43 protein-coding genes are annotated in these 57,671 nt (G+C 70.2%); 12 read left to right on the plus strand and 31 right to left on the minus strand.

All coding sequences use genetic code 11. From position 1 onward, the window contains the following. The first annotated feature begins 401 nt into the window (after positions 1–401). The gene (locus tag ACTWQA_RS24635) at positions 402–1,022 is read left to right on the plus strand and encodes an L-threonylcarbamoyladenylate synthase (protein ID WP_327583622.1); all 621 of its coding nucleotides are present in this window, start codon (positions 402–404) and stop codon (positions 1,020–1,022) included. Positions 1,023–1,875: 853 nt separating this feature from the next. Here ACTWQA_RS24635 and ACTWQA_RS24640 read toward each other — a convergent pair. From ACTWQA_RS24640 to ACTWQA_RS24665, 6 genes are read right to left on the minus strand one after another with little or no spacing between them, the layout of a single operon-like run. Then, positions 1,876–2,523, minus strand: a complete 648-nt coding sequence (locus ACTWQA_RS24640) for a TetR/AcrR family transcriptional regulator (RefSeq protein ID WP_443161448.1) — start codon at positions 2,521–2,523, stop codon at positions 1,876–1,878. Positions 2,524–2,558: 35 nt separating this feature from the next. Beyond that, entirely contained in the window at positions 2,559–4,076 is a 1,518-nt protein-coding gene (mhpA, locus tag ACTWQA_RS24645; RefSeq protein ID WP_443161449.1) for a bifunctional 3-(3-hydroxy-phenyl)propionate/3-hydroxycinnamic acid hydroxylase MhpA, read from the minus strand. Then, on the minus strand, positions 4,073–5,971 hold the full coding sequence (locus ACTWQA_RS24650) for an acyl-CoA synthetase (RefSeq protein ID WP_443161450.1): 1,899 nt from the start codon (positions 5,969–5,971) through the stop codon (positions 4,073–4,075). Before ACTWQA_RS24650 ends, mhpA begins: the two co-directional genes overlap by 4 nt. Then, positions 5,968–6,927 (minus strand): fumarylacetoacetate hydrolase family protein, encoded by a 960-nt coding sequence (locus ACTWQA_RS24655; protein WP_443161451.1) that lies wholly within the window; start codon positions 6,925–6,927, stop codon positions 5,968–5,970. The genes ACTWQA_RS24650 and ACTWQA_RS24655 overlap by 4 nt, the downstream gene beginning before the upstream one ends. Continuing rightward, entirely contained in the window at positions 6,924–8,069 is a 1,146-nt protein-coding gene (locus tag ACTWQA_RS24660; protein ID WP_443161452.1) for a VOC family protein, read from the minus strand. Before ACTWQA_RS24660 ends, ACTWQA_RS24655 begins: the two co-directional genes overlap by 4 nt. 16 nt (positions 8,070–8,085) lie before the next feature. Further along, positions 8,086–8,976: an MBL fold metallo-hydrolase gene (locus ACTWQA_RS24665; protein WP_443161453.1), complete on the minus strand. Its 891-nt coding sequence runs from the start codon at positions 8,974–8,976 to the stop codon at positions 8,086–8,088. A 120-nt stretch (positions 8,977–9,096) separates the two neighbouring features. Here ACTWQA_RS24665 and ACTWQA_RS24670 point away from each other — a divergent pair, with 120 nt between their 5' ends. The 3 genes from ACTWQA_RS24670 (at position 9,097) to ACTWQA_RS24680 (ending at position 12,772) form a co-directional block, all read left to right on the plus strand. Beyond that, entirely contained in the window at positions 9,097–9,807 is a 711-nt protein-coding gene (locus tag ACTWQA_RS24670; RefSeq protein ID WP_443161454.1) for a DUF3159 domain-containing protein, read from the plus strand. Continuing rightward, positions 9,804–11,069, plus strand: a complete 1,266-nt coding sequence (locus ACTWQA_RS24675; protein WP_443161455.1) for an alkyl sulfatase dimerization domain-containing protein — start codon at positions 9,804–9,806, stop codon at positions 11,067–11,069. Before ACTWQA_RS24670 ends, ACTWQA_RS24675 begins: the two co-directional genes overlap by 4 nt. Before the next feature lie 572 nt (positions 11,070–11,641). Next, positions 11,642–12,772, plus strand: coding sequence for a diaminopropionate ammonia-lyase (locus ACTWQA_RS24680; protein ID WP_443161456.1), 1,131 nt, complete (start codon positions 11,642–11,644; stop codon positions 12,770–12,772). 198 nt (positions 12,773–12,970) lie between these two features. Here the strand turns inward: ACTWQA_RS24680 and ACTWQA_RS24685 are convergent, their stop codons facing one another. The 12 genes from ACTWQA_RS24685 to ACTWQA_RS24740 all read right to left on the minus strand — a co-directional run bounded on the left by ACTWQA_RS24685 (position 12,971) and on the right by ACTWQA_RS24740 (position 29,595). Beyond that, positions 12,971–16,210 carry a BTAD domain-containing putative transcriptional regulator gene (locus ACTWQA_RS24685; protein WP_443161457.1) on the minus strand — a complete coding sequence of 1,080 codons (3,240 nt, stop codon included), beginning with the start codon at positions 16,208–16,210 and terminating at the stop codon, positions 12,971–12,973. Between the two features lie 206 nt (positions 16,211–16,416). After that, positions 16,417–17,316: a C40 family peptidase gene (locus tag ACTWQA_RS24690; RefSeq protein WP_443161458.1), complete on the minus strand. Its 900-nt coding sequence runs from the start codon at positions 17,314–17,316 to the stop codon at positions 16,417–16,419. A gap of 361 nt (positions 17,317–17,677) precedes the next feature. Next, positions 17,678–19,234 (minus strand): arylsulfatase, encoded by a 1,557-nt coding sequence (locus tag ACTWQA_RS24695; RefSeq protein ID WP_443161459.1) that lies wholly within the window; start codon positions 19,232–19,234, stop codon positions 17,678–17,680. Further along, positions 19,231–20,868 (minus strand): alpha-amylase family glycosyl hydrolase, encoded by a 1,638-nt coding sequence (locus tag ACTWQA_RS24700; protein WP_443161460.1) that lies wholly within the window; start codon positions 20,866–20,868, stop codon positions 19,231–19,233. The genes ACTWQA_RS24695 and ACTWQA_RS24700 overlap by 4 nt, the downstream gene beginning before the upstream one ends. After that, positions 20,861–21,769 carry a dihydrodipicolinate synthase family protein gene (locus tag ACTWQA_RS24705; RefSeq protein WP_443161461.1) on the minus strand — a complete coding sequence of 303 codons (909 nt, stop codon included), beginning with the start codon at positions 21,767–21,769 and terminating at the stop codon, positions 20,861–20,863. The genes ACTWQA_RS24700 and ACTWQA_RS24705 overlap by 8 nt, the downstream gene beginning before the upstream one ends. Then, positions 21,769–23,379: an FAD-dependent oxidoreductase gene (locus ACTWQA_RS24710; protein WP_443161462.1), complete on the minus strand. Its 1,611-nt coding sequence runs from the start codon at positions 23,377–23,379 to the stop codon at positions 21,769–21,771. Before ACTWQA_RS24710 ends, ACTWQA_RS24705 begins: the two co-directional genes overlap by 1 nt. 26 nt (positions 23,380–23,405) lie before the next feature. Further along, on the minus strand, positions 23,406–24,194 hold the full coding sequence (locus tag ACTWQA_RS24715; RefSeq protein WP_443161463.1) for an ABC transporter ATP-binding protein: 789 nt from the start codon (positions 24,192–24,194) through the stop codon (positions 23,406–23,408). Then, the gene (locus ACTWQA_RS24720) at positions 24,191–25,207 is read right to left on the minus strand and encodes an ABC transporter ATP-binding protein (protein WP_443161464.1); all 1,017 of its coding nucleotides are present in this window, start codon (positions 25,205–25,207) and stop codon (positions 24,191–24,193) included. The genes ACTWQA_RS24715 and ACTWQA_RS24720 overlap by 4 nt, the downstream gene beginning before the upstream one ends. Then, positions 25,204–26,724 (minus strand): ABC transporter substrate-binding protein, encoded by a 1,521-nt coding sequence (locus ACTWQA_RS24725; protein ID WP_443161465.1) that lies wholly within the window; start codon positions 26,722–26,724, stop codon positions 25,204–25,206. Before ACTWQA_RS24725 ends, ACTWQA_RS24720 begins: the two co-directional genes overlap by 4 nt. Positions 26,725–26,753: 29 nt before the next feature. Then, positions 26,754–27,620, minus strand: coding sequence for an ABC transporter permease (locus ACTWQA_RS24730; protein WP_443161466.1), 867 nt, complete (start codon positions 27,618–27,620; stop codon positions 26,754–26,756). Then, a complete protein-coding gene (locus ACTWQA_RS24735; protein WP_443161467.1) occupies positions 27,617–28,543 on the minus strand; it encodes an ABC transporter permease in 927 nt (308 codons plus the stop codon). The genes ACTWQA_RS24730 and ACTWQA_RS24735 overlap by 4 nt, the downstream gene beginning before the upstream one ends. Beyond that, entirely contained in the window at positions 28,540–29,595 is a 1,056-nt protein-coding gene (locus tag ACTWQA_RS24740) for a LacI family DNA-binding transcriptional regulator (RefSeq protein ID WP_443161468.1), read from the minus strand. The genes ACTWQA_RS24735 and ACTWQA_RS24740 overlap by 4 nt, the downstream gene beginning before the upstream one ends. 208 nt (positions 29,596–29,803) lie before the next feature. Between ACTWQA_RS24740 and ACTWQA_RS24745 the strand changes: the two genes are divergently transcribed. Together ACTWQA_RS24745 and ACTWQA_RS24750 are read left to right on the plus strand one after the other, a co-directional pair. After that, positions 29,804–31,600 (plus strand): glycosyl hydrolase family 28-related protein, encoded by a 1,797-nt coding sequence (locus ACTWQA_RS24745; RefSeq protein WP_443161469.1) that lies wholly within the window; start codon positions 29,804–29,806, stop codon positions 31,598–31,600. Positions 31,601–31,622: 22 nt separating this feature from the next. Continuing rightward, positions 31,623–32,636, plus strand: a complete 1,014-nt coding sequence (locus ACTWQA_RS24750; protein WP_443161470.1) for an SGNH/GDSL hydrolase family protein — start codon at positions 31,623–31,625, stop codon at positions 32,634–32,636. Between the two features lie 39 nt (positions 32,637–32,675). Here the strand turns inward: ACTWQA_RS24750 and ACTWQA_RS24755 are convergent, their stop codons facing one another. Beyond that, positions 32,676–33,845: a DUF5685 family protein gene (locus tag ACTWQA_RS24755; RefSeq protein ID WP_443161471.1), complete on the minus strand. Its 1,170-nt coding sequence runs from the start codon at positions 33,843–33,845 to the stop codon at positions 32,676–32,678. Between the two features lie 97 nt (positions 33,846–33,942). Here ACTWQA_RS24755 and ACTWQA_RS24760 point away from each other — a divergent pair, with 97 nt between their 5' ends. The 3 genes from ACTWQA_RS24760 (at position 33,943) to ACTWQA_RS24770 (ending at position 36,660) form a co-directional block, all read left to right on the plus strand. Continuing rightward, positions 33,943–34,239, plus strand: coding sequence for a hypothetical protein (locus ACTWQA_RS24760; protein ID WP_443161472.1), 297 nt, complete (start codon positions 33,943–33,945; stop codon positions 34,237–34,239). A 254-nt stretch (positions 34,240–34,493) separates the two neighbouring features. Next, positions 34,494–35,711: an extracellular catalytic domain type 1 short-chain-length polyhydroxyalkanoate depolymerase gene (locus ACTWQA_RS24765; protein ID WP_443161473.1), complete on the plus strand. Its 1,218-nt coding sequence runs from the start codon at positions 34,494–34,496 to the stop codon at positions 35,709–35,711. A gap of 73 nt (positions 35,712–35,784) precedes the next feature. Beyond that, positions 35,785–36,660, plus strand: a complete 876-nt coding sequence (locus tag ACTWQA_RS24770; protein ID WP_443161474.1) for an LLM class flavin-dependent oxidoreductase — start codon at positions 35,785–35,787, stop codon at positions 36,658–36,660. 104 nt (positions 36,661–36,764) lie between these two features. On the opposite strand, the gene ACTWQA_RS24775 is transcribed toward ACTWQA_RS24770, so the two are convergent. From ACTWQA_RS24775 to ACTWQA_RS24795, 5 genes are all read right to left on the minus strand, one after another. Then, positions 36,765–37,796 (minus strand): LacI family DNA-binding transcriptional regulator, encoded by a 1,032-nt coding sequence (locus tag ACTWQA_RS24775; RefSeq protein WP_443161475.1) that lies wholly within the window; start codon positions 37,794–37,796, stop codon positions 36,765–36,767. Positions 37,797–38,134: 338 nt separating this feature from the next. Continuing rightward, on the minus strand, positions 38,135–39,490 hold the full coding sequence (locus ACTWQA_RS24780; protein ID WP_305916244.1) for an ABC transporter substrate-binding protein: 1,356 nt from the start codon (positions 39,488–39,490) through the stop codon (positions 38,135–38,137). A gap of 44 nt (positions 39,491–39,534) precedes the next feature. After that, entirely contained in the window at positions 39,535–40,479 is a 945-nt protein-coding gene (locus ACTWQA_RS24785) for a carbohydrate ABC transporter permease (protein ID WP_443161476.1), read from the minus strand. Positions 40,480–40,491: 12 nt separating this feature from the next. Further along, entirely contained in the window at positions 40,492–41,436 is a 945-nt protein-coding gene (locus ACTWQA_RS24790) for a carbohydrate ABC transporter permease (RefSeq protein WP_443161477.1), read from the minus strand. A gap of 3 nt (positions 41,437–41,439) precedes the next feature. Next, positions 41,440–43,578 (minus strand): alpha-galactosidase, encoded by a 2,139-nt coding sequence (locus ACTWQA_RS24795; protein ID WP_443161596.1) that lies wholly within the window; start codon positions 43,576–43,578, stop codon positions 41,440–41,442. 307 nt (positions 43,579–43,885) lie between these two features. Here ACTWQA_RS24795 and ACTWQA_RS24800 point away from each other — a divergent pair, with 307 nt between their 5' ends. Further along, positions 43,886–45,508 (plus strand): hypothetical protein, encoded by a 1,623-nt coding sequence (locus tag ACTWQA_RS24800; RefSeq protein WP_443161478.1) that lies wholly within the window; start codon positions 43,886–43,888, stop codon positions 45,506–45,508. A 19-nt stretch (positions 45,509–45,527) separates the two neighbouring features. Here the strand turns inward: ACTWQA_RS24800 and ACTWQA_RS24805 are convergent, their stop codons facing one another. The 6 genes from ACTWQA_RS24805 to ACTWQA_RS24830 form a co-directional block, all read right to left on the minus strand. After that, positions 45,528–45,959: a hypothetical protein gene (locus ACTWQA_RS24805; protein ID WP_443161479.1), complete on the minus strand. Its 432-nt coding sequence runs from the start codon at positions 45,957–45,959 to the stop codon at positions 45,528–45,530. Between the two features lie 155 nt (positions 45,960–46,114). Beyond that, positions 46,115–47,746, minus strand: coding sequence for a ricin-type beta-trefoil lectin domain protein (locus ACTWQA_RS24810; RefSeq protein WP_443161480.1), 1,632 nt, complete (start codon positions 47,744–47,746; stop codon positions 46,115–46,117). A gap of 9 nt (positions 47,747–47,755) precedes the next feature. Further along, entirely contained in the window at positions 47,756–49,783 is a 2,028-nt protein-coding gene (locus tag ACTWQA_RS24815; RefSeq protein WP_443161481.1) for a glycoside hydrolase family 2 protein, read from the minus strand. Positions 49,784–49,809: 26 nt separating this feature from the next. Then, positions 49,810–50,652 carry a carbohydrate ABC transporter permease gene (locus ACTWQA_RS24820; RefSeq protein WP_443161482.1) on the minus strand — a complete coding sequence of 281 codons (843 nt, stop codon included), beginning with the start codon at positions 50,650–50,652 and terminating at the stop codon, positions 49,810–49,812. Next, a complete protein-coding gene (locus ACTWQA_RS24825) occupies positions 50,649–51,515 on the minus strand; it encodes a carbohydrate ABC transporter permease (protein WP_443161483.1) in 867 nt (288 codons plus the stop codon). The genes ACTWQA_RS24820 and ACTWQA_RS24825 overlap by 4 nt, the downstream gene beginning before the upstream one ends. Then, positions 51,512–52,888 carry an ABC transporter substrate-binding protein gene (locus tag ACTWQA_RS24830; protein ID WP_443161484.1) on the minus strand — a complete coding sequence of 459 codons (1,377 nt, stop codon included), beginning with the start codon at positions 52,886–52,888 and terminating at the stop codon, positions 51,512–51,514. Before ACTWQA_RS24830 ends, ACTWQA_RS24825 begins: the two co-directional genes overlap by 4 nt. Positions 52,889–53,014: 126 nt before the next feature. Here ACTWQA_RS24830 and ACTWQA_RS24835 point away from each other — a divergent pair, with 126 nt between their 5' ends. Next, on the plus strand, positions 53,015–54,025 hold the full coding sequence (locus ACTWQA_RS24835) for a LacI family DNA-binding transcriptional regulator (RefSeq protein WP_443161485.1): 1,011 nt from the start codon (positions 53,015–53,017) through the stop codon (positions 54,023–54,025). Positions 54,026–54,102: 77 nt separating this feature from the next. Next, a complete protein-coding gene (locus ACTWQA_RS24840) occupies positions 54,103–55,302 on the plus strand; it encodes an aminoglycoside phosphotransferase family protein (protein ID WP_443161486.1) in 1,200 nt (399 codons plus the stop codon). Here the strand turns inward: ACTWQA_RS24840 and ACTWQA_RS24845 are convergent. After that, positions 55,292–57,586 (minus strand): polysaccharide lyase 8 family protein, encoded by a 2,295-nt coding sequence (locus ACTWQA_RS24845; RefSeq protein ID WP_443161487.1) that lies wholly within the window; start codon positions 57,584–57,586, stop codon positions 55,292–55,294. The genes ACTWQA_RS24840 and ACTWQA_RS24845 overlap by 11 nt on opposite strands. Positions 57,587–57,671 lie beyond the last annotated feature (85 nt).

A 57,671-nucleotide genomic window follows, 5' to 3' on the forward strand; every position in this document is an offset into this window, starting at 1 on the left:
TCTCCTCACGCAGGTCGAACACCATCTTGACGGCGCGATCACGCAACTCTTGCGGGTACTTCCTCGGTGCGGGCACGACTCCCAGCCTTCCAGTCTTGGGAGCCTCCAACCAACCCGGGGCAGCTCAGTCCGGGGAGAAGCGGCCGACCAGCGCAAGCGCCTGCTGTAATCCAGCTTCACCAACGCCGCGGCGTTGAAGGTGACGAGGTGCTGCTGGTCTTGTCCCACCGCGGCCAGTGGTACTCCCTACTCCGCAACACGCCGCGTTATGGTCACGCGGCAAGGCCCTGTTTGAGAGCCACGGCCAGAACTCGACTTGCTTCGCGGTGGAAGGCCCGTAGATGTAGAAAGTCGAGGCCATCGTGTCATGCGCTGGATTGTCCGCTTCTAAGCTCCCATGCATGGCAAAGTACTTCGATGTACATCCGGACAACCCGCAACCTCGAATGATCCGTCAGGCGGTCGATCTCCTTCACACGGACGGGCTGATCGCGTACCCGACGGACTCGTGCTACGCGTTGGGGTGCAGGCTGGGCAACAAGGAGGGCATCGACCGGATCAGGGAGATCCGGCGTCTCGACGACGACCATCACTTCACCTTGGTTTGTAAGGACTTCGCCCAGTTCGGCCAGTTCGTTCACGTGAACAATGCGCTCTTCCGCTCGCTCAAGGCGGCAACTCCCGGCGGCTACACGTTCATCCTGCCTGCGACGAAGGAGGTGCCGCGGCGGTTGCTGCATCCCAGGAAGAAGACGGTCGGTGTTCGGATACCCGATCACGTCGTCACGCAGGCGTTGCTGACCGAACTCGGCGAACCGCTGCTGTCCAGCACCCTGCTGCTGCCGGATGAGACCGAGCCGATGACGCAGGGCTGGGAGATCAAGGAAAGACTGGACCACGTCGTGGACGCTGTGATCGACTCCGGCGAGTGCGGTGACGAACCGACGACGGTCATCGACTTCTCGCAGAACGAGCCCCAGATCCTTCGCAGAGGCACCGGGGACCCATCCCTCTTCGAGTAGGTGATGCCCTTCGCTCAGCGCGCCGAGCACCTCGCCGAGCTCGTCCGCGAGCACTGGCACCACGGCACTCCTGGGCACAGGCCGACACGAGAGCAGGAAGAAATTCTGGCCACAGCGATACGACTCCACACTCGTTGGCACTGGGCGGCATTAATTGAGCCGACGCATAATCCGTGGGTCGTGGGTTCAAGTCCACCCGCCCTACCGACATCACCGCAGGTCGAAGGGCCTGTTTTGGACGATGCCAAACGGGTCGTGAACGATCACATCAAGATCATGTTTCCGGATGTTCCCGCATCTCATCGTGCGGCAGTCGGCATTTGATCATCTCCGTGTCACTTCTGCACACCATCCCCAGGTCTCGTCACCATGCAACCAGTGAGAGCGAGCCGAGACACGGGTGGCCCGGATCATCGAGCTACGACGCCACACGCGACCCTGAGATGCCAAGCTTCGAACAGTACGCCCGCCACGACTACGCCACCCGACTCGGCACCTCCCCCACCTAGCGCGCCACCTACGTCGCCGAGGCCGAACGCCACGTCTTCCCCCGCTTCGAACACCTCCCGCTCGACCAGGTCACCCACCGAGTGTTGCGCAAATGGGTGGAATGGATGCTCACCAAACCCTCCGCCGGCAACCAACACCAACCCTGCCCACCACCCCTGTCGGACGAACAAGCCGCACGACGATGGGCCCAAGCCAACGACATCGCCGTGAAGAGGACCGGCCGCGTCTCCCCCAAGGTGCTGCGCCAATGACAAGAAGCAGACTCGCCCCGGCCTGCACCGCCGGGCGCGGGGACACTGTCGGCCGTCCTTCCAGCACAGCCCGACCGCCTACGTCCCGTCGCTCAGATCGACTCGGGCGGAGGCTCGTCGGTCGGGAGCGGCAGTGCCACGATGCGGCGGGCCTCCGATTCGGCCATGCCGAACATCCGCAGGACGTTGAGCACGGTCTGGTCGGCGATGTCGTCGACCGAGGCCTTCGGGTCGGTGGCGCAGAGGTGCATCGTGGCGATCAGGCACCCCGCGGTGCAGGCGAGCGCAACCCTGACGTCATCGATGACGAAGCGTCCGGCGGAGATGGCCGCCTCGATGTCGTTTCGGGCGTGCACCGCATGGCCGTACGGCGCTTCCAGCAGCGCGCCCCTGCTGTTCATCATCACCTGCGCCAGCCGGGGGCGGGTGCGGACGAGCCGGCCGGTGAGTCGCATCGACGTCGCGAAGACCACAGCCGGGTCATCGACGTCGGCGAGCAGCCGCTCCAGCCAGGCGGCGTGGGTCTCGAGCGCCTCGGCGATCGCCGCGTCGAGCAGTTCTGCCTTGGACGAGAAGTGGTTGTAGAACGTACCGAAGCCGACGTCGGCGGCGTCTGTGATCTGCTGGATGCTGACCTCGAAGTCACCGCGCTCGGCGTAGATCTCCTGCGCGGCCTCGATCAGCGCCCTTCGGGTGCGCAGCTTGCGCCTCTCTCCACGCGACGGCTGCTGTTCCGGCATGGTCGGAATCGTAGCCGGGGCGAGCGTCCCGTTACTCACCGCAGTACCCCGGACAGCCCTGCAGCCTTGATCACGCGGTCGGGGTCGACGCTGACCCAGGCGACGCCGGCGTCCCGCAGCCAGCGTGCGAGGAACCGTTCGCCTTCGCTGCCCTCCGGATCGACGGTCAGCCAGGCCGAGGGCAGGGCGTCGGGGACGGCCGCGAGGTCGGTGCCGGGGAGCGCGACGACCGCTGTGCGGTCGCCGAGCACCCGGTCGACCAGTACGGATTCGCCGTCCGGGCCCGGCAGGTGCACGAGCGGGAGAAGCGCGCCTCGTACGCTGCGGGGGGTGCGCCGCTGGACGCGGGGTCCGGGTGTGAGCGGCGGGCTGCCGGTGTCCAGCACGACTCGCCGGGCTGTCCGGGAGTGGGCGAGGGCGGGCAGGAGACGTCCCCGCACCAGCTCGGCGGCGCGGCCGCCGCCGGTCATCAGCCGGCCGACGGTCTTGGCCCGTTTGATCATCGCCGTGGCGTGCGGCCGGCGTTCGGCCTCGTACGAGTCGAGGAGCCCCGGCACCGCGCGCCCGCGCAGCTCCGCGGCCAGCTTCCACGCGAGGTTGTGCGCGTCGCGGAGCCCGGCACACAGGCCCTGGCCGATGAACGGCGGCGTGACGTGGGCGGCGTCGCCGGCGATGAAGACCGGGCCCGCGCGCCAGCGGCGGGCGACGCGGGCGCGGAAGGTGTATTCCCGGCACTTCAGCAGTTTCAGGCGGTCGTCCGGGATGCCGCGGACCCACGGGTCGATGAGCCGGCGCAGCGCCGGGACGCCGTCGTAGTCGTCGGCGCTCTCACCGTCCAGCAGCTGGAACTCCCAGCGGTAGCGGTCCGGCCCGATGCGCATGTACGTGCCTGCCCGGTGCCGGTCGCACACCTGGTGCACACCGTCCCAGGCATCGAGACCCAGCTCGCAGCGGACATCGACGACCAGCCAGCGCTGCTCGAAGCCTAGATCGTCGCTGTCGATGGCGAGTTGTCCGCGGACGGTGCTGTTGGCGCCGTCGCAGCCGATGAGGTACAGGGCCCGCAGCTCGGCCGTCGCGCCGTCCGGCTCGCTCACGTGGGCGGTTATCCCGTCGGTGTCGGTGTCGAAGCGGAGGAGCTCGTGGCCGCCAAGGATGGTCACCTCCGGCAGGCGCTTGAGGTTGTCGCGCAGCAGGCGCTCCAGGACCGGCTGGTCGAACATGTTGGCCTGAGGAAGCCCCGCGGCCGTCTTCCGCTCGCGGGAGAAGGTGGCCAGCTCACGGTGGCGCCCGTCGACGAGCCGCAGCCCGGCCGCGGGACGGGCATGCGCGGCGAACTCCTCACCGATACCGACCTGGTGGAGGATCCGGTACACCTCGTCGTCGACGTGGACGGCCCGCGGGAGCGGATAGATGTCATGGTGGCGCTCGACGACCGCGACCCGACACCCGTACTGGCGGAGCAGGGTCGCCGCCGTCAGGCCGGTGGGACCGCCGCCGATCACGATCACGTCCCATTGGCCGGCCGGCGCATGGAGACCCTTCGTGGTCACTGCTGCGCCTCCTCGGTGTCCATGCGTATCTCGACGTTGTAGCCCCGCAGCACGGCGGCCGCATCGGCCCCGGCGCCGCCGGTCAGGCGCACGACCAGCCGCCCGACCTCGTAGCGGACGCCGACCTCGACGCCGCCGATGCCGTGCTCGGCGAGCTCGGCACGGAAGTGCCGGGCGGCCGCCGCCTCGCGCAGCGCGGGCTTGAACGGCTTGCCGATCTCGGTGACCGGGATCGCGTCGAGCACAGTGATCGACTTCGGGCGCGCGGCTGGTTCGCTGATGTGCTCGGCGACCCAGGCCATCAGTTCCTCCACCGTGATCCCAGTGGCGGAGAGAGCGACAAAGGCCACCGGGACCTCGCCGGAGGTGCGGTCGGGCCGGCCGACGGCACCGGCGGCGGCCACGGCGGGGTGGCCGAGCAGGGCGTCCTCGATGACGGCAGGGTCAATGTTGTGGCCGCCGCGGATGATCAAATCCTTCTGCCGGCCGCGGAGATGGATCCGCTCGTCGCGTACGAAGCCGAGGTCGCCCGTGCGCAGCCAGCCATCGACGACGCCGTCGGCGGACACCCACCTTCGATTGCCGTCGCGCCGCAGATACCCAGCGAACACGGTCGGGCCGCCGATCACCAGCTCGCCCGTCTCGCCTGCGGGCAACGGCCGCACCGTGCCGCTCGCCTCGTCGACCTTCGCAGCCACCAGCGTCTGGTAGGGCAGCCGCTGTCCGACCGAGCCGGGGCGCACGTCGCCTGGCAGGGTCGCCGACGACGCGCAGGTGGCCTCGGTGAGGCCGTAGCCCTCAAGCAGCTGCAGCCCCGTCGTCTCGGCGAACATCCGCCGCACGCTGTCCGGCAGCGGCGCAGCGCCGACGACCGGGAGTTCGAGCGAGCTGATGTCGGCGTCGACCGGTATGGCGGAGAGGTAGGCGTAGACGGTCGGCACCGCCGACATGGCGCGGGGCCGGTAGTGATCGACCAGTCGCCAGAAACCGGTGTACAGCTTCGGGTCGCGATAGCCCAGCGGGCCCGGCCAGATCGACCGCGCTCCGGACACCAGCGGTGCGATGGCGGTCACCAGCAGCGCGTTGACGTGGAACAGCGGCAGGCCGGCGACGATGCCCTGCCCCTCGCCGGAGCCGCCCGCGACCGCGAGGCTCCACGCCATCACCGCCTGGTTGCGGTGGGTGTGTGCGGCCACCTTGGGGGTGCCGGTGGTGCCCCCGGTGTGGAAGAACGCCGCGAGGTCGTCGGGCGCCGGCGGCGCGGCCGGGAGTCCGGCGGGCGCGGCCGGTCCGTCGGCCACCAGGTCGTCGAGGCGTACGGTGCGCAGGCCCGGGCGGGCCTCCAGCGCGGGCGCCGCGGCTCGGTCGGCGCCGTCGGGCGACAGCGCGACGAGGACCTCGATGCCGAAGTCGGGGGCGCCGTCCAGGAGCCGCTTCCACAGCGCCTCGTCCAGCTCGGGACCGGCGGCGACCAGGACCCGGGAGCCGGTCAGGCGCACGACGTGCGCGACGTGGCGCACGTCGAGCGCGGCGTTGACGGGGGCCGCGATCCCGACGGCCTCGGCCGCCAGTGTGACCGCGAGGAGGTCGCTGCAGTTGGGGGCCATCAGCGTGACCGCGTCGTCGCGCCCGATCCCTAGCCCGTGCAGTGCGTGGGCGATCGCGTGCACGCGGTCGTGCAGTCCGCCGAAGCTCACCGGCACGTGGTCCTCGATCACGCTCGCGTCGGGAATCCACACCGAGTGCGGTGCGTCGGGCCACCGCTGCGCGGCCCGTACGAGCAGGTCGTACGTCGTGAGCGCGAGGTCGCGGTCGGCGAGCGGGACCCGCTCGATCTTGTGGAGGTCGGCCACCGAGGTCAGCGGGGGCAGACCGGCCGCCGAGCCCGGCCTCACAGGGCGGCCCTTCGCGCCTGTCCGCGCACGACGTTGGACTGCCGGCCGAGGTCGATACCGCGTACGGGGTCGGTGATGGTCGCGGCGACCACGTCGCCGTCCTTCAGGTAGTTCGGGTTGCCGGCCTGCCGCTTGAAGAACGCCTTCCACTTCACCGCCGGGGGCAGCAGCGCTCCGATCTTCTCGGCGACAGGTCCCGGGGACTTGAGAGCGGTGCCGCCCGGCGTGCCGGTGAGCAGCAGGTCGCCGGGGTCGAGGGCCTGGAAGCGGGCGAGCAGGGTGAGCGCGCGGGCGGGCTTGACGATCATGTCGGCGACGGTGCTGTTCTGGCGGATCTCTCCGTTGACGCTCAGCGTCAGCCGCAGCCGCTCCAGTCCGGCCAGTTCCTCCCCGTCGACGAGGGTGAGGAACGGGCCGACCGGGGTGAAGGTCGGGTAAGACTTCGACTCGTAGAACTGCGTCCGGGTCAGCTGGATGTCGCGGGCGCTGATGTCATTGGCGACGACGATGCCTGCGACGACGTCGGCGAGGTCGTCCTCGGCCACTGCCTCACGGACGTCGATCCGACGCCCGATCACCAGGCCCAGCTCGACCTCGTAGTCGAGGAGCCGGACGTGCTCCGGGCACCGGATGTCGTCGGTGGGCCCACAGACCGAGCCGGACGACTTGCGGAAGAAGGCCGGCGGCACGGCGTCCGGGTTGAAGCCGGAGTCGTGTGCGTGGCTGCGGTAGTTGACCATCTGGGCGACCACTCGGGCCGGCGCGGTGACCGGAGAGAGCAGATCAACGTCCGCGAGCAGGGGGCCCTCGAGGTCGGGTGCGCTCGCGGCCTTGTCGACCGCCGGGCGGTCGGCGAGGAGTTCGCGTGTGATGATCGCGTCGGTCAGGATTCGGGTCAGCCGGCCGCTGTGCTCGACCCACCAGCCGTTTTCGGTGCGAGCCACGTTGATACTCATGCCGCCATCGCTTTCGCCAGTGCCTTCAGCACGTCTATGTCGATTTCGCCGGCCTCGTCGCGGAGCGCCTTGAGAAGGGCGGAGACCATGCCCGGGGTGGGCTTGCCGACCAGGAAGTCGCGGGATACGGGCGGGCCCCACTGGGCGAGCCCGCTGGCGCTCATCGGCGCCCAGCCGGGCTCCAGGGAGCAGTCGAAGAGATCACCGTCGGCATAGTGCTCGACCATCATCCGGTCGGGGTCGCGCCAGTAGTCGAAGATCTGGCTGCCCTGGATGTGCCGGCCGATGCCCCACACGCGGCGGTAGCCCTGCGCGGCGAGGTGCTCGCCGCCCGCGGCCACCGCGTCGAGGTCGGTGACCTGGTAGGCCGAGTGCACGTAGCCGACGCGTGGCCCGAGATGCATGGCAAGCGTGTGGTGGTCGGTCGGCACGGACCCGAGGTCGCAGCGCAGGAAGGCCATCGTGGGCCCGCGGTCGCGGAGTTCGTCGAGGAAGAGGAAGTCGCTCACGATCAGCCCGAGCGCCTCGAGATACCACTCCAGCGTACGCCGGAACCTCGTCGTCTCCAGCACGACGTGCCCGAGCCGCTGCACCTGTGCCGCGGCCTGCGGGGGCCGCTGGGTGGCGTTGAGCCGGACCGGCTTCGTGCCGACATTGAGGTCGAGCGGCTCACGCTCGGCCAGCGCCGGAAGCCGATCCATGCCGGCGACGACCCGTACCGGGAAACCGCTCGGGTCGGTCAGCTGGACGCCCAGACCACCCTGGAGCGGGAGTGCGTTGGCGCCCGCCCAGCGGGCCAGCCGCCGCACGTCGGCGACGGACTCGGCGACGAACGTCGGCCCGGCGAAGCGGGCACGGGGGCCGCGGCGGATGATCAGACATGGCAGCGCCGACCAGGTGCCGCGCAGGCTGAGCCGGTCCGGCGTGCGCGAGTGCACCACAAACCCGAAGTCGCGGGCGAAGCGCTCGGCCCGGTCAAGGTCGGGCTTGACGAACTCCAGCCATCCGAGCTCCACCACCTTGATCACCGGGTTGTGGGCCCTTCCCGGATGCTCCCCGCGCAGAGCGCCGAGCTCGCTGTGCAGCCCGTGGTGGACGTCTGCCGGCCCGGCCGCACCGGCCGGTATCTCGATCTCCATCATCGGCGAGACTCCCTTCTCAATGGACCGGTCGCGACGCCCCGGGGGCGTCGCCGACCGTGACCGACAGCAGGTCGTGCCCGACCGTCACCCGCCCCTCGAACCCGCCGTGGCGCACCTCGTCCTCGAACTCGGCCACCTGCTCCGGCGACGTCGGAGCGGGGATCAGATGCGTCAGCACCAGGTGCGGCACGCCGACGCGCTTGGCCATCGCGCCGAGCGCCACGGTGTCGGCGTGGTAACTGAAGATGGTCTCGAAGCGCGTCCCTTTCACGAGCTCCGCCAACGCCGAGCTCCGACACGCCTCATGGACCAGGACGTCGGCGCCGGCCGACAGCTCCGCAACCTCGTCGCAGACCCGCGTATCGCCGGAGACGACGACCACCCCATCCGGCGTCGTCACTCGGTAGCCGACGGCCTGCTCGACCGGCTCGTGCCGCACCCGTACGGCCTCGACGCTGACCCGGCCACAGGGGCTGCGCCAGACCTCGGTGGGGGCGTCGGGGAGGTCGAACCAGTGGCCGATCACCTCAGGCGGGCCGTCCTGAACATGCTGTACGCGCACGTTGACGTCGTACTCGTTGGCCGCCAGCACGCGCCGTACGAACCCGGGCGCGTGCCCGTCGACCGCCACCACAGGGAGGGGGCCGGTGCCGTGCATGTGGTCCTGCACCCACCGGGTGTGCACCAGGTCGGCGACGTCGCTGACGTGGTCGCTGTGCAGATGCGTGAGCAGGAGAGCGGACAGCTGGTACGGGCCGATCCCTGCCTGGGCCAGCCGCATCAAGGTGGAGCGCCCGGCGTCGATTTGGAGGTGGACATCGCTGTGACTCACAAGCACGCCGGGTCCGGCGCGATCCGGGCTCGGGAAGGGCACGCCGGTGCCGGTCAGCGTCACGGTGGTGGTCATCTGGCTGGCTCCTGTCGTCGCAACCCTTTGACAAATGATGATTTCATCAGTTGTGATGTGTCAAGCGTAACTGATCCATATGTCACTTAAAGATGGCAGACGGTAGGAGAGCAGGCGCCGATGACCGAGCCCGGCACAGACAAGGCACACAACCCGTTCCCCGGCCCGCCACGCCGCGCGGCCGACGTCGCACGGCACATCGTCGACGCGCTCGCCGCGCCCGCGGCATTCCTGATCGTGGAGTCCGGTAACGGCCCCGAGTGGGGCGCGGTCGTCGCGCTGCTGGTCGCCCTGGCGGTCAGCGCGATCCGCAGGCACCGCGGCGACTCGCTGGCCGTCGTCACACTGTCGACCACGGTCGTGGCCTTTCACAGCGTGAGCGCCATCGCCTTCGGCGAAGGGCGCGCGTTCTACTTCCCCGAACTCGTCGTCAACGCCGCCGGCCTGGTGGCGTGCGCGGGCTCGCTGCTGATCGGGCGGCCGCTCACCGAAGCGGTCTGCCGCAAGGCAGGGGTGGAGCCGTCCCGAACGGCCGGCGATCCGGCCGCCCGGCGCCGCCACGTCCGCCTGACCGCAGGCTGGCTCGTGCTGTGGGTGAGCCACCTCGTGCCGCTCAGCTCCCTCTACGCGGCGAACTCACTCGTCGGGCTCACGCTGGTCAGCGCCCTGTTCTGCAAGCCGTCGCTGCTGGCGATGGCCGCCTTCACCGTCGTGGTCGTACGCCGGGCCGTGCCGCAGGGCCCGTACGCCGCTGGCGCCGCACCGGACCATCAAGTAGTGGCTGCCGGGCCTGAAGGCCGCCCGGCACCCCGTCGAAAGGACCCGTCATGACCTCCTCGATTCTCAAGCTGGCCGATGAGATGTGGGCCGGCCGGCGCGAGCCGGCCTCCATAGTGCAACCCATCATGACTGACGCCGAGGAGGTCGCCGACGGGGTGCTGATGGTGCCCGGCTTCGGGCACGCCTTCGCCCTCCGGCACGAGCAGGGACTCGTACTCTTCGACACCGGTGTCAAGCTGCTCGCCGACAAGCTGCACGAGCAGGTGACCGCGTGGCACTCCGGGCCGGTCACCCACGCCGTCTACTCCCACGGTCACCTCGACCACGTTGGCGGACTCGGCCCCTTCGACGCCGCTGCCGATGCCTGCGGCGTGCCTCGCCCGGAGGTGATCGCGCACGACAACGTACTCGCGCGCTTCCGGCGTTACGCCGAAACGCAGGGCTATAACACGGTCATCAACCGCCGCCAGTTCCGCATGCCAGACCTCGTCTGGCCGACCGAATTCCGGGAACCGGACGTCACCTTCTCCGGCGCCCATATGGTCGAGGCCGGTGGCCTCCGCCTCGAACTCACCCACCACCGGGGCGAGACAGACGACCACGTGGTCGGCTGGCTCCCCCAGCAGCGGATCCTCTTCCCCGGCGACCTGTTTCTCGGCGTCGCCCCGAACGCCGGCAACCCGCAGAAGGTGCAGCGCTACCCCGTCGAGTGGGCCGCCGCCCTCCGCTGGATGGCCTCGCTCGACGCCGAGCTGATGCTCGGCAGCCACGGCATCCCCGTCGCCGGCGCCGATCGCGTACGCGAGGCCCTGGAGAACACCGCCCGCTACCTGGAGACCCTCGTCGACCAGACACTGGCCTGCCTCAACGACGGCGCGACACTGGTCGAGACCGTGCACCGGGTGCGGGTGCCGGATGATCTGGCCGGGCTGCATTACCTCCAGCCGCTCTACGACGAGCCGGAATTCATCGTCCGCAACGTATGGCGCCAGTTCGCCGGCTGGTACGACGGCAACCCCGCCCACCTCAAGCCCGCCGCCGACGCCGCCCTCGCCGCCGAACTCGCCGCGCTCAGCGGCGGCGCCCAGGTCCTCGCCGACCGCGCACTGGAGCTGTCCCGCGCCGGCGAGCACCGGCTGGCCTGCCACCTCGCCCAGCTCGCCGGCGACGCCGCCCCGGAGGACAGGGCCGTCCACACCGCCCGCGCCGAGGTCTACGCGCTCCGCGCCGCCCACGAGCGCAGCACCATGTCGATCGGCATCTTCAGCTGGGCCGAGGCCGAATCGCGGGACGTCCTGACCGCCCCGATGTGACCGCTGCACGAACGCGCTCGTCGTCGCCCATACGATCACCGTCACGACGATCACCCCGCCGAACAAGGCCCAACGTCCCGAGCCGGCCGTCCTGAACGGCACCAGCCAAGCCGGGCTGGCGAGGGCCACGAACGCCAGCGCCGGAAGCATTCGGGGGAGCACGTGCGTGACGAAGCCGTACCCCTCGATCATCGTGGGCGCACCACGGCGCACGAACCACCGTTCGGCCTGGCGCACCAGGGCGGGAGAGACGGGGGACTGCACGGATCGCATCCTTCCCTAGCTAGTCGCGGCACGAATGCCCACGTCGAAACCGGCCCCCGGCTCAGCGGCAGGCCCGACCTGCCAGGCGATCAAGGCCTCAGCGTCGGCCAGGGCCTGCGCCGGTGTACCTGTTGAGCCCTCCTACTGGCCCGCGCCCTGCAGCCACTCGCGCAGGGAGGCAGTGGGCCATGGCTCCGAGGAACGGCTGCGGCGCGAGGACGATTCCGGTGAGAGCTACACCGCGGCGGTGGGAAACGGACGAAAACATTCGCTGGACCGATGAGGGAAGAGAGCCGCAGGCTGAGGGCGTGCTGAACAACGCTTCTTCCACGAGGATCACGAGGACTCTGCCGTGGTTCTCGCGCCGTGCTGCCCGGTCCTGGACCTGCGCGCCCGCCCCTGCCGGGGTACGAGACTTCCACGCCGCCCTGCCCGGCTACGCACCCACCCCGCTGACAGAACTGCCCTCCCTGGCAGCCGAGCTGGCGGTCGGCCGAGTCTTCGTCAAGGACGAGTCGTCCCGCCTCGGTCTGCCTGCCTTCAAGGCACTGGGCGCTTCCTGGGCGGCACACCGCGCCCTGGCCGAGCGTACTGCCCACCACCCGAGTGCAGAGCCCGTCACACTGGTCAGCGCCACCGACGGCAACCACGGCCGCGCCGTGGCCCGGACAGCGCGCCTGCTCGGCCAGCGCGCACACATCTTCATCCCCCGAGGCGTCCATCCGGACGCCGTAGCGGCCATCGCCTCCGAGCAAGCAGAGATCACCCGGCTACCGGGCACGTACGACGACGCCGTCCACCACGCTGCCGAGGCAGCCGCCACCGCTGCGGACGCGATCCTCATCCAGGACACCGCCTGGCCCGGCTACGAGACGATCCCAGGCTGGATCGTCGAGGGCTACTCCACCCTCTGCGTCGAAATCGACGAACAGCTCGCCGCCGCAGACGCCACGCCGCCAGGGCTCATCGCCGTCCCGGTGGGCGTCGGTTCCCTGGCCCAAGCCATCGTCACCCACTACCGCAGCCGTCCATCCGCACCGGCCCCAGCCTTGCTGTCGGTCGAGCCCGAGGCCGCGGCGTGCGTCCTCGAAAGTCTCACCCGCGGCCAACCCGTCAGCATCACCACCGGTCACACCACTATGGCCGGGCTGAACTGCGGCACCCCATCCAGCATCGCCTGGCCCTACCTGCACCGCGGACTGGACGCCGCAGTCGCCATCACCGACCCCGCCAGCACCCGCGCGGCCGGCGACCTCGCGGAACTCGGTGTCTCCTCGGGCCCGTGCGGGGCCGCCGCTCTCGCCGGTGTCCGCGCGATACTCACCGGAGAGGGAGCCGAAGAGCACCGCACGGCACTGGGACTCGGCCCGGCCTCGGTGGTCGTACTGCTCAGCACCGAAGGCACGGCCGCCAACCCGCACAGCACCACCGGCCACTGAGACCCCGCGGTCCTTGGCGCCGCCGCTGCCGAACTCGGCACGACGTCGGCCGCCCTGGTCTGCACCGAGGGGATGGCAAGCAGCCGCACATCGCCCACCGATGACTGCTCGGTGGCTGCTCATATGCCGTGGGGTCGGGGCCTCGTCACGAAATCCTGGACCTACATATGCCTGGTCGCGCCCGCCGACTGGTTCTGTTCACTGTCTCGAGGCGTGCAGCGCGGCCAATGCCTGCCTTTCGAGCAGGCGGAAACCGCAGGATCCGGCGATCGCCACGGCCTGCTCGGCGGTGTAGCTCGCCGAGGCCGGGTCACCGGCGGAGAGCCGGGCGGTGGCGAGGCCGACCAGTGCCCGTGCCTCCACGAACGGGTAGGTGTTGTGCGCGATCGTCACGCTGTCCTCGAACCACTGGGCGGCGGCCGTCGCGTCGCCGAGCGCGAGGTATGCCTGTGCCGCAGTGGCCGCGGTCTGTGCCGTGGCCTTCCTGTCGTGGACCGCGATCGCCATATCGTGCGCTCGCCTCGCCACCTCCAGCGCGGTGGCGGCGTTTCCGCGCTGTCTGTGCAGCTGGCTCAACTCGTCCAAGGTGGACAGCTCGCCGCGCTGGTTCGACCTCTTCCGGTACGCCACGAGCACTTCGGTGAGCAGTTCCGAGGCGCGCGCCTCCGCACCGAGCTGACGTAACGCGCTCGCCAGGTTGCCCCGATTGGCCAGCGCCGACGTCTCGCGGCCGGTCGCCTCGTTGATCTCCAGCGCCGCGTTGAGCAGTTCGGCGGCGTCCCGCAGCTCGCCCTGGCACAGCCGCATCACCCCGAGTCCGTTGAGGGCGACCGCCCGCACGTGGCCGAGCTGGTCGTCCTCGGTCAACTCGAGCGCGCGGTGCAGCCAATCCTCCGCGTCGGTGAGCTTGCCCTGCTCCAGATAGAGCCACCCGATGTGATGGGACAGGTACGCGGCGGCCGTCGTCCAGCCGGTGGTGACCGCGAGCTGTTCGCCGGCGAGGCAGTCGGAGAGCGCCTCCTCGTCCCGGCCGACCGACCACAGCGCCTGGCCACGGCTGATCAACATCGCGGTCCGCGCGACGTCATCGCCGGCTCTGGCGGCCGCGTCCAGACCTGCCTCCGCCGCGGGCAGCCAGCCGTCGATGTGCCGGCGGATCAGGAAGTAGCCGCGGAGCTGGTCGGTGATCCGCCAGGACAGCGCGCGGTCGGCGGACCCGGCCGCGTGCCTGACGACGGCGACCAATGCGGGCAGCTCGGCGTCCAGCCAGGCGAGCGCGTCGGCTTCGGTGGCGAAGAACGTCTCCCGCTCCGCATGCGTGTCGAGCCGCACGAGCTGCGGGTACACCCACTCCATCGCGGCCGTCACCGCGTCGGCGTACCAGGTGTAGAGCCGGGAGCGCGCGGTTTCGCCCTCGGTGTCGTCGGCGAGCAGCCGCCGGGCGTACAGGCCCAGCAGGTCATGGAACCGGTAGCGGTCCGTCGCGTACTGCATGAGCATGTTCGCCTCGAGCAGGTCCTCCAGCACGCGGTCGGCCTCGGTCGCCGGCATCGCCAGCAGGACGCCGGTGCTGTCGGCGCCGAAGTCGTCACCGGGGTGCAGGCTGCACAGCCGGAACGCGCGCTGGGCCGCTGCGCTCAGGTCGGCGTAGCTGAGCTGGAAACTGGTGAGCACGCTCGACTCAGTGGTGGACAGCTCGGTGAGTCTGCGGTTGTCGTCGTGCAGCCGGCGGGTCAGGTCGCCGATGGTCCACGCCTGCCGGGTGGCCAGTCGCGCGCTCGCGATGCGCAGCGCGAGCGGCAGCCGTGCGCACGCCTCGGCGAGCGCGTCGGCCGCGCCGGGATCGGCGTCGATCCGATGCGATCCCGCGGTCGCGGCGATCAGGGTGATCGACTCCTCCGGGTTGAGCGGTTCGAGGTGGACGATGCTCGCACCAGCGAGGCCGAGCATCCTGCGCCGGCTGGTCACGATCACGTCGCTGCCGCCCGCACCTGGCAGCAGCGGCCGGACCTGGTCGGCGTCATGTGCGTTGTCCAGCAGCACCAGCATCCGCCGGTCGGCGAGCTCGCTGCGGAACAACGCGGCCGCCTCGGCCTCGTCGGTCCCGATTCCCCTGCTCGGCACGCCGAGCGCGCGCAGGAACCGGCCCAGCACCCCCATCGGTTCCGGTGCGGCCGCGGTGGTGCCGCGCAGGTCGGCGTAGAGCTGACCGTCGGGATACTTCGCGCGCAACCGGTGCGCGGCGGCGAGCGCGAGAGCGGTCTTACCGACTCCGGCGATGCCGTCGATCAGCACGATCCGGGACGAGGTCGGTCCGGACTCCTCGCCCGTCCTGGCGAGGGCAGCCTCGATCCTGGCCATGTCGTCCGCCCTGCCGACGAAGTCCGGCGGCGCGGCTGGCGCCTGCTGGATCGCGGTCCGCCCCATGGTCCGCCGGGCGTGCCGCTCCTGCTGCCGGAGCACCGCGAGCTGGGCGGACCGCAGCCGCTCGCCAGGATCGATGCCGAGCTGGTCGGCGAGTGCGGACCGGATCCGGTCGTACGCCGCGAGTGCCTCTGCCTGCCGACCGCTCGCGGCCAGGGTCAGGATCAGCTCCGCGTGCAGCGGCTCGTCCAGCTCGCGCAGATTCACCAGCTGCCGCACCGGTTTCAACGCGCGTTCCGGCTTGCCGAGATCGCGCGCCAAAGTGGCGAACGTCTGGACGGTGGTGGCGTACTCGGCGGCTATCGCGGTGTAAAGCGGGCTCGATGCCACCCGCTCCGCGTCGATCTCACCGCGCCACAGCGCGACGGCTTCGGCGAGCCGCGTCAACGCCTCCTCCGGCGCGTCGTACGCCGCCCGCGTGGTGAGATCGCGGAACGTCAGCAGGTCCAGGTGATCGGCGGTGACGGCGAGCCGGTAGCCGGTCTGACCGCCGAGGAGCACGCTGTCGGTTCGCGCGTCGGAGTCCAGCAGCCGCCGCAACCTGGCGACGTGCGTGTGCAGCAGGCTCACCGGATTCTGGGTTTCGCCGTGCTGCCACAGAAGTTCGATCAGTTCGTCCTGGCCGACCGTCACACCGGCGCCCAGCGCGAGCCGCGCGAGCAGCGTCCGTTGCAGGTCGGAGCCGAGGGATGCCTGGACATCGCCGTGCCAGACTTCGACCGGACCGAGCACACGGATGCGCAGCGGGCCGCCACGGACCGGACCGGCTTCGGCGCGCAGCGGGCGATGGGCCTCGGCGGCGGCGGCGTGGAGTTGCTCGGCATCGGGCCCGCTCAACCCGAGTGCGGTGGCGATGGCCTGGACCGAGTCCGGCTTCGGGCTTCTCGTCCTGCCCTGTTCCAGATCGCGGATCGCGCCCGCGCTCACGCCCGCCCGGTCCGCGAGTTGCCGTTGCGTCAGTCCGGTGCGGCGGCGATGGGCTCGAAGCAGCCCGCCGAAGCTTGTCTCCGTCACTCGTACCTACGCCGAGTGACCAGACTCTTGATCTGCGACCTTCGGGGCACCAGACGATCCTAGGCCAGGACACGCCACAGACCCCAGCGTGCTGGCTGTAGCACGCTGGGGCTCGTGTTATGCGGATCTGGCGCTGGACCAGTAGTCGCCGTGAGGCGGCGGTGTCCTGGGTGTCCCGGTTGCGGCCTGGACGCCCAGGAGCGAGGTCATGGGTTGACGACGGTCGCCACGGTGTCGACACCGAGGATGCGGAAGACCGCGACGCGGTTGTCGTAGAGGCCGCCTTCGGGACGGTAGTCAACGGTGGTGCCCGGTTGGAGCGCGTCGAAGATCTGGCCGTCCCCCTCCCAGAAGGAGACGTGGCCGACGGCTTCTGCGGTCGTCTTGTAGAAGATCAGGTCACCGACCTTCAGGTCGGCCGACCATGTGTCGATCTTCTTGGCGTAGAACTTCCCCGGGTTCTGGTTGTTGTTGGCCCAGTTCCACATGTCGACGGCACGGCGGACCGGCCAGCCGGGGAAGTTGGCGATCGGGTTGTAGGAGGTGTAGACCAGGCCCGAGCAGTCGTAGCCTGGGTCTCCCACACCCCCCAGTACGTAGGGTGCGCCGCGCTTGGCCACGGCGTTCTTGTGGGCGATCATGCTCCAGTTGAAGATGTCCCTCTCCTGGTAGCAGAACACCCCCTGCTCGGTCGTCCCGTTCTGGACCTTCACCCTGAGGTGATTGATGTTGGGGATGTTGTCGGGGTTCCAGTCGGACTTGAGGCCGATCTCGTGGTGGCCGTTGCCGCCTCGGAGGATGAAGTAGGTCTCGCCGCTGGGGAAGATGAAGGGTGCCTCGCCGCCCTCGGCGCCGCGGGCCTGGATCCGCAGCACCGGAGACTTGTTGGCCTCCGTGCCGGTGTCCTCGATACGCCAGCGAACGGTCACCTGGTCCGCTCTTTTCCAGTCGACCTGAATGAAGGCCTCGGCACCCCCGCAGGAGACGGTGAGCGTGCCACTCGGATTGCTCAAACCGTCGGCGGACGCCGAAGGCGCGCCCGCGAAGACGGCACTGGAGACCGCGACGACGAAGGCCACGATCAACGTCATGATTCTGGGTTTCACGTTCTTCCTTTCATGGAGGGATGTCTTTCGTCGTGGGATCGGCGAGACTCGCAACCACCGGCGTCTTGTCGCTTCGAAGAAAGTGGAATCGGAAGTCACGCGTTGCCGCACGTCCACGGCTGCCGGCCGCGGCCCTGGTGCAGGTCATGGGCGGCTTGGTAAGAACGTTAGGGATTGCCGCTGGCGCGGCGCTGTCCGTACTCCGCCCGTACCGCTCTGTACGCCGCCCGTACCGGACACGCGTCCAGCAGGGGCGGTCCTGGGCCGGTGAGCACGTCCTCGTCGCGCCCGTCACCGCCGCCAGGGTGAGGGCATCGCCACCCCTTCACCTGTCCGCGGGGACCGGCTGCCGGTGTTCGTGCTAACGCGCCCCTTCGCGGGAGATGACGCCGACCCGCTGCGCCCAGCACTGGTATGCGGTGGCCAGCTCCGCGACGAGGTCGGGGCGGCGCTCGGCGAGATCGGTCAACTCGGAGCGGTCGGTCTCCATGTCGTAGAGCTCCCATGGCCCCGCGTGCTCGCGGACCAGCTTCCACCGTCCCCGGCGTACGGCGGCGTTGCCGAGGTGCTCCCAGAACAGGGGCGTGTCCGGGACCGACGCGCCGCGCAGGGCCGGCACCATGGTGCGCCCCTCAAGGTGCGGTACCGCCCGCCCTCGGTACTCCCGCGGGTAGTCGACGCCGGCGGCAGCGAGCAGGGTGGGCAGCACGTCGGTGAGCTGAAAGGGCGTTCGGACGATCCGCCCCGCGGTGAGGCCGCCCGCGGGCCAGTGCACGATGAACGGGGTCGCGATGCCTCCCTCGTGGACCCACCGTTTGTAGAGGCGGAACGGGGTGTTGGACAGGTTGGCCCACGCGGGACCGTAACTCGCGTAGGTGTCCTCCGGGCCGGGGTCGATGCCCGGGATGTTGCCGACACGCAACTCGGCGCCTTCCCGGGTGGCCGCCGGAATGATGTGCCGCTTGGCCCGGAACTCCTCGGGGTCACCGAGCGGCAGCGTCTCGGCGCAGCCGCCGTTGTCCGACAGAAACACCACCAGGGTGTCGTCGGAGACCCCGGATGCCTCCAGCCGGTCGAGGATACGGCCGATGCCCCGGTCCATCCGCTCCACCTGCGCCGCGTACACCTGCATGCGGCGTGCCTCCCACGCCTGATCCGGTGCCGAAGCCCACCGTGGTTGCGCCGGGTCGGGTGCGGACAGTGCCGACTCGGCGCCGAGGAGGCCTTCGGCGCGCAGCCGGTCGAGCCGGCGAGCGCGCAGTTCGTCCCAGCCCGCGGCGTAGACGCCGTCGTACCCGGTGATGTCCTCCTGGGGTGCGTGCAGCGGCCAGTGCGGCGCGGTGTAGGCGACATAGGCGAAGAACGGACGACCGGCGGCAGCCTCCCGGCCGATGAACTCCACGGCGTGATCGGTGATCGCGTCGGTGTAGAAGAACTGCGGATCTCGGGTCTCGGCGCTCGCGTCCATCTCGCCGCGGTACAGGGTCGCCGGGTCGTAGTAGCTCCCGCATCCGCTGAGCGTCCCGAAGAAGTCGGCGAATCCTCGCCGGGTGGGCCACGAGTCGGCCGGCTCCCACAACGGCCCGCTCAGGTGCCATTTGCCCGACATGCCGGTGGCGTACCCGGCGTCTCGGAGCACCTCGGCGACGGTCACGCAGCGGTCGTTGAGGCTGCCCGGGTACCCTCCGGGTGCGCCGTTGCCGGCCAGGACGCCGATACCGGTCTGGTGCGGGTGCAGCCCGGTCAGCAGGGACGCGCGCGACGGGCTGCATCGTGCCGTGTTGGAGAACTGCGACAGCCGCACCCCGGACCGCCCGATCCGGTCGAGATTCGGCGTGCGGATCTCACCGCCGTAACAGCCGATGTCCGAGTACCCCAGGTCGTCGGCGAGGATCAGCACGATGTTGGGCCGTCTCATGGTGTGCTCCCGCCCTGCGGACGCAGCCAGGCGGCCGTGTCCGGCCCGAGCGGATCGCGGCCCGCGTCGAGGGTGTCGCTGCGCAGGAGGGTGACCGTGTTCGCGGGCACCGGCACCTCCGTGGCGCCGAGATTGACGACACACGTGAAGTCCGGTCCGCGCCGGAAGTGCAGGACCGAGCCGGCTCGGCCCACCCAGTCGAGCTCCTGCGGGACATCCAGCTTCCGCCGGATCCGCAGCGCCCGCGCCACGAGGTGATAAGTGGAGGCCGGGTCGTCCACCTGGTTCGCCACCGAGAGCCGTCCCCACCCAGGGGGCTGCGGAAGCCACGGGTCCATGGACCCGAACCCGGCTCCGTCCGGTGCCGGCGTCCAGGGCAGCGGCACTCGGCAGCCGTCGCGTCCTCGGCGCCGCCCGCCGGAACGGGTCCAGATCGGATCCTGGAGGCGATCGTCGGGGATGTCCATGTAGTCGGGCAGCCCGAGTTCCTCACCCTGATAGAGGTAGGCGACGCCGGGCAGCGCCAGCATCAGCAGCAGCGCGGCCCTGGCGCGACGGCGGCCCAGGTCCTCGTCGACCGGGCCCAGCTCGTGGCCAGACCTCCCCTGATGCTTGCGGGTGTCGGCACGGCCGTAACGGGTCACCGTCCGTTCGACGTCGTGATTGGACAGCACCCAGGTCGGCGGCGCACCGGAGAGGGACATCGTGCGGAGCGTGGAGTCGATCACCGTGAACAGCTCGCCGGCGTCCCACGCGGACTGCAGAAAGGGGAAGTTGAAGGCGGTGTGGAGTTGGGCCGGCGCCACGTAGCGGGCCAGCCGCTCGGGATCCGCCACCCACGCCTCGGCCACGAAGACCCTTGGCGGGTCGTACGCGTCGGCCACCGCGCGCCAGCCCCGGTAGATGGCGTGCACCTCGTCGCGGTCCCGGTGCGGATGGTCCGGCACGTCGGTCAGGACGAGCAGGTCTTCCTCCCGGTAGCCCAGATCGGGATAGCCGGGGTGCTTGATCAGGCCGGTGGCGACGTCGATCCGGAACCCGTCGACCCCGCGGTCGAACCAGAAGCGCAGCAGGTCCAGGAACTCCGCGCGGACCTCGGGGTTGGACCAGTTCAGGTCGGCCTGGCTGGGATCGAACAGGTGCAGATACCACTGCCCGTCGGGCACCCGCGTCCAGGCCGGGCCGCCGAACGTGCTGCGCCAGTCGTTGGGCACGACCTCCCCGGTGGGTCCGCGACCGTCCAGAAAGTGGTACCTGGCGCGTTCCGCGGAGCCTGGCGGGGCGGCGAGCGCGGCCTGGAACCAGGGGTGTTCGGTGGACGTGTGGTTCGGGACGACGTCCAGGATGACCCTCAGGCCATGCCGGTGCGCCTCCGCGATGAGTTGCTCGGCCTGGCGTACGTCGCCGTATTCGCGGGCGATGGCGCGATAGTCGGATACGTCGTAGCCCCCATCATTGTTCGGCGACTCGTACCACGGCGTGATCCAGATGGCGTCGACACCGAGGCCGGCCAGATAGCTCAGGCGGCTGCGGATCCCGGCGATGTCGCCGATCCCGTCGCCGTCGCCGTCCGCGAACGACCGGATGTAGACCTGGTAGATCACCGCGGTACGCCACCACTCGACGTCACCCATCGGCGGCTCCGATCAGTTCCGGCTCGAGTCCGTTCAGGAACTCGCGCAGCGCCGCCAGCTCGCCGTCGTCGAGGGTCCGCAGCGGTGGGGCGACCGCTGCCCGGCACAGGCCCCGCATGGCCAGGGTCGCCTTGACGACTGGGACTCCGGCCCGGATCCGGTGCACCCCGAGCAACCGGATGACCCGTTTCTGGGCCAGTGCGGCACGCTCCTGATCGCCGGCGCGATACGCGGCGACCAGCTCCAGCGCGACGCGCGGGGCGATATTGGCGATCCCGGGGGTGATCCCGTCCGCGCCCGCGGACAGCGCGTCGAGCATCGCGCCTTCGGCTCCCTGGTTCACCCCGAAGTCCGGCCGGTCGCCTTTGACCTCGAGCCACTGACGCAGGATGTCCGTCTCACCCGAGCTGTCCTTGACGCCGACGACGTGCTCCATGTCCGCGACGGCCGCGATCGAGCCCTCCGAGAACGGCGGCGCGTACCGAGGGATGTTGTACGCGATCACCGGCACGGCGGCGGTACTGATCGCTCGGTAGTGTTCGATGATGTCGCGCTCGTCATGGTGGAAATAGCAGGGCGGGCTGAGGGCGACCGCGTCACACCCGGCCTCGGCGGCGAGCTCGGCCCGGCCGAGCGATTCACGGGTGCCGGCGGCGGAGACGTTGACGATGACGGCGCCATCCGGCACCAGCCGCCGCCAGTGGTCGACGGCGTGGCCGAGGAACGCGCCGATCTCCGCCGTCTGGTGCAACGGCCCCTCGCCGTTCGTGCCAAGGAGCATGATCTTCGTGATGCCCGCGGCGGCGAGCGCCCCGAAGTATCGCAGGCCGGCCGCGAGATCCGGTCGTCCGCTCTCGCCGATCGGGGTCACGGCGGGGACGATCACGCCTGACACAGACATCAGTACCCCCGGATCTCTGGCCAGGCCAGCTCGACGCCGTCGGCCTTCAGCGCGCTCTGGAACGCCCGCAGGTGTCCCTCCTTGCGCCGGACGTCATGCGGCTCGACCGTCTCCCCCAGGCAGTAGGCCACCAGCGAGGCGGCGGCCTCGCCGATGTTCCACTCCACCGGGTGGAGCCGGTAGCAGCCGTTGGTGATGTGCGTGCTGCCGATGTTCTTGCCGGCCGGCAGCAGGTTCCTCATGCGCACGGGCAGCAGGGCGCCGAGCGGGATCTGGAACGGGCAACTGGCGACGTCGATGTAGTTGTCGCCGCCCGTTGAGGGGTGCAGGTCGATCCGGTACATGCCGATCCCGACCGTGTCGTCGTACTGCGTCGCGCCCGCCGCACCCCGCACGGCGAGAGACACGTCCTGTTCGACGACCGTGTACTCGGCCCTGATCCGCCGGGACTCGCGGATGTACGGCGCGGCGGCGAAGCCGTCCGGAGTGTCCATGACATCCGGCCGCAACCGCAGTCCCGGCCAGCCCCGGCCGCCGTCCGGCCGCGGCGCCTCGGTCTGCAGCCAGTAGAGCATGCTCGCGGAGAGCTCACGCGCACCGGCGAGATGGCGGGCCTTCTCCTCCTCGCTCACCCCGATGATGGGCCCCGCCACGTAGTCGATCATCGGCCAGTTCACCAGGGTGACGTCGCTGGTCACGAAGCCGGGCTCGTACTGTTCGCGGGCGACGGCCCGGCGGAACTCCCACAGTTCGCGGTCCCCTGGGTCCTCGCTCTGGTCGGCGAGCACGGGCCCGGACCGGATGTTCGGGGTGAACGTCCGCGTCAGCGGCTCCCGCGTCCGCGGGTCCGGGGCGGTCAGCCCGATCTGCGGTCCCGGCCAGTAATCGGGACGGTACGCGCGCCAGTGGTCGTACGCTGCCGGCCGGGCGATCACGTGGTCCTCGCCCTCCCGGTGATCGACGGCGAACACCCAGGAGAACGCCTGCATGTTGCCGGGCTGCGCCACCTCGGGCGCACTCGGCTCCCCGGTCTCGTGCCGCGACTCGAACCCGGTGACATGCTCCGCACCGGCGAGCGGCAGGACGTCGCCGAGCTCGGTGGCGTCCAGATAGTACGGGCTCGCGATGTGCACCAGGCCGACGTCCGCACAGTCCACCGTCACGCTGCGGACCCGGTCGCCGTCGGTCTGCGCCGCCACCGGCCGCGCACCGAGCAGGATGCGCAGCCGGCCGCTGCTCAAGTAGGGGTCGACCAGCGCGCGCAACACCGCACCGCTGACCCGCGGCTCATGGCACAACGCACCGACCCGGCCCAGACCGGGATTCAGGTGTGGCTCATTCCTGGCCGCCGCGGTGAGGGGATACCACGTCCGGTAGTAGTCGCGAACCGCGGTCCGGTAGCGGCGGTAGGAGGCGGTGCAGCCGAACTGCTCGATCCACCTGTGCTCATCCGGGGGCACGCCCTGGCTGGTGAACTGCCCGCCGATGCGGTCGCCTTCCTCGGTCAGGACCACCCGCAGCCCGTGTCGCAGAGCTGCGAGCGCGGCGGCGACTCCGCCGACACCGCCGCCGATGATGGCCAGATCCGCATCAGTGATCCGCGATTCCAACGTGTTCCCCCTGTGTGCATGTGGATTCAGGCGCCCTCTAGGTCTAGGGCGGCGTCGAGGAGTTTCCTGGTGTAGGGATGATCGGGCCGTTCGAACAGTTCGTCGGCGGTCGCGGTCTCGACCAGGCGGCCCTGGTGCATGACCGCCACCCGGTCCGCGATCTGCCGGACCACCCCGAGGTCGTGGGTGATGAAGAGGATGGCGAGCCCGCGGGCGGCGCGCAGGCCGGCCAGCAGTCGGAGGATCTGGGACTGCACCGAGACGTCGAGTGCCGAGACGGCCTCGTCGCAGACGAGCAGCCGGGGCCGCAGGGCGAGCGCGCGGGCGATGCTGACCCGCTGGCACTGCCCGCCGGACAGGGCCGTGGCACGCCGGGTGGCGACGCCGGCGTCCAGGCCGACGTCCGCGAGAAGTTCGTCGATCGCGGCATCCCAGGATCGGCCGTCCGGGGCGGCCGAGGGGTGGGTCCGCCAGGTCTCGGCGATGATCGATCGGACGGTCATCCGGGGATTGAGCGAGGCCGCGGGATCCTGGAAGACCATCTGGATCGCCCGCCGGGTCGCCGGAGGCCGCTTCGTCACCGGGCCGACCGGAGCCCCGTCGAACAGGACCGCCCCTTTCTGGTGTGCCTGGAGTCCGACGACGCAGCGGGCGACCGTGGTCTTTCCCGAGCCGGACTCCCCGACGATCGCCAGGGTCTCGTCAGGGTGGAGGACGAAGGAGACGCCGTCGACGGCATTCGGTTTGGTGCCGCGCCTGCGCTCTCTCCAGGTGTGGAAGTTGACGACGAGGTCGCGTACCTCGATCAAGCTCACGTTTCCTCCGGGAAGTGGCAGGCGACCTGCCGGCCGGCGGCGACCTGGCGCATCTGCGGCACCTCGCTTCGGCACCGGTCCTGCGCCTTGGCGCACCGGGGGTGGAAGGGGCATCCGCTCGGGCGTTCGGCCGGGCTGGCCGGGCTGCCCGGCAGCGGTTCGGCGATGGCCGTCTTACTGCGTACGGCCGGCACGCTCACCACGAGCGCCCGCGTGTACGGATGGGCCGGGCTCTTGAGCACCTCGCGGCCGCTGCCGACTTCGCAGATCCGGCCCGCGTACATGACGACGACCTCGTCCGCCACATGTGCCATCACCCGCAGGTCGTGGCTGACCAGCAGCATGGCCATGCCCTCCTCGTCCCGGACGCGCCTCAGCAGCGCGAGGATGCGGGCCTGCACGGTGACGTCGAGCGCCGTCGTCGGTTCATCGGCGAGGATGAGCTGCGGCGATCCGGCCAGTGCCGTCGCCACCATGGCCCGCTGTCGCAGTCCGCCCGAATACTGGTGCGGATATTGAGCGTGCCGGGTCTCCGGGTCCGGGACGCCTACTCGGTCGAGCAGGTCGATCACGGTCCGGCGGACCTCCTTCGCGGGCATTCCGCCGCGCCGGAGGATCTCGCCGACCTGCCGGCCGATCGTCTGCGTCGGGTCGAGCGCGGCCTGAGGATCCTGGAAGATCATCGCTATGCCGCGCCCACGCAGCCGGCGCCGGTCCTGCTCCGCCATGGTGACCAGGTCCTCGCCATGCCACAACATCCGGCCGGAGACCGCCGCGCCGGTCGGCAGCAGCCCGACGATCGCTGTCGCCGTCATCGTCTTGCCGCTGCCCGATTCACCGATCAGGCCGGTGGTCCGGCCCTCCGCGATGGTGAACGAGACATCGTCCACCACGCGGACCTGGCCGGCCGGGCCTGGCAGGTCGATCGACAGGTGCTCGACCCGGAGCAGCGGAGCGGGCTCCGTGACGAGCACCGCCGACGACGGATCGGTGACGTTCGACGACCGGTTCACGATCCACCGGTGCCGATCCGGACGGTGGAGAAGTCCGGCGTGAGGCCCGGGGTGATGGCGAGGCCCTGCACGGACTTGTTCCGGACGTACAGGTTCCGCACGAACATGGGGTACATACCGACCGCGTCATCCCAGATGATCTTGTTGGCCTGCGCGTACAGGTCCTGCCGCTTGGCGGTGTCGCTGGTCGAGCCCGCCTGGGCCAGCAGGTCGTCGAGGTCCGGGTTGCAGTAGCCCGTGCGCTTGGCCGCGCAGGTGTACAACCGGCCGAGGTTGGTCGCCGCGTCGAAGCCAGCGGTGCCGAGTTGCTGGATGTTCAGATCCCACTTGAGCGCCAGCAGATCCTGCAGGAAGACCGCCGCCTCCTTCTGGGTCGGCTCGACCTTGACCCCGATCTTCGCGAGGTCGCTCGCCACCGCATCGGCGAACTGCTGGAACTGCGGCTGGGAGAACTGGGCCTGGATCGTCTGGTTGTAGTCCCAGCCGGCGTCGTCCAGCGCCTTCTTGGCCGCGACCGGGTCGTACCGCACCGGGGTCTGCGGCGCGTAGCCGAGCACGTTGGGGCTCACCACCGAGTCCGCCACCGAACCGGTCTCCGGGAACAGCGACTTGATGATGGTGGCGAAGTCGACCGCCTGCCACAGTGCGCGCCGGACGGCGGCGTCTTTGAGCCCCTCGCGGGAGCTGTTCATCCACATGGTGATGACGCCGCTGCCCGAGTCCTTCTCCACGACGAGGTTGGGATTCCCCTTCAGGCCCGGCAACTGGTCGTCCGGGACCGCCCACGTCATGTCCACCTCGCCGGTCTTCAGTGCGGTCATCTTCGCCGCCATCTCCCCGATGCTGCGCAGTTCCAGGCGGTTCAGCGCCGGCTTGCCGCCCCAGTAGCCGGGGTTGGGCGCGAGCACCAGGCTCTGGCCTGGCGTGAACTGCTCGACGACGAACGGGCCGGAGCCGATCGGCTTGGTCCAGCCGTCGTTCTGGTGCGCGGCGGGGGTGACATAGAAGGTGATGAGCTTGCCGAGCAACGCGGGATCGGGGCCCTTGGCCGTGATGACGACCGTGTTCGCACCGCTCGCCTTGGCCTCATGGCCGGTGAAGTTGGCGGCCATGGCGCCCTTGAGCTCCAGAAGCCGGTTGAAGGAGGCGACGACGTCAGCGCTGGTGACCGGGGTGCCGTCGGAGAATTTGACGTTGTTCCGCAGCGTGAAGGTCCACTCCGTGGCGTCCTGGTTGGGCTGCCACGACTCGGCGAGCACGCCCTCGAACTTGCCCTCCCCGACCGTACGGACCAGCGGGCTGAAGATCGCCTTTGCGGCGACCTGGGTGCCGTTGTCCATCGAGGAGGCACCGTGCGGGTCGAGGTTCTCGATCGGGGTCCACACGGCGACGGCCAGCTCCTGCGGCACGTCACCACCGGCCGACGAGCCGCCGGTGGTGCTGCAAGCGACCAGCCCGGCGATGGAAACCGTCGCGGCGGCCAGGGCCACCGCGCGACGAAGCCGATTGAGCCTCATGGAATTCCCTCCTGACATTGGCTGAGCAGTCAGCGGCTGGTGCCGAGACGCTGCGTGAGGTGGTCGCCGAGCAGGCCCGTGCTCACCACGAGGCCGGTCAGCGCCAGCCCCGGTAGCGCCGAAATCCACCAGGCGGTGTCCAGATAGTCCTTGCCGTTCGCGATGACCTGGCCCCAGGAGACCGTGGCCGAGGGCAGGCCGAGGCCCAGGAAGCTGAGGCCGGCCTCGGACAGCACCGCGCCGGCGAACTCTGTGGTTGCGAGCGCGGTCACCGGACCGATCACGAACGGGATGATGTGCCGGATGATCATGACTGGGGTGGGAACCCCGATCAGCCGCGCGGCGTCGACCCACGGCCGTTCGCGCAGCGAGAGGGTGAGACCGCGGGCAAGCCTGGCGAAGCCGACCCAGCCGGCCACCGACAGGGCCAGGACCACGACCAGCATGCTGCGCTCGAGGAGGCCGGCGATCACGATCGCGAGCAGGATGCCGGGGAAGGCCATCAGGATGTCGATCAGCCGGGAGATCGCGACGTCGGTCCAGCCGGCGAGGTAACCGGCGAGCGTCCCGAAGGCCAGCCCCACCACCAGGCAGGCGGCCACCACGGAGATCCCGATGATGATCGACGTCCGGGCGCCGTAGACGAGCTGGCCGAGCAGGTCCCGGCCGGCGCCGTCGGTGCCGAGCACGGCGACCGTGCCGTCCGCCCTGACCGCCCCGATCGGCAGCAGCCGGTCCGCCACGCTGGTCGCCACCGGGTCGTACGCGATCAGCAGCGGCCCGATCAGGCCGACGAGCAGGTAGCCGGCGAGGACGACGGCGGCGATCGTGGCGACGGCCGGCGTGGACCGCAGGCCGACGGGCCACAACCGGGGCCGTACGGTAATGGCGCTCATGCGCCCGCCCCCAGCCGGACCCGCGGGTCGAGCCGGGCGGCGATCAGATCCGCCGCGACGTTGCAGCAGACCACGATGACCGCGATGAGGAGGACGGCGGCCTGCACGATCGAGTAGTCCCGGTTGGCGACCGCGGTCACCAGCAACGAGCCGAGGCCGGGCCAGGTGAAGACGCTCTCCACGATCACCGCGCCGCCCAGCAGCGTGCTCACGTGCAGCGCGCCGACGGTCACCACCGGTGTCGCCGCGTTGCGTACCACGTGTCCGGTCACCACCTCGCGCGTGCTGAGCCCCTTGGCGTACGACCGCTGCACGTAGGGCTCCGCCATGGTGTCGGCGACGCTGCTCCGGGTGATCCGGGTGAGGAGCGCGGTGAAGGGGGCGGCGAGCGTGAGCGCCGGAAGCACGATGTGGGCCGGGGTACCGGTGCCGGCGCTGGGGAGCAGCCGGAGCTGCAACGCCATCAAAAGGATCAACATGATCCCGATCCAGAACGGCGGCATCGAGTAGAGGGTCAGGGCGAAACCGGAGATCCCACGGTCGATCCACCGGCCGCGGTAGGCGCCGGCCAGGGCACCGAGGACGACGCCCGACATCGCGATGACGGTCGCCACCAGGGTGAGCTCCACCGAGGCCGGCAGCCGGGACAACACCAGCTCGAACGCCGGCTGTCCGAAGCGGTAGGACTCCCCGAAGTCGAGCGTCGCCAGCTGGGCCAGATAGTGCCAGTACTGGACCGGCAGCGGCTGGTCCAGGCCGAGCCGCGTCCGGGCGGCCGCCACCTCGGCGCCTGTGGCGTCCGGTCCGAGCAGCACCAGCGCCTGGTCTCCGGGGGCGAGCCGCATGATGAAGAACACCAGTGTGGCGGCCCCGAAGATGATCAGGACGCCGGTCGCCGCCGTGCGCAGCGCGTACCTGGTCATCGCCGGACCACCCGGCTGATCGAGTTGCCGCGTACGTCCGTGCACGGCACGACCAGCTGAAGAGGCGGCTGGTCCGCGTCCTCGAGCAGGTTGACCAGCAACTGCACCGCGGCCCGGCCCATCTCCACCCGTGGTATCTCGAACGACGTCCAGATCCTGGTCGCGGTCGGCGCCGGGGCGGAGCCCAGGAACGCGACCGACAGGTCGTCCGGGATGCGCAGGCCGGCCGCCTCGGCGACCTCGGCCAGGGCGAGGCCGGTGGCGTTGTCCTCGGAAGGCTCGACCAGGACCGCCGTGATCCCCGCCCGCACCCATCCGGTGACCCGGTCCGCGCCGATGTCCTCGGCACCGGAGGAGAACTCGACCACGAGGTCGTCCGGGCTCAGGCCCGCGGCCTGAGCACCTTGTCGCAGGCCGAGCTCACGATCCTCGCCCGGCTCGGCGCCGTCGGTCTGCCGCAGGAGCAGGATCCGCTGATGCCCGAGCGCGACCAGCTCCTCCACGAGGGCCGCGGTCGGAGCGACGTAATCCGGCGCGACGTAGGACAGCTCGGTTCCTTCAATGTCGCGCCGTCCGATGAAGACGAACGGGAAGCCCTCCTTGACCAGGTTCGCCAGGTCGTCCCGCGAGATGTGCCGGCCCAGCAGGACACAGCCGTCGGCTTTCAGCAGCGCGTTGCGCCCCCTGGCGTAGACCCCGCCTTGGGCGGTGTTGGCCGAGGTGAACAGCAGCAGGTCGTAGCCGAGCCGCGCCGCCTCCTCCTCCACTCCGACCAGGAACGGGTGATAGAAGTCTCGCTGGTCGACCGGGAACACCGACTCGAACGTGTAGAGCCCGATGGTCTTGACGGTCATCCCGCGCAGCGCACGGGCGGCGGGGTTGACGGCGTACCCCAGGTCTTCGATCGCCTGTTGAACCCGCCGGCGGGTCTCCTCGGCCACCTGCACGCCCGGGCGCTCACTGAGCACGAGGGAGACGGTGGCCTGGGACACTCCGGCCCGCTGGGCGATCTCGACTTGGGTGGGGCGTCGCGGCCCGGCTCGTTTTCGCATGGCGATCCAGTTGACTAATACGTAACGACTCCGAGGCACTCTAGGGACCCGGCGGCGGTCTCCACAAGGGGTAGGTTTCCCGAATATTGCCATTTAATGTCGCAAACCAGTCCCAAGGGGAGCATTTGTTGCCTCTTGTGAGGCGGATATGACGTCTGTACGATCCTCGATCTATACGTATCAGGTCGCTTAATGAGAGGTAGAGGCCATGTCCGAGGGGACCGATCGTCGAGCGCTGTTACGGATCGGCGGTGCGGCACTGGGCGCGGCCGCGGCAGCCGCGTCATGGGGACCGTCACCCGCGGCGGCCGCCGCCGTGGACCCGCAGGATGTCGTCACACCCCAGCAGTTCGGCGCGGTGGCCGACGGGCAGCACGACGACACCGACGCCATCCAGCAGGCCATCAACGCTCAGCAGACCCGGCTGAACCGGATCGTCGTCTTCCCGCCGGGCACCTACCGGATCACCCGAACCATCGTCATCCCCGACCTGCCCGGGGAGCCCTTCAACCGCATCCAGCTGCGCGGTTACAGCACCATGACGAACCGCGCCTCGATCATCCAGGTGACACACGACGGGGTGGGCATCGACGTCCGGTGCTCCCTCGCCGCGATCTACGGCCTGGCCTTCGTCGCCCCTGCCAAGACCGCCGGCAATGTAGCGCTGCGCTTCGCCGGTGAGGCCAACACCGACGACACCGACGCCGCCATCCTGGAGTGCACGTTCGTGTCGTTCAAGCTCGCCGTCGAGCACGTCGGCCGCGGGCTGTACTTCTCGCACAATCTCGTCGCCCTCTGCACCACCGGCGTCAGCCTCGCCTGGCCGACCGGCGGCGTGGAAGGCGGGCCCGACCATGTCCCGCCGTACGGGCTGCGGAAGTGGCTCATCGCCAACAACCACTTCCACAGTCCGTTCCAGGCCATCGTCACGCAAGGCGCCGGGGACAGCGACTTCCGCGGCGCGATCATCCAGGGCAACCTGCTCGACATCGGCCGGCGGCTGCTGATCGGCAGCCTGACGAACTCCACCGTCAGCGGCAATGTGGTGGAGAAGGCGGACAACGGGCCGATCATCGAGATCACCAGCGGGGGCCACAACCTGACCATCGGCGACAACGTCCTCGGCGGGTTCGAGCCGCCGCAGAACAACGGCCCGTGCGCCATCCAGTTCTCCAGTGGTGTCACCGCGCACAACGTCACCATCAGCGGGAACTCGTTCAACTGGCTCAACCACTCGCCGATCCGATTCGAGAACGACGCGAGCAAGATCACCATCGCGAACAACTCGTTCGACAACTGGAACCTCGACGCGAAGACCGACGCCGCGGCGATCAGGGTGGCCGGGAAAGCGCACGCGTTCAGCATCATCGGCAACGTCATCTCGGCCGATCCTGCCGACCGGCCGCCGATTCTGACCACCGGCGGGCTGCACGACTCACACGTCATCGGCAACGCCTCTGGGCAGGTGCCGCTGGTCGCGGGCACGGTGGGGGCGGATTCGTTCGTGCAGGCCGGCCCGGGCCGGTTCAACCGGATCGAGGTGGCCCAGCCGCTGGGAGCGGCGGCCACGGTGGTCAGCACCTGGACCGGGTCGATCAAGGTGGGCGAGGACCGCTACGGCTCGTTCGTCGTGGAGGGCAACAACGCCAACCCGGGCGTCAAAGGCGGGCTACGGGTGGTCCCGGTCAACGCGTCGGGATCGGCCGCCACCGAGTTGCTGTGCTCGACCACGTCCACCAATGAGCTGGTCTCCATGATCTCCAACGCCACCGGGCTGGTTCCGCCCGTCGACAACGTACGCGATCTGGGCAGCGCGGATCGACGGATGCGAGCCGTGTACACCCACCAGGTGGTCCTGGCCGAGCACGCACCGGACACACTGCCGAACGCGGCCGACCACGCCGGAGGCCTCATCATGATCCACAACCCCAAGACCGGCAAGCGCGGCCTCGCTCTCTCCGACGGTGGATCCTGGCGGAACGTCGTGCTCGGCACCGAGGCCTGATCAAGGAGGTGATCCGGTCCGCATGGCGCTGATCCAGCTCGCTCCTGACGCGCGACCGACCGTCTGGCGGGGCAGCTTGGACTGGACGGAGGAGGGCGGCTCATGGCAACCGTGGCGGCTGCCACCGGACCGGATCGCCACCGCCCACGCTCCGGACCTGGTCACGCGTGCGCGCATGCCGGCCGGCGTCCGCGCGGTCGTCCGTACCGACGCGACCGCGCTGGAGCTGCGTACCCACGCCGTGGACGATGATGTGACGTCGCTGGACGTCGTCGTGGACGGCGCGCTGTGGCGACGGACGGCACTGACGTCCGGGACGGAGACGAGCCACGTCACGTTGCCGCCCGGCGCCAAGGTCGTCGAGGTTTGGTTGCCCCAGTTCGGCGAGATCCGGATAGGACCCCTCGTCCTGCACGGCGCCACGTACGCCACCGCCGCTACGGATGAGGGGTTCCGCTGGGTCACGTACGGAAGCTCGATCACGCAGTGTCGCTCAGCTTCCGGCCCGAGCGAGACGTGGCCCGCTCTTGTCGCTCGACGCCTCGGCTGGGATCTCACCTGTCTCGGATTCGCCGGGGAGTGCCACCTTGATCCCATCGTCGCCAGAGCCATCACGCGTACGCCCGCGGACCTGATCTCGCTGTGCCTCGGGGGCAACATCTACGGCGCTGCGAGCTTCGGCGCACGGACGCTCAGCGGCCAGGTGTCGGGGTTCATCCAGACGATTCGCGATGCCCATCCCCACGTGCCGATCGCCGTGATCTCGCCGATCGTCTCACCGCGCCGTGAGCGGTTGCCCAACCGCGCGATGATGACCCTCGACGATGTCCGCGGCGCCGTGACGGACGCCGTGACCACCCTGCGTCGATGCGGCGAGGCACGGCTCCACCTCGTCAGCGGCCCGAGCATCTTCGGACTCGAGGATGCCCACCTCCTGCTGCCTGACTCCCTGCATCCAACCGCCGACGGCTACCGCCTCATGGCCGCGCGACTCGCCCCCCGCCTGGCAGCCATCGCGCCCGCCAGGAGCCGGTAAGAGCATGCCCAGGCCCGCGACGCCGAGGAGATCAAGCGGTCAGCCGCAGTCGCAGCCGCAGCCGTCGCAGCAACAGCCGTCCTCGCCCGGGCAGCAGGAGCCGCAGTTGCTGCAATTGCCGCAGCAGTCGTAGCCGGAGCAGTCGAAGCGCTCGCAGCAGGAGCCCTCGCGGTCCTCGTCCCAGGCGGGCCGGTACAGGCCGCACGTGCAGCAGCTCAGCGCCGTGCACGCCAGCGACAGCAGCCCGCCGGGGTCCTGCTTCGGCGGCCGTTGTCCCGGCGGCGCGCCGGGATCGCCGGGCGCGTGTCCTGGCGGATGGCCGGGGCCGTGCGTTCCGGCGGTGGCGAAGGCTCGGGAGACGGCGCTGCCGGTCTCCCGCACCAGCAGGGCGCGCGTCAGGGCGGGGCGGGGCAGGTCCAGCTCATCCACGGCGGCGCGCAGCTCGGCGTGCGCGGCGTCGCAGTGGCGGCGCGCCTCGTCCAGGCCGGTGCCGGTGGCGGCCAGCGGGTTGTACGCCCCGGACGCCCGGTCGTCGGCCAGGTCCTCCACCGCGTCGATCAGGTGTGCCAGCTTCCCGAATCCGCGACCGGCCGCCTCCAGAGCCTCCTGGTTGTGCGGCTTCCCCGCGAGCACCGCGGTGTGCGCGAACGCTGCGGCTACGGCGTCCTCAGCGGGCCCCGTCAACTCTCGTAACCCGGGCGCCGCGTTCCTCCCCGGAAGCGCCTGGGCGGGGGCGCGTTCCAGGAGGGCCTGGCGGCCGGCCGCCGCCGTCAGCGGGGTGGGGTCGAACCCCAGCGTGCCGGCCATGGCGGTGCCGGCCGAGGACCAGCGGCCCGCCAGGCGGGTGGCGCCGGCGGCCACCGGGCGGCGGGCGTACACGCCGTCCCCGTCCGCCACGTGGTCGCTCACCTTGCCGGCCGCCAGGAGCAGCGACACCGAGGCCGCCAGCCGTACCCCCTCGGACTCCACTACGTCGGCGCCCTTGAAGCCGCGTAGCGCACACGGGCCGGCCCTCCGGCGCGACGTGGACGCGGGCGACTGGGCCTCGGTGAGGACGGACACGAGCAGGCCGTCGTAGTTGGTCACCAGGCGGGACAGATGTCCGTGCTCGTCGCGGAGCGCCAGGCAGAGCCCGCACAGGTGGCCCATCCAGTCCGCGTAGAGCCCCTTGCACATGACGTGCCGACACGGGCGGACAATGCCGAACATACGTCCCCTTATGTGCGTATTAGAGAGAGCCAACCGTAGCACCAGGCCCCGATGGTCTCCGGCGATCAACGCGGAGGTGGACTGATACAAATGGGGCATGAGCGAATCCGTCGGGTATCCCCCACAGCGGAATGTGCCGCCGGCCCGGCGTGTCTACACCCGGACCTACCGTGTGTGGGCCCACGTGCTCCTGTGGACGCCGATCGCGCTCACGGTGGCCGGTGTCGCCCTCGGCCTGGGGCTGTTCGCGGCCGCTGACGCCGACCCGACGTACGGTTCGTCCGCACTCGGCTATCTCGGCATCGTCGTGTGGGGCGCCCTCGCCGTCCTGTCACCGGCCCTGCTCGGGTCGTTCATCGCCGGGCTGGTCATGCTGAGCCGCTCACGCCGCTGAGGCTGATGGGCGCGCCCAGGAGGAAGCCGAGGCCTAACGCGGACAGAAGGCAGCCGACGGGACCCGCCTCAAGCCGAACACCCGGAGCGCGATCAGATAGACCAGGCGGCAGGGGACGTCACCAGAGGCATAGGCCCGGCCGCTTGCCCACAACCCCGGGTTGAAAAAGTGTGTTCTGGCGATATGTCAGGACGATCGCCGCGACTCTAGCCTGCGCTGTAGACCAGTGATCCAGGTCACAAAGGAGCGGCACGATGAGCTTCCTCTCTCCCCTGCGCAGACCATGGGCCGTCACCGTGCTAGGCGTTCTCCTCGGGCTGGCGGGCCTGCTCACCACAGCGCTGACCACGCCGGCTGCGCGGGCGGCGTCGCTGGTGCAGGTGTCCTCCTTCGGCACTAATCCGGGCAACCTCGCGATGTACGCCTACCGCCCCGACGGCCTGCAGAGCGGCCGCCCGCTGGTGGTGCTGCTGCACGGGTGCACCCAGAACGCCAGCGGCTACTTCACCAGCAGCGGCTGGCGGAAGTATGCCGACCAGTGGGGCTTCGCGCTCGTGCTGCCCCAGACGAGCAGCGCCAACAACGCCTCGAGCTGCTTCAACTGGTTCGAGACCGGTGACACCACCCGGGGGGCAGGCGAGGCGGCCTCGATCCGCGCCATGGTCGCGTACGCCGTCGCGAACTACGGTACCGACCCCGCCCGGATCTACGTCAGCGGCCTGTCCGCGGGCGGGGCCATGTCGGCCGTCATGCTGGCCACTTATCCGGATGTGTTCGCCGCCGGCTCCATCGCGGCCGGGCTGGCCTATCGCTGCGCAAGCAGCCTGACCCAGGCGTCGAGCTGCCAGTACGGCCCCACCAGCAAGACGCCGCAGCAGTGGGGCGACCTGGTGCGCAACGCCTGCGCCGGCTGCGCGGGCCCGTACCCGCGCGTCGCGATCTGGCAAGGTCTGTCCGATTACACCGTCGTTCCAGCCAACGGCACCCAACTGCGTGACCAGTGGACGAACGTGCGCGGCGTCTCGCAGACCCCCACGTCCACACAGTCGCTCACCGGCGGCACTTCCCTCCAGGTGTACGGCGCCGACGACGTGCGCCTCTACCAGATCACCGGAATGGGGCACGGCCTGCCGATCGACCCGGGAAGCGCCGCCGACCAGTGCGGCACCACTGCGGCGTACTTCCTGGACACCATCTGCTCGGCCTACCACGACGCGCGTTTCTTCGGCCTGGATGGCGGCCAGACCACCCCACCGACCTCCACTCCCACGCCGACACCGACACCGACACCGGCGACTTGTGTGTACGCGAGCAACTACGCCCACACCACCGCAGGCCGCGCCTATCAGTCCGGTGGCAACACCTACGCCAACGGCTCCAACGACGCCATGGGCCTATGGAACACCTTCGTCACCCACACACTCAGGCAGACCGGCCCGAATTTCTGGGTCCTCACCGACGGCCAGTGCTGACCCCCGAGAGTAAGTAGTGGCGCTCGGAAGGCGGCGACATGGCGTGTCGGACCTGAGCGATAGCCTGTCGGCCATGCGAGTGGGCATCGTGATTCTGCCTGACCAGCGGTGGTCGGAAGCGTCGCGGCGGTGGCGCCAGGCGGAGGAATACGGGTTCGACCACGCCTGGACCTACGACCACATGGGCTGGCGGGACCTCGTCGACGGCCCTTGGTTCGACGCCGTGCCGGTCTTGACCGCCGCGGCGCTGGTGACCTCCCGCATCCGCCTCGGCACGATGGTCGCCTCACCCAACTTCCGCCATCCGGCGCACTTCGCCCGCGAGGTGACCGCGCTCGATGACATGGCCGGTGGACGGCTCACCCTTGGCCTGGGCGCCGGCGGCATGGGATATGACGCCACCGTGCTCGGGCTGCCCGCGATGTCCCCGCGCCAGCGGGTCGACCGCTTCGCCGAGTTCGTGACGCTTCTCGACGGGCTGCTGCGGGACGGCAGTGCCGACTTCAGCGGGGAGCACTACCGAGCCGTCGACGCCCGCAGCACTCCAGGGTGCGTGCAGCGGCCGCGAGCGCCGTTCGTCGTCGCGGCCAATGGGCCGCGTTCGATGCGCCTGGCCGCCCGATTCGGACAGGGCTGGGTGACCACCGGCGAGCGCAGCACCGATCTCGGCGCGTGGTGGCAGTCGGTCGCCGAGCTGGCCAAGCGGTTCGACGATGTGGAGGCCGCTACCGGGCGGGGCCCGGGCGAGCTCGACCGCATGCTCTCGCTGGACGCCGCACCGGTGTTCTCCCTCTCCAGCGCCGGCTTCTTCGCCGACGCGGCCGGGCGGGCCCGCGAGCTGGGCTTCACCGACGTGATCACGCACTGGCCGCGGTCCGACAGCTGGTATGCCGGCAGCGAGGCCACGTTGGAGACAGTGGCGAAGAACGTGTTGCCTGCCATCCAGTAGACAGCGCCCAGGCTCGGCCCGCCTACGTCGACGTCCCGCATCGGGCCGCGCTGGCTGTCGTTGGTGCCTCCGCCGACGATGGGTTGTGTCGATCCCGAGACCGGCTAGGCCGAGCCGCCCACGAGGATTTCGGTCGGCAGGTAGATGCCCGGCTCCCCTGTGGGGCCCTCCTCGATCTCGAGCAGGCAGCGCTCCACCAACGCGGCCGCGGCCTGTTCGAACGGCAGCCGCACGGTCGTCAGCGGCGGATCCGTGAGCCACTGAAGGGGGCCGCCGTCGAAGCCGGTCACGGCCACGTCGTGGCCGACCCGCAGCCCCGCCGAGCGTACGGCGCGGATCGCCGCGACGGCCAGCCAGTCGGCCGCGGTGACCACCGCGGTGGGGCGCCGACGCCCGCGCAGCAGCCGGCCCACGGCGGCCTCGACCTTCGCCTCCGGCTCCTGCACCAGCCACGAGGCGGGCACGGACAGGCCGTGGTGCCGCATCCGGGCGCGGAAACCCTCCACCCGCTCGATGAACCAGTAGCCCGGCAGGCGGGGCCCCACGTAGGCGATGTCCTCGTGTCCCTTGCTCACCAGGTAGTCGACCATGGAAGCGACGCCCGCGGCGTTGTCCACGTCGACCCACGACTGCGGCAGGTCGGCCTCGGTGCGCCCGAACGAGGCGAAGGGCATCCCCACTCCCGCGAGATAGCGGGCCCGGGGATCGTCGATGCTGGAGTCGGTGATCACGAATCCGTCGACTCCATGGGCCGCGACGAGCTCGCCCAGCCGGTCGGTCACGTCGCCGGGCGAGGTGAAGACGAGGATCTGATATCCCCGCCGCTCGGCCTCACGCAGCAGAGGCGAGACGAACGACACCGCGAAGACCTGGTTGGACTCCAGCAGCGCGCCGGAGACGTGGAACCCGAGCTGGCGGGTGCGCTGCAGGCGCAGACTGCGTGCCTGCCGGTTGGGCTGGTAGCCGAGATCCTCCACCGCGGCCAGCACCCGCAGGCGGGTCTCCTCGGGGATGCCGCTGCCCGGCCGCTCGTTGATGACGAACGAGACCGTGGTCGGCGAGACGCCGGCAAGGCGGGCCACGTCCGCCATGGTCGGGCGCCGTCTGCGTCCCCGGGCCCCCTGCCTGGTGCTCATCGGCCGCTCCGTGCTGATCGCTGCCCCACCGCTCCCCGGTCGCTCCGTGCTGATCGCTCCCCCACCGCTCCCCGGTCGCTCCATACTGATCCTGCGTCCGCCATCCTGCGGGCCGTCGCCACCGCGACGCCCCGGCGGTGACGGTGAGGTCCGGCGGCTTCACGCGTGCGTATGCGCTCCGCCCCTCGGCCGGGCGTGATCAGCGTAGCGCAGGTGGTACGGCCGATGAGTACCTCCGGCCGCGTGACTCTTGCGTGCGTATCGGACATGTGGACCCCCGTTCCGGCGGCAGACCCGGCACCGGCCATGCCGTGCCGGGCTGCCCGCATCTCGCCCGCTCACTTGAACAGGGCGTTGACCTGCTCGTTGGCCTTGCTCAGCGAGCTCGCCGGGGCGCTGCCGCCGATCACGGCGTCCATGGCCGGCTTCATGACGGATTCGATCTCGGCGGCGTGGTCGGTGATCGGGAAGAGGAAGGTCGTCTTGTCCTTGACGTTCACGGTGAACGCCTCGACGTCGACGCCCTTGTCCGCGAACTTCTTCTGGGCGACCTCCACCGCGGCGGGGATGGCGGGGAAGACGACCGCGTGCTGGGCGACGACGTTCTGGCAGGCAGGGGAGGCGAGATACTTCACCCACTGCCACGCGGCGTCCTTGTTCTTGGTCCCCGCGTAGATCGAGTCGGCGAGGCCGTTGAACATGCTCATCCGCGTGCCCATCGGGCCGGCGGGCAGCGGGGCGAGCCCCGGCTCGAACGTGCCGGACTTGGCGCCGAACACCGAACCGATCATCCAGCTGCCGTTGGTCGCCATGGCGCCCTTACCCGCGGACAGCATGTCGTTCCAGGCCACGCCTTCGGTCGCCTTGAGCGGCGGCATGTAACCCTTGTCGATCAGGCTCTTCCACCAGGTGATGGTCTCCTGGAACTTGGGGTCGCCGTAGTTGTACTGGCTGCCCCACGGGTTCTTGTCGGTGAACTTCCAGCCGTTGCTGGCGGCGTACATGCTCCACTGGGTCTGGCCCACGCCGTTGCCGGAGCTCTCCAGCCACAGGCCGTAGGTCTCGACCTTGCTCTTGTCGAAGCCGGGCTCGTCGCCGCGCTTGCCGTTCTTGTCCACGGTCAGCTTGGCGATGATCTTCTCGTAGGTGCCGCCGTCGGCAGGGTTCCAGGCCATGTTCTTCAGCTGCTCGTCGGTGATCCCCGCCTTCTCGGTGAGCTTCTTGTTGTAGAAGACGGCGATGGTGTCCCAGTCCTTGGGCAGGCCGTACCGCTTGCCGTCGGCGCCGACCCACAGGTCGGCCAGGCCCTCCGCGTAAATGCCGGTGTCCACCTTGTCCTGCTTGACGAGGTCGTCGATCGGCAGGATGGTGCGCTTGGTGACGAACTCCGGGTATTTGGCCAGGTGGTCGGTGAAGACGTCCGGCGCGGACCCGGAGACGAAGCCCGTGGTGAGCTTGGTCCAGTAGTCGTCCCAGCCGAGCTGGGTGATCTTGACTGTAATGTTCGGGTTGGCCTTCTGGAAGTCGGTGGCGCACTGCTGGTATGCCGGCTGCTGGTTGGCGTCCCAGAGCCAGTAGGAGATGGTCGCCTTCCCGCCGGCGGAGGCGGATCCTCCGCTGGTGCCGCCGCCGCACGCGGCGAGGGCCAGCGACAGCAGGGCGACGCCGGCGACCGCCGGCAGCTTTTTGATCATCAAGGTGTCCTTTCCAGTGGGGGGTTGACGCGAAGATCCGGCGGTCACTTCAGACCGGAGAACTGGATGGAGTTGACGATGCGCTTGCCGAACGTCGCGAACAGCACCAGCACCGGAAGCGCCGCGACGAGAGTGGCGGCCATCAGCCCGGCCCAGTCAGGGCTGCCCTGCGGCGTCTGGGACTTGAACACGCCGAGCGCCACGGTCAGCACGCGCACGTCGTCGTTCGTGGGATCGGTGACCAGCAGCGGCCAGAAGTACTCGTTCCAGGAATTGATGTACGTGAGGATGGCCAGCGTGGCGATCGGCGCCGCGCTCATGGGCAGGATGAGCCGGAAGAAGATGCGGGGATAGCCGGCGCCGTCGAGCATCGCGGCCTCCTCCACCTCGCGGCTCACGTTCAGGAAGAACTGCCGCAGGAAGAAGACGGCGAACGGGGTCATGAACAGGTACGGCAGCACGATCCCGGCGAAGGTGTTGAGCAGCCCCATGTTCTTCATCAGCTCGAAGTTGGGCAGGTGGATGAAGATCGGCGGGACCATCAGTGCGGTCAGGAAGAGGAAGAACACCTTGTCCCGGCCGGGCCAGCGCAGCCGCGCGAAGGCGTAGGCCGCCATGGCGCTGAAGAACACCTGGCCGATCGTGATGACCGTCGCGACGATCACGGAGTTGCGCAGGTAGAGCCAGAAGCTGATGGAGGCGCCGGAGCCGCCCTGCGCCTGGGCCTCCTGGATGGTGGCCAGCCCGAACACCCGCTCGTACCCGCCGAGGGTCGGGGCCACCGGCAGCCAGGACGAGGGGTCGGAGAACAACATCCGGTTGTTGGACAGCGAGGTGCGCAGCATCCAGTAGAACGGGAACAGCGTGAGCAGGACGAAGATCCAGAGCACCACCCAGGCGGCGATCCGGCCGATGCGGGTGCGACGTCCATGGCGCGCGGCCGGCCTGGCCACCGCGGTCTTCGCCGAGGGCATGCTTATCGCGGTCATGACAGCGCTCCTCTAGGACAGGTCCGACTCGCCCGCACGTAGCAAGCGCATCTGAAGCAGCGAGACACCGGCGAGGATGGCGATGAGGGCGACGCCCATCGCGGAGGCATAGCCGAAGTCGAACTGGCTGAAGGCCTTCTCGAAGATGTAGTAGTAGATGACCTTGGAGGCGTCCGCCGGGCCGCCCTGGGTGGTGACGGCCACGGTGTCGAAGATCTGGAACGACCCGATGACCGTGATGACCAGCACCATCGCCAGCACCGGCCGCAGCAGCGGCAGCGTGATCCGCCAGAACGAGCGCCACTCCGTGGATCCGTCCACGGACGCCGCCTCATAGAGCGACCTCGGGATCGCCTGCAGGCCGGCGAAGATCAGCAGCGCGGTGTAACCCATGTGCCGCCAGACGTTCACGAGCGCGATCGTCGGGATCACCAGGTGCTCTTCCCCGAAGAACCCCAGGGGGCCGAGCCCGATCCAGCCGATGAACTGGTTGACCACGCCGAGGGTGTAGTCGGCCATCCAGTACCACACGAGGGCGACGACCACGTTCGCGACGAGGTACGGCAGCAGCAGCACCCCGCGCAGGAGGCTCGACCTGGTCAGCCGGTGCATCAGGACCGCCAGGACAACCGCGACGACCGTCTGCACCCCGATGTTGATGACGACGTATTCCAGGGTCACCGCGAGCGAGCTCCAGAAGGAGCCGTCGCCGAGGAGCTTGGTGTAGTTCGACAGCCCGGACCACTCGGGCGGAGCCAGCAGGCTGTAGTCGGTGAAGCTCAGGTACACGCCGCGGATCGTGGGCCAGAGGTAGAAGACCGCGAACCCGAGCAGCGCCGGGAGGATGAAGAAGAGCGCCGCCCGATGGTCCCTCCTCTCCTGCGATCGGGCCTGCGGCTTGTGGCGCCCCGCGGGCGCCCCGGGTCTTGGTGTGGGAACGGAGACCGTGTTCGCCATCGATCACTCCCTAGTCAGCCGGAGCAGCAGTAGGTGTTCTGGATAGAGATCGGGGGCCTGGATCCCGGCTTGTTCCAGGACCGGGCCGGGAAGCCTGAGCTCGCCGTGGGCCAGCCACGACGGGAGTACGTGGTTGATGCCGGCGGCCACGTCACCTGGCGCCAGCGGTTCGACCCGGTACGTCGCCCGTGGGTCGAGCCCGGGCAGCCGCACCCGGCCGGGCGGCGCGACGACCGAGGTCGCGACCGCGACCAGCGCGAAGATCGCCTCGGAGCGGTCCTGCGCGACCACGCCGTGCACCCACAGCGCGGGGTCGGGATGATCGGCGCGGACGATCCGCCCCGTGTGCAGCAGGCCGCGCACGTCCTTGTAGAGCGCGATCCAGCGGGCCAGCTCGGCTCGCTCGGCCACCGAGGCCGAGGTGAGGTCCCATTCGATGCCGAAGTGGCCGAACAGCGCGGTTCCCGCGCGGAAGGCGAGGTCGTGGCGCCGGCCGGTGGTGTGCGCGTGCCCGGCTCCCACGTGCGAGCCGATGAGCTCGGGCGGGAGCAGGAGCTGGGTCCAGCGCTGGATCGACTGGCGTTCCAGGGCGTCGATGCAATCGCTGCCCCACACCCGGTCCGTCCGCTGGAGGATGCCGAGGTCCACCCGCGCTCCCCCCGAGGAGCAGGACTCGATCTCCAGGCCGGGGTGGCGGCGGCGCAGCTCGTCCAGCAGCCGGTAGACCGCCAGCGTCTGCCGGTGGACGGCCGCCTCTCCGCGCGGGCTGTGGCCCGCGTCGATCAGGTCGCGGTTGTGGTCCCACTTCAGGTAGTCGATGGCGTACTCGGCGACGAGCCGGTCCAGGCGGTCCAGCACGTACGCGTACGCCTCGGGGTGCACGAGGTCGAGCACCTGCTGGTGACGCACCTCCGGCGGCGTCCGCCCGCCCGTCGACATGATCCACTCCGGGTGGGCCCGAGCCAGGTCGGAGTCGGGATTGATCATCTCCGGCTCGACCCACAGCCCGAACCGCATCCCGAGCGCCCGCACGTGATCGACCAGGGGGTGCAGGCCCTGCGGCCAGACGTCCTCGTCCACGTACCAGTCGCCGAGGCCGGCGTAGTCGTCGCGGCGGTGGCGGAACCAGCCGTCGTCCAGGACGAACCGCTCCGCTCCCACCTCGGCCGCCCGGTCGGCGAGCGCGCGCAGCTTGGGCAGGTCGTGGTCGAAGTAGACGGCCTCCCAGGTGTTCATGACCACGGGACGCGGGGAGGCCGGGTGGCCCGCCCGGGCGCGTAGGTGCCGGTGGAAGCGGTCCGACACGTCGTCCAGCCCGTGGCCGTAGGCCGCGTACAGCCGCGGGGTGGTGTACTCCTCCCCCGGTTCCAGCCGTACCTCGCCCGGCAGGAGCAGCTCGCCGCCGCCGATGACGGCTCGCCCGTCCGGTAGACGCTCGGCGTAGGTGACGTGGTTGCCACTCCAGCCCACGTGCACGGCCCACACCTCGCCGGAGCGGAATCCGAAGCCGGGAACACCGGCCGCCAGGAGCAGCGACGCGTCCGCCCCTGTGCGGCCGCGGCGGCTCTCCCTGACCCGGGAGCCCACGGTGAACGGCTGGCGCTGCGGTGACCGCTCGCGCAGGTGCCGCCCGGTCAGGTCCAGCAGCTCGGCGGCCTCGGCGGGCACCGGCAGGTTGAGCACGAGGCCGTCCAGCACGTACGGCTCGGCCGGATGCCGGTTGCGCACCGCGGCCCGCAGGGTGATCAGGCCGGTCGCGTCGAGCGCGATCCACACCGTCAGCTCCAGGCCCGCGGCCTCGTCCACGGCTTCGACGCGGACCTCCGCGCCGGCGGCGTGCGCGGAGGTCACCGTGAACAGCGGCGACCAGGCCGTGCCCCCGCGATGCCCGCGTAGTCCCGGCAGCCCCGGCCAGCCGTTCGCGTGCTCGGCGAGCACCGAGAGTTCCGCGGGCGTGTCGAGGCCGCTGGAGACGACGGCGGGAATGGCGGCGAGAGCCAGCTCGCTCAGCTGCGCCGGAGTGACGTCTCCAAGGTCGCCGCCCCAGTGCAGCACGCTCGGCAGGCGCGGCCCGCCGACATCCAGGACCAGGCTGACGCCGCCCGCCCGCAGGTGGATCGGCTCCGGCCGGCTCGCCGCCACGCCGTACGGCGCCGTCGGCTCCTCGGCTCGCGTGCTGGTCTCCTGGGGCACTGCGGCACCTCCCGATGAAGAACTAAGCTTTAGTAAATCGATTTAGGCAGCACGATTTACCATGGCGATCAAGAGGAGGAAGCCACGGTATACGCGGACCATTTCGATTTACTAATTGCTTTTAGTTGCTAGGCTGGCCTCAAAAGTGCCCCCACCTGAACCGCATGTCAATCCTTCGTTACGAGTCCGTTACGCGGATCCCACACTCGGCTCCGCGAGCCTGTGACACTCCACCCCCCTTCCTCCTTGGAGCGCCATGAGCGAGGTACGCGTGCCCGATGAGGTGTTCGTCCTGCACGACGACGGCCGACCGGCCCCGGCCCGGCGCGGTCGCACCGGCTTCGCCGCCCCGGACGTGGCGGTCGACCTGAACCCGGCGGGCGAAGGCCTCGAGATCCACCTGAGCTCCCCCCGCCGCGGCCTGTCCCGGGTGGCCCTGCGGTGGCATGATCCGCAACCGGAGCCGGCCCTGATCCTGGGCGACGCCTGGGAACGCTCCTACGGCGACCTGCAGTGGCGGCACCGCCAGCCGGACCGCGTCCTTCCCTGGTACTGGCTGGCCCACGACCCCGCCACCGGCCGCACCGAGGGCATGGGCGTGCGGGTCCGGCCCGCCGCCTTCTGCTCGTGGAACCTCGACGAGGACGGCGTCACGCTCTGGCTGGACGTACGCAATGGCGCCGCGCCGGTCGAACCGGGCGGGCGGCGGCTGCACGCGGCCACCGTGGTCCGGCTCGGCCCGCGCGCGGACGTGTCGCCGTTCGCCGCACTGACCGAGTTGTGCCGGGCCATGTGCGACGACCCGCTGCTACCGCCCGAGCCCGTCGTCGGCGCCAACAACTGGTACTACGCCTATGGCCGCGACTTCGGCCCGGGCGAGGTCCTGCGGGATGCGGAGACCATCGCCGACCTCGCCGGCGGCCACCCGGTCCGGCCTTTCTGCGTGGTGGACGCCGGGTGGAGTCCCGGTGGCGAGTGCCCCGGCGGGCCGTGGACGGCCGGACTCCCCGGCTTCTTCGACGACATGCCCGGCCTCGCCGCCGGCATCGCCGCCGCGGGCGCCCGGCCCGGCATCTGGCTCCGGCCGGCGGCGCTGTCCGTCGTGGACGACCCGAGCCGGCTGCGGGCCGGGCCGCGACCGGTGCCCGAGCAGCCGCTGGACCTGAGCATCCCGGACAACCTGCACACCATCGGCGCCGACGTCCGCCGCCTGACCGGCTGGGGCTTCGAGCTGATCAAGCATGACTTCTCCACGTACGACCACTTCGCCCGGTGGGGTTTTCACATGGGCCGGCAACTCACCGAACCCGGGTGGGCACTGGCCGACCGCACCGTCACCAACGCCGAGGTGCTCCTGAGCCTGTACCGGACCATCAGGCAGGCGGCCGGTGACGCGCTGGTGCTCGGCTGCAACACGGTCGGCCACCTGGCCGCCGGCCTGGTCCACCTGCAGCGGACCGGCGACGACACCTCCGGCAGGTTCTGGGAGCGGACCCGCCGGATGGGGGTCAACACCCTGGCCTTCCGGCTGGCCCAGCACCGCACCTTCTTCGCCGTGGACGCCGACTGCGTGCCCTGCACTCCGGCCACCCCGTGGGAACGCAACCGGGAGTTCCTGGACCTGGTGGCCCGGTCGGGGACCGCGCTGTTCGTCTCGGTGGACCCGCGGGCCCGCACCGCCGGCGTGGACGCCGACCTGCGCGCCGCCGTGCGGATCGCGCTGGACGGCGGCGTGCCGGGCGGCGTGGAGCCCTTGGACTGGCTGCACACCAGCAGCCCGCGCGACTGGCGTACCGGTGACGGCCACCGCCGCTACCGGTGGCTGGAGCCGTACGGCGCCGGGCCGCTGATGGACGGCACCGAGCTGCTCGGGTTGTGACGCCTCGCCCGCACCCTGCTCATCGGGACGATGTCATGACGCCGGCGATGGCGGCATGAACCACAGCCTTCTCATCGCTGGTCAGATCCATGGGACGGTGGGTGAAGGCTACGTCCAGGAGGGCACCGCGCAACGTCGAGATGGTCCAGATGCCGGCGGTCTGGTCATCGAGGTCGAGGTGGATACCGGCGACGACTTTCTCGCACCATTCTTCGCCGGCCTGCGGAGCTTGAGGGGAGGGTGGGGTGACCTCGGCGGCGTGGCCGACTGCCACCTTGATCTGCTGAAGGCCGTCATAGGCCCACTCCACACGCCAGCCGTGCCAGGTCCGGGCGAGTGTGGCCAGGGCCGCGAGCCGGTAGCTTTGGTCGCCATCGCAGTGGCAGAACAGCAGCAGTCGCCGTTCGTCATGGTCGATCAGGCATGCGCCGTCGCATTCGCCCTCCCACATCCATGAGCTCTTCTCGCGCTGGCGGCGGGCGAACCGGGTTGCCGGTTCAGGGCCGGAGTTCGCCGGGTATCCCGAGCGGTGTTCGTGGACAGGGTGACCACGAACACCGCCCAGGCCGCCGGTGCGGCCAGTGCGCACCTGAGCTGCAGAAACGCCTAGGCCGGGAGGTTCCACTTCTGCGGGTCGAGCCCGTTGCAGTCGTAGATCTGCAGGCGGGTGCCGGCGGCGGTGGCGCCGCCGGGGCTGTCGAGGCAGCGGCCGGACTGCGGGTTCAGCAGGGCGCCGTTCGGCTGCGAGCGCCACTGCTGGCCGCCCGCGCCGTTGCACTCCCAGAGCTGGACCTTGCTGAAGTTGGCGGTGGCGTTGGCGTCGATGTCCAGGCACTTGCCGAAGGCGCGCAGAGTGCCATCGGGGTGCCGCGACCAGCGCTGGCCGGTGGCGATCCCGCAGTCCCACAGCTGCACGGGGTTGCCGTTGGCGTTCGTGTTGGTGTCCACGTCCACGCACTTGCCGGCGCCGGCGGGGCCGGTGATCTGGCCGACGGTGCCGGGCAGCGTGCCGATGCCGTACTTGACCTGGCACTGGTTGCCGGTGAGCTGGGTGGCGGCGAGGTAGAGGAAGCCGGTGCCGTTCGCGGAGGGCACGATCGGCGAGCTGTAGCCGGGGCAGGACGGCTCGCCGGTGTTGTAGCCGCCGGTGGGGTTGACGTTCACCGGCGCCTCGATCTCGGTCCACGCGCCGGCGCCCAGATTGGTGTTGGCGAACAGGACCTGGCCGGACTCGCCGAGCACGGTCTTGTTGCCGGTCGGGCCGGCGACGACGCGCTGGCCGGACATCAGCAGCGTGCCGTTGGGGCCGCCGCCAGGCAGCCAGGCCACGTACGGCGTGTGCAGCAGCTCCCGCTGGTCGGAGGTGCGGACCAGGGTCCCGGTGCCGGAGCCCCAGTTCAGGCCGTCGGAGCTGGTCTTGACGTACACCTCGCAGGCGTGGTCGGGGTCGGTGGCGTCCCGGCACATCTCGTACGCCATCAGGAATGACCCGTTCGGCAGCCCGGTCAGGATTGACATGCCCGGCCTGGCCAGGTTGTCGGCCGGGAAGGCCACGTCCTGGGTGAGCGTGGCGCTCCACGACTGGCCGCCGTTGGTGGAGGTGTAGTGGCCGATGACCTGGTTGTTGGTGGGGGTGTTGGCGGGGCGCTCGTCGGAGATGAAGCAGGCGAGGGTGTTGTTCGGGGCCAGCAGGAACCACGGCTCCCAGATGCCGTGGCCCCACGAATTGGGCTGGCCGCTGGTCTGCGTGCAGTTCGACAGGTACGTCCAGGTCGCGCCGTGGTCGGTGCTCTTGAACACCTCGACCTTCTGGGCCGTGTAGTCGCCGACGTCCCAGGCTGTGCCCGCGGCCAGCAGGTCGCCTTGGTTCAGCCCGTTGGCTGTGCGCGGCACCTCGTACAGAACCGGGGCCTCCAGGTCCCAGCCGGGCGTGTGGGAGGTGATCGTGGAGATCGGGTTCGCTGACCAGGTGCGCCCACCGTCGGTGCTGCGGTAGATCGGCAGCGACGTGGGCGCGTTGTGGTTGCGGCGGGCGAACGTCGCGAGCATGGTCTCGTTCGGCGAGCCGTCGTGGTCGAGTCGGATCGCCCGCGGGTAGCTGGCGTCGCCCTGCGGATACGTGCCCAGGTTCGGCGCGTAGAGCACCTGGCCGGGCGGAGCCGCCTGGGCGGGACTCGCGGACCCGGCCAGGCAGGCTCCGACCAGGGCTAACGCGGCAATGGGGGGTGTGAGGCGCACGCTGTCTCCTTAGTTCGAGTCGTCTCCGATGACGGGGGCGGTGCAGGTGTCCACGTCCACGGCCGAGCGGGCGACCACGGCGCCGTCGCTGACCAGGGCGAGATGCAGGCGGCCGCTGGTCCAACCGGCCGGGAGCTCGGCGCTGACCTCGGCGGGGGCGCTGAGCAGGAACGGCTTGGCCTCGATCCACGGGCCTGGCGCGCCGAAAGCGCCGGGTGCGTCGGGGGCGGGGCGCAGCACGGGGGTCCAGGCGGTGTGCAGGTGGCCGTTGACCGGCTCGGCGCCGTGGTGCGAGACGTGTACGGGCACGGTGATCTCGCGCGTCTCGGTCAGCAGGTCGCGGCCGGGCGCGACGGGGACGACGTCGAGGACGAGCGTCGTGGTGGCGTTCACGTGCGCCGGGTCCACGCCGGCCAGGTCTTTGGCCCGGCGCTCGAAGTCCAGCAGGCCGGCGGACTCGTGCTCGATGTCGTACAGCTCGGTGTAGACGTAGCCGGCCAGGCGGTCGTGGCGGCGCAGTTCCTGGGTCTGCCAGCGCAGGTGCCACGCGCGTTCCACGCTGGTGAAGCCGCCGCCGTACTCGCTGTTGAGGTTGGGCAGGCCGCGCAGCGGCTGGGACGGCGCGCCGGCCAGCTTCTTGCGTACGACGTAGTCGGGGCCGAGCCGGACCGGGAAGTCGTCCTGAGCGCCGTCCAGCAGGGCGGCCACCGTCCGGCCCCAGGAGGCGGCGGACTCGTCGTAGTAGTGCCAGTCGAGGAGGTCGGTCTTGACGTGGGTCCAGCCGGAGTTGTCCACCGCCGGGCGGGTCGGGTCGAGGGCCTTGAGCAGGTCGTACGCTCGCGCGGCGGCCTCCTGCCTGGCCGGATCGCCCGGGATGTCCCAGTCCAGGCCCCACTCCTCGTTGTACAGGCCCCAGATGACGATCGCCGGGGAGTTGCCGTCGCGTTCCGCCATGGGCGCGATCTGCTCCTCGAACGCCGCCACGGACTCGGCGGAGAAGCGGCCGGTGGCGGCGGGCTCGGCCCACAGCAGCATGCCGAGCGTGTCGGCGTGGTGGACGAAGCGCGGGTCCTCCAGCTTGAGGTGCTTGCGGACCAGGTTGTATCCGGCCGCGGCGGCGAGGCCGAGGTCGTGGCGGAGCGCGGCGTCGTCGGGTGGGGTGATGCCGGTACGCGGCCAGTAGCCCTGGTCGAGCACGCCGCGTACGAACAGGCGGCTGCCGTTGAGGTACAGGTCCTCGCCGATCACCTCGATCCGGCGCAACCCCGTGTAGGCGGCGACCCGGTCGGTGCCGTCGGCCGAGGTCAGCTCGGCGTCCACGTGGTAGAGGTGCGGGTCGTCCGGCGACCACAGGCGCGGCTCGGCGACCGGCAGCACGCCCCGTACGGTCCCGCCGGCGACCGGCAGCTCGATCGTCGTGTCCGTCCCGCGCAGGGTCAGCCGGAGCACGGACTCCGCCGGTCCCGCCACCCGGGCCTCGACCTCGATGGCGTCCAGTCCCGCCGACGGGCGCAGCTTCAGGGCGGCCAGGTGGGTGGCGGGGCGGGCCTCCAGCCAGACGCTCTGCCAGATGCCGGACGACGGGGTGAAACACACACCGTCGAAGTCGTCGCGCGGGATGCTGCGCTGCTTGCCGTGCGCGATCTCGCGCTTGTCGAGCGGCGCGGAGACCCGTACCACGACCTCCTGGCCGCCCCCGTCGCGCAGCGCGTTGGTGATGTCGGCCTCGAACGGCGTGTAGCCGCCCCGGTGGGTGACCACCTCGACGTCGTTCACCCAGACAGTGGCCTCGTGGTGCACGGCGCCGAAGTGCAGCACCACCCGCTGCCCGGTCCACTCCGACGGGACGGAGACCCGGCGGCGATACCAGGCCACCGGCAGCCAGTGGGCCTCGATGCCCGACGCGGGGGTCTCCCAGGCGAAGGGCACGGTGATGGTCCGGTGCCAGTCCGGCTCGGGGTCGGCCCGGAAGTCCCACTCGCCGTTGAGGCTCGACCAGGAGTGCGACCGGTCGAAGTGGGGGCGGGGATATTCCATGGTGCTCTCTTCCGTGAGGACGGGGGTCAGCCCTTGACGCTGCCCGCGAGGATGCCGTTGATGAAGTGGCGCTGCAGCAGGACGAAGATCACCAGCAGCGGGAGGAGCGCGATGCTGCCCGCGGCGAGGAGTTCGCCCCAGACCGTCGCGAAGTCGGCGCCGATCCGGTTGCCGGTGACGTTCTGCGCCAGCGTGGCCAGCACCACCTGCAGCGTCTGGTGTGAGGTGTCGTTGACGGCGACGACCGGCCAGACGAAGTCGTTGTAGACGTTCATGGTGGTCAGGACTGCCAGCGCGGCCAGGCCGGGCCGGATCACCGGCAGCACGACCTTGGCGAAGATGCCGAACTCCCCCGCGCCGTCCACCCGCCCGGCGTCGATCAGCTCGTCCGGGATGGCGGCGATGGTCTGCCGCATCCAGAAGATGCTGAACGCGTCGATGCTGCCCGGCAGGATCAGTGCCTGGTACGTGTTCACCCAGCCCAGCGCGCTCATCTCCAGCAGCAGCGGAATGATCAGCACCAGCGTCGGCAGCATCAACGTCAGCAGGACCACGCCGAACAGCAGGTTCTTGCCGGGGAAGTCGTACTTGGCGAACGCGTAGCCCGCCAGCGGGCAGAAGAACATCGTCATCGCGCCCCTGACCACCAGCACCAGCGCCGTGTTCGCGAATCCGGTGCCGATCGGCACGTCGGTGAACATGGCCCGGTAGTTGTCCAGCGTCAGCGCGCCGATCGACAGCGGATCGGAGATGATCTCGGCCGCCGGCTTGAGCGAGGAGCTGACCGCCCACCAGATCGGGTAGAGGAACACGATCGCGAGCAGCGCCAGCACCGCGTACTGCACGGGGCCGGGCCTGGTCTGGTTCATGACGCCTCGTCCTTCGGCCGCAGCAGCCTGACCGAGACCAGCGACAGGCCGAAGACCAGCAGCACCAGCAGGAACGAGTTCGCGGCGCCGGTGCCCAGGTCGGAGGCGGTGATGTGGTCGTACAGGTACAGGCCTGCGGTGGTGGTGGAGCCGTACGGGCCGCCCTCGGTGACCACGAACGGCTCGGCGAACATCTGGAAGACGGCCAGCGTCTGCACGACCACCAGGAACGCCATGCTCCGGCGCACCAGCGGGACGGTGATCGACCAGAACTGGCGGGCGCGGGAGGCGCCGTCGAGGGCGGCGGCCTCGTACACGCCGCCGGGTACGGCCTGCAGGCCCGCCAGCAGGATGATGATCGCGAACCCGGTGGTCTTCCACAGGAACAGCAGCGCCAGCGTCGGCTTGGCCCACGCCGTGGACGTCAGCCAGCCCACGTCCGGCAGGCCCACCAGGTTGAGCAGGCGGTTGACCGGGCCGTAGTCCTGGTCGAACACCACGATCCACACCTGCGCCATGGCCACCAGCGGGGTCACGAACGGCGCGATGAACGCCACCCGGAACAGCCCGCGCAGCCGCAGCTTGGCGTTGGCCAGCAGCACCGCGCCGCCCAGCCCGGCGATGACCTGGATCGGCACGATCAGCAGCCACATGACCGCGCTGTTGCCGAGCGAGGCCCAGAAGTCCGGGCTGGTCAGCAGGTAGAGGTAGTTGCCGAGCCCCACCCAGTGGGCCTCGCCGGCTCCCCGCCAGCGCATGAAGCTGAGCTGCAGCGCGTAGATCAGCGGGTAGATCCCGAACGCGGCGAAGACCACGAAGAACGGAGCGATGAACAGGTACGGCGACAGTCGCGCAGACCTCATGAGCGGTCGATGAGGTTGCGCTGGATCTTCTGCGCCGACTCGGCGATCACGTCGTCGGGCGCCATCTTGCCCTCCATCAGGCGCTGCACGTTGTTGCCGAGGTAGTCCACCGACTGCGCCCACCACCACGGGATCGGCGCGGCGGCCGGGATGGTGGCGGCGGCGTCCACGGCCACCTTCCACAGGTCCTGGCCCCCGAGCGCCTCGATCGGCTGGAACAGCGGCTTGGCCGGGTCGAGCGCGGGCTGGTAGCTGGGGATCGAGGTGGACAGGCCGCCGGGGTAGACGCTGTTGGGGCCGTACACGGCGGTGTAGCCGGGCTCCTTGAAGCACAGGAACTCGTACAGCAGCCAGGCCAGCTCGGGGTTCTTGGCCTTGGCGGGGATGACGAAGCTGCTGCCGCCCATCGCGCCGCTGCGCGCGCCGCCCGGCGTCCAGGCCGGCAGCGGCGCCGCCCGCCACTTGCCCTTGGTGGCCTTGAGCAGCTGCTGTGGCGCGAAGGACCACCAGATCGCCCACGGCACGAACACCTGCTGGCCGCTCTCCAGCGTGTTGACGTCGGCCGGCTCCAGGTAGGGCGCGTGGGTGACCAGGCCGTCCTTGACCGCGCTCTGGATCCAGGCGAAGATCCGCCGGTATTCGGCCGAGTCGAGCCGGAGCCTGCCCTGGGCGTCGGTGAGACTGGTGCCCTGCTGGTTGGCCAGCATCTCCAGCCACAGCTGGCCCAGGAACGGGCTCTTGTCCAGGTGGATGGGCCTGGTCTTGGGATCCTTCTCCTTGATCGTGCGGGCCGCGGTCAGCAGGTCGTCGTACGTGGCCAGGCTCGCCGGGTCGATCCCCGCGCCCTCCAGGATGTCCTCGCGGTACCAGAGCAGGCCGGGGTCCAGGTCCCACGGCACGCCGTAGATCTTGCCCCCGACGGTGTTCACCGACACTTTGTACGGCGACGTCTGCTCGCGGTACGGCGCGATCAGGTCGGTCAGGTCGTACAGGTGCTCGGCCTGCCCGCCGATCTTGGCGTCGTCCCAGAAGCTGCCGTCGGGCACGTCCGTGCCGCTGATCAGGGTGTTGGCCAGCTTGGCGTCGATGTCCACGGCCTGGTGGTTCACCGTGACGTTCGGGTACGCCTCGCGGAACTTGGCGATCGCCGCGTCGAACACCTTGAACAGGTCGCCGGACCGGTTCCAGATGGTGATCTGGCCCTTCGCGGACGCGGCCGAGGCGGTGGGCTTGGCGAGCTTGCTCGGCTGGGCGCCCGGCCCGCCAGGGGTGCCGGCGGCGCAGCCGGCCAGCGCGCCGCCGGTCGCGGCGAGCGCGCCGAGGCCCAGGGCTCCCTTGAGAAATCCACGGCGGTCCATGGGTGGTTCGGACATCTTTGACTCCTCGGCCTCGCCTCAGGTGAGGGCTCTGCAACGATGCAGACATCATGCATACTTGTCTGCAACGGTGCAAGAGCGGTTAGGATCTGGTGAGGTTTGGAACGGGCGTAAAGGAGACGCATGGCCGGTGCAACCCTGCGCGACGTCGCCAAGCGGGCGAACGTGTCGATCCGCACGGTGTCCAACGTGGTCAACGGCTACGCGCCGGTCTCCGACGAGCTGCGGGGCCGGGTCCAGGCGGCGCTGGACGAGCTCGACTACCGCCCCAATCTGATCGCGCGCAATCTCAAACAGGGGCGCACCGGGATGATCGCCCTGGTCGTGCCCGAGCTGGACGTGCCGTACTTCGCCGAGCTGGCCCGGCAGGTGATCACCGCGGCTCGTGCGCACGGCTACGTGGTGATGATCGACCAGACCGACGGCGACGGAGATCGCGAGCGCGAGCTGCTCGGCCGGGACTCGCGGGCCACCATGTTCGACGGGCTCCTGCTGAGCCCGCTGACCGTGTCGGCGCAGGAGCTGCGGTCCCGGGGCAACCGGATCCCGATCGTGCTGCTCGGCGAGCACATCTTCAACGGCAGCTTCCACCACGTGGCCATCGACAACGTGGCGGCGGCCCGGGACGCCACCACCCACCTGCTCGGCCTCGGCCGCCGCCGGGTGGCCGCCATCGGCGACCAGCCGTACGCGACCGGCGAGACCGCGCAGCTGCGCACGGCCGGCTACCGGCAGGCGCTGGCGCGGGCGGGCCTGGAAGTGGACGAACGCCTGATCGTGTCCACCCCGCACTTCCACCGGCGGCTCGGCGCCGAGGCCATGGAGTCGCTGCTGGCACTCCCCGAGCCGCCCGACGCCGTCTTCTGCTACAACGATCTGCTGGCCCTAGGTGCGATGCGGGCGCTGACCAGGGCGGGGCGGCGCATCCCCGACGACGTGGCGGTGGCCGGCATCGACGACATCGAGGAGGGCCAGTACAGCACGCCCAGCCTGACCACGGTCGCCCCCGACAAGGGCGAAATCGCGCGCCGGGCGGTGAACATCCTCCTCGAAGCGATCAGCGGCACCGCCGCCGCCCCCGCCGAGATCGTGGTGCCCCACCGGCTGATCGTCCGGGAGAGCACGGCGGGCTAGGAAGCCTCATCCCGCGATCTCGTACCGCGGCCGGATATTCCGTGGCGGGCGTCGCGGGGAGCGATCACACTGAGCGGATGGACAGGACAGTCAGCGCATGGATCACCTCGGGTGACGATCGGCTCGGTGTCATCGGCCCGTTCGCGGTGGATGTGCCGTGGTGGGCCGATGTGGAGCCGGTCGTCGCGCACCTGCGCCAGGTGCTCGGCGTGGACGTGCTGGTGCTGCGCCTCCTGGACGTGGACGGCGGCGAAGGCGGCCGCGGTGGTCATGTGACCTATCACGTCGAAGCGCTGGAGCGCCCCGCCTCCGGGCGGCTGACGGCTCCGCTGCCCGCTGACCACGCGGTGGTGGACAGGCCTGAGCGGCTGCGGGCGCCGTGGGCGCGGATCGACGGGCTGCGGGAGCTGTTGAGCTGGGCGGCGGACGCGCTGAGGACGGCCGGGCGACCGCTGACCGGGCCGATCCGGCAACGCAGGACCTGGAATCTGGCCGGGCTGTTCCTCCTGCCCACCGCCCAAGGGCCCGTATGGCTGAAGGCCACGCCGCACTTCGCCACCGACGAGGCCGCCGTCATCGGCGCGTTCGCGGCCCTGGACCCCGGCCTGGTTCCCACGGTCGTGGCGTCGGGACCGCGGCGGGTCCTGCTGGAGCACCTTCCCGGCGAGGACTGCTGGGACGCCCCCGTCGAGATCATCGACAGCGCTGTGACGCGACTGGCCGCCGCACAGGCCGGCCTGGCGGGCGCGATCCCGCCCGGGTTGCCGGACCGGCGCGGACCCGTCGTCGCCGACCGGGTCCGCGAGCTGCTCGCCGGTGACGTGGCCCGCGAGCTGACCGCAGAGGAGCTGGAGGGTGCGTACGAGCTGGTCGAACGATGGCCCTTGCTGGCCGAGTGCGGCCTGCCCGACACGGTCGTGCACGGCGACTTCCACCCGGGAAACTGGCGCAGCGACGGCGGTCCGCCGGCCGTGGTGGACTTCGCCGACGCGCACGTCGGCAACCCGGTGCTGGACGGAATACGGGCCTGCGACTGGCTTCCCCCTGCCAAACGACCCGCCGCCGCCGAGGCCTGGATCGAGGCCTGGACCGCCTACGCACCCGGTTGCGACCCGGCCCGAGCACTGGCGATCGCCGAACCGCTGTCCCACCTGGACTACGCCGTCCGCTACCAGGAGTTCCTGGACGGCATCGAACCGTCGGAGCGGATCTATCACCTCGGCGACCCGGCCACCAGCATCCGCGCCGCCCTGCGTTCCGCCGTGATCATGGACTGACGTGCACCACCGCGGTGTGGGCGTGCCCGCGGCTGCCACCGACTTCCACCTTGACCGCCCTCTTGGCCTTGCGCACGCTCCGGTCGTTTTCCTTGACCGCCTTCACCGGCCAGGGCAGCGTGATCTTCACCTCGTCGGCGCTCCTGGACGGGTCGGCGACCGCGAGCCGTATCCGCTTGTGGTCGCGGCGGATGAGCAGCGTGCAGGGGCCGTCGGCGGTGAGCGGTCCATCCGCGGTCTCGACGGTCCCCGCGCGCCAGAAGACGGCGGCGAGCAGGTTGTCGCGGGAAATGGCCTGCACCGTTCTGGAGTTGGCGAGGATCTCGATGCGCCCGCCGTAAGCCGCGGTCTGCGCGATGGAGGCTTCGGGCAGCACGGCGTAGGCATAGCGTGCCTTGCCCGGATCGACGCCGTGGTCGATGAGGATCGTCGTGTAGTGCCTGGTGACGGGGGTCTTGTCGCCTCCGGTGGTGGCACCCTTGTCGATGTCCCGCCAGCGGCCGGTGCGCTTCTTGCGGATCACCTTCGCGTCGGCGTCGTCGAGCAGCGCGTAGCCGGCCACGCCGGACAGGTGGACCCAGCCGTCGCCCCGGGTCAGCGGCGGATGCCAGTCGTGGGTGTTGCGGTTCTCCACGATGGTCTCGATGCGGCGGCCGTCGGAGGCGGCGATGCCGGTACCGAGGGCGATCACCGCGTCATCGAGAAGGAACCACGCCTTCTTGGCCCGCAGCGAGGAGCCGTCGGCGATCAGCTTCATGGCCGCCACGCCGTACTCGCCGTCGAGCGCCACGCCGCCCGCCCACGGGGTCGGTGGCAGGCGACGCTTGCCGTGCGGGAGAGCGGCGCGTCGCCGCGTGTCGACCGTCGTGCCCGGCAGCCGGTACGGGTCGATCGTGGGCCACAGGTCGTCGTTCCAGTGGGTGAGGTCGCCGGTATAGAGGTAGGTCATGCCGTCGCCGGTGTACCAGCCGTGCAGGTTCTCCCGGTTCATGGCCTCGGCCGCGCCGATGCGCTCCGAGCTCATCGCGATCGCGTAGGCCCAGGTGGGGCGGCGGTGCACGACCCGGTCCATGTCGGCGAAGACGTACGTGCCCGTCGTGCGCGGGCCGACCGGCACCGACGGATCCTCCAGCAGGGCCGTGGCCTTCGCGATGCTCGCCAGCGGTGCGAGCGTGTCGTAGGGGATGGCCTGGTTGCGGGTGAGCCACCCCTTCACCAGCGGCCGCCAGCGCCGGGCATGGCGCTCGGGCGCCGTCTCCAGCAGGGTGAGGATGGACTCGACCGCCTTCTGCCCCGAGTGGTAGTCGCGATGGCCCTGCACCGAGATCTGCCGGCCGCGTACGCAGTCCATCATCAGCCCATCGAAGATGAACGGCGCGAACGAGCGATCCACCATGTCGTACACGTTCCCGATTCCGGTGATCTCCCACGGTGACCGGGAGAGCATGGCGATCAGCTTGGCCACGCTCTCCAGGTAGTCCACGCCGTAGCTGCCGGTGTAGGGGAACACGTCGTGCTGGATGAACGACCCGTCACGGTAGAAGCCGTCACCTGGCCCCCTGGTCGGCCGCAGCAGGTCGGAGACCGCGTCCCTGGCCCGCTTGATGAGGCGGGCGTCGTGGGTGAGCAATCCGCGCATCGCCACCGCCGTGGCCTTGCCCGCCCGGTTGGCGCCGGTCTCGACGACGCCGGGATGGCTGACGCGGCGCTCCGGGTCGGGGCACCAGCGGCGCAGCGGTCGCAGCCAGCGCTCGAGGCGGTCCTTGGGCAGGCCGTCGTAGAGCAGGGCGCAGGTGTCGGTCAGCGCGCGGGGGACGCCGATCTCCCACCAGAACCAGTTGCTGCCCCGCCGGTCGAGCCCCTCGTGGTAGGCGTGCTCGTACAGGAAGTCCAGCGCCCTGACCGCGGTCTCGGCGACCTGCCCGTCCCGGTGCATGGCGGTGCCCGGCGTGGCCCAGCCCAGCGCCAGTATGCGCATGCGGTTGTAGGCGCGGTTGAAGTTGCCCGTCCCAGGGTCCTCGAGCGGCAGGTCGGGCCACAGGCTCGGGCGGTCGGGGGCGGGCTTCAGCTTGCGCAGCACCGCATGGGCCGAGCCCTCGATCGCCTGTGTCTTGTCGGTGTAGGCGGAGTTGTACGACCCGCCGGCCAGCAGGCTCACCCAGCGCTCACGCGCCGCGTTGAACGCGGCGGCGCCGACCGCCTCGGCCGGTCTTTCCCACAGGGCGAGGCCGGCCACGGCCGCGGCGCCCAGCAAGGCGGACCGCCGACTGAGGGGGTGGATCATGGAGGCCTTCCGACAATCGCGCAAATATCAGATCAAAGGATCATATGTCGGCAGGCAAGCTTCAACGGGCTTCGACGGTCAGAGG

It is taken from the genome of Nonomuraea sp. 10N515B, from assembly GCF_052245915.1.
Taxonomy (GTDB): Bacteria; Actinomycetota; Actinomycetes; order Streptosporangiales; family Streptosporangiaceae; genus Nonomuraea.

Excerpts from the sequence above, each read along its gene's own strand:
- ACTWQA_RS24635 (WP_327583622.1), top strand. The coding sequence starts at position 402 with ATGGCAAAGTACTTCGATGTACATCCGGACAACCCGCAACCTCGAATG.
- ACTWQA_RS24640 (WP_443161448.1), bottom strand. The coding sequence starts at position 2,523 with ATGCCGGAACAGCAGCCGTCGCGTGGAGAGAGGCGCAAGCTGCGCACC.
- ACTWQA_RS24655 (WP_443161451.1), bottom strand. The coding sequence starts at position 6,927 with ATGAGTATCAACGTGGCTCGCACCGAAAACGGCTGGTGGGTCGAGCAC.
- ACTWQA_RS24660 (WP_443161452.1), bottom strand. The coding sequence starts at position 8,069 with ATGATGGAGATCGAGATACCGGCCGGTGCGGCCGGGCCGGCAGACGTC.
- ACTWQA_RS24665 (WP_443161453.1), bottom strand. The coding sequence starts at position 8,976 with ATGACCACCACCGTGACGCTGACCGGCACCGGCGTGCCCTTCCCGAGC.
- ACTWQA_RS24670 (WP_443161454.1), top strand. The coding sequence starts at position 9,097 with ATGACCGAGCCCGGCACAGACAAGGCACACAACCCGTTCCCCGGCCCG.
- ACTWQA_RS24675 (WP_443161455.1), top strand. The coding sequence starts at position 9,804 with ATGACCTCCTCGATTCTCAAGCTGGCCGATGAGATGTGGGCCGGCCGG.
- ACTWQA_RS24695 (WP_443161459.1), bottom strand. The coding sequence starts at position 19,234 with ATGAGACGGCCCAACATCGTGCTGATCCTCGCCGACGACCTGGGGTAC.
- ACTWQA_RS24700 (WP_443161460.1), bottom strand. The coding sequence starts at position 20,868 with ATGGGTGACGTCGAGTGGTGGCGTACCGCGGTGATCTACCAGGTCTAC.
- ACTWQA_RS24705 (WP_443161461.1), bottom strand. The coding sequence starts at position 21,769 with ATGTCTGTGTCAGGCGTGATCGTCCCCGCCGTGACCCCGATCGGCGAG.
- ACTWQA_RS24725 (WP_443161465.1), bottom strand. The coding sequence starts at position 26,724 with ATGAGGCTCAATCGGCTTCGTCGCGCGGTGGCCCTGGCCGCCGCGACG.
- ACTWQA_RS24730 (WP_443161466.1), bottom strand. The coding sequence starts at position 27,620 with ATGAGCGCCATTACCGTACGGCCCCGGTTGTGGCCCGTCGGCCTGCGG.
- ACTWQA_RS24735 (WP_443161467.1), bottom strand. The coding sequence starts at position 28,543 with ATGACCAGGTACGCGCTGCGCACGGCGGCGACCGGCGTCCTGATCATC.
- ACTWQA_RS24740 (WP_443161468.1), bottom strand. The coding sequence starts at position 29,595 with ATGCGAAAACGAGCCGGGCCGCGACGCCCCACCCAAGTCGAGATCGCC.
- ACTWQA_RS24745 (WP_443161469.1), top strand. The coding sequence starts at position 29,804 with ATGTCCGAGGGGACCGATCGTCGAGCGCTGTTACGGATCGGCGGTGCG.
- ACTWQA_RS24750 (WP_443161470.1), top strand. The coding sequence starts at position 31,623 with ATGGCGCTGATCCAGCTCGCTCCTGACGCGCGACCGACCGTCTGGCGG.
- ACTWQA_RS24755 (WP_443161471.1), bottom strand. The coding sequence starts at position 33,845 with ATGTTCGGCATTGTCCGCCCGTGTCGGCACGTCATGTGCAAGGGGCTC.
- ACTWQA_RS24760 (WP_443161472.1), top strand. The coding sequence starts at position 33,943 with ATGAGCGAATCCGTCGGGTATCCCCCACAGCGGAATGTGCCGCCGGCC.
- ACTWQA_RS24765 (WP_443161473.1), top strand. The coding sequence starts at position 34,494 with ATGAGCTTCCTCTCTCCCCTGCGCAGACCATGGGCCGTCACCGTGCTA.
- ACTWQA_RS24770 (WP_443161474.1), top strand. The coding sequence starts at position 35,785 with ATGCGAGTGGGCATCGTGATTCTGCCTGACCAGCGGTGGTCGGAAGCG.
- ACTWQA_RS24775 (WP_443161475.1), bottom strand. The coding sequence starts at position 37,796 with ATGAGCACCAGGCAGGGGGCCCGGGGACGCAGACGGCGCCCGACCATG.
- ACTWQA_RS24780 (WP_305916244.1), bottom strand. The coding sequence starts at position 39,490 with ATGATCAAAAAGCTGCCGGCGGTCGCCGGCGTCGCCCTGCTGTCGCTG.
- ACTWQA_RS24785 (WP_443161476.1), bottom strand. The coding sequence starts at position 40,479 with ATGACCGCGATAAGCATGCCCTCGGCGAAGACCGCGGTGGCCAGGCCG.
- ACTWQA_RS24790 (WP_443161477.1), bottom strand. The coding sequence starts at position 41,436 with ATGGCGAACACGGTCTCCGTTCCCACACCAAGACCCGGGGCGCCCGCG.
- ACTWQA_RS24800 (WP_443161478.1), top strand. The coding sequence starts at position 43,886 with ATGAGCGAGGTACGCGTGCCCGATGAGGTGTTCGTCCTGCACGACGAC.
- ACTWQA_RS24805 (WP_443161479.1), bottom strand. The coding sequence starts at position 45,959 with ATGTGGGAGGGCGAATGCGACGGCGCATGCCTGATCGACCATGACGAA.
- ACTWQA_RS24815 (WP_443161481.1), bottom strand. The coding sequence starts at position 49,783 with ATGGAATATCCCCGCCCCCACTTCGACCGGTCGCACTCCTGGTCGAGC.
- ACTWQA_RS24820 (WP_443161482.1), bottom strand. The coding sequence starts at position 50,652 with ATGAACCAGACCAGGCCCGGCCCCGTGCAGTACGCGGTGCTGGCGCTG.
- ACTWQA_RS24825 (WP_443161483.1), bottom strand. The coding sequence starts at position 51,515 with ATGAGGTCTGCGCGACTGTCGCCGTACCTGTTCATCGCTCCGTTCTTC.
- ACTWQA_RS24830 (WP_443161484.1), bottom strand. The coding sequence starts at position 52,888 with ATGTCCGAACCACCCATGGACCGCCGTGGATTTCTCAAGGGAGCCCTG.
- ACTWQA_RS24835 (WP_443161485.1), top strand. The coding sequence starts at position 53,015 with ATGGCCGGTGCAACCCTGCGCGACGTCGCCAAGCGGGCGAACGTGTCG.
- ACTWQA_RS24840 (WP_443161486.1), top strand. The coding sequence starts at position 54,103 with ATGGACAGGACAGTCAGCGCATGGATCACCTCGGGTGACGATCGGCTC.
- ACTWQA_RS24845 (WP_443161487.1), bottom strand. The coding sequence starts at position 57,586 with ATGATCCACCCCCTCAGTCGGCGGTCCGCCTTGCTGGGCGCCGCGGCC.